This is a genomic window from Sphingomonas fucosidasi (assembly GCF_036663855.1).
In the GTDB taxonomy this organism is placed as follows: domain Bacteria; phylum Pseudomonadota; class Alphaproteobacteria; order Sphingomonadales; family Sphingomonadaceae; genus Sphingomonas; species Sphingomonas faeni_B.
Genome location: NZ_JAXOJR010000011.1, coordinates 1 through 57671, shown reverse-complemented (window position 1 = coordinate 57671; position 57671 = coordinate 1). Strand labels below are relative to the sequence as shown.

General features: G+C 65.7%; 50 protein-coding genes, 2 tRNA genes and 1 other annotated feature (1 of these 53 running past the window's edge). Of the genes, 23 read left to right on the top strand and 29 right to left on the bottom strand.

The features are described from left to right. From U1737_RS17540 to U1737_RS17485, 12 genes are all read right to left on the bottom strand, one after another. Positions 1–2352: the 5' portion of a TonB-dependent receptor gene (locus tag U1737_RS17540; RefSeq protein WP_332797669.1), read on the bottom strand. 261 nt of this gene lie to the left of the window's left edge; only the first 2352 of its 2613 coding nucleotides appear in the window; the start codon lies at positions 2350–2352; the stop codon falls past the left edge of the window. Between the two features lie 74 nt (positions 2353–2426). Further along, complete coding sequence (locus U1737_RS17535; RefSeq protein WP_332797668.1) at positions 2427–3749, bottom strand: sugar porter family MFS transporter; 1323 nt, start codon at positions 3747–3749, stop codon at positions 2427–2429. Positions 3750–3930: 181 nt separating this feature from the next. Then, positions 3931–6375: a DUF3772 domain-containing protein gene (locus tag U1737_RS17530; RefSeq protein WP_332797667.1), complete on the bottom strand. Its 2445-nt coding sequence runs from the start codon at positions 6373–6375 to the stop codon at positions 3931–3933. A 466-nt stretch (positions 6376–6841) separates the two neighbouring features. Then, complete coding sequence (locus U1737_RS17525; protein ID WP_332797666.1) at positions 6842–8998, bottom strand: ATP-binding protein; 2157 nt, start codon at positions 8996–8998, stop codon at positions 6842–6844. Positions 8999–9111: 113 nt separating this feature from the next. Next, positions 9112–10194, bottom strand: coding sequence for a biotin synthase BioB (bioB, locus tag U1737_RS17520; RefSeq protein ID WP_332797665.1), 1083 nt, complete (start codon positions 10192–10194; stop codon positions 9112–9114). Further along, positions 10191–12473, bottom strand: coding sequence for a methylmalonyl-CoA mutase (scpA, locus tag U1737_RS17515; protein WP_332797664.1), 2283 nt, complete (start codon positions 12471–12473; stop codon positions 10191–10193). Before scpA ends, bioB begins: the two co-directional genes overlap by 4 nt. Before the next feature lie 129 nt (positions 12474–12602). Further along, positions 12603–13388 carry an enoyl-CoA hydratase-related protein gene (locus U1737_RS17510; protein ID WP_332797663.1) on the bottom strand — a complete coding sequence of 262 codons (786 nt, stop codon included), beginning with the start codon at positions 13386–13388 and terminating at the stop codon, positions 12603–12605. A gap of 10 nt (positions 13389–13398) precedes the next feature. After that, positions 13399–13824, bottom strand: coding sequence for a methylmalonyl-CoA epimerase (gene mce, locus U1737_RS17505; RefSeq protein ID WP_332797662.1), 426 nt, complete (start codon positions 13822–13824; stop codon positions 13399–13401). After that, complete coding sequence (locus U1737_RS17500; protein WP_248524536.1) at positions 13821–14324, bottom strand: hypothetical protein; 504 nt, start codon at positions 14322–14324, stop codon at positions 13821–13823. Before U1737_RS17500 ends, mce begins: the two co-directional genes overlap by 4 nt. Beyond that, positions 14321–14533: a hypothetical protein gene (locus U1737_RS17495; RefSeq protein ID WP_146168618.1), complete on the bottom strand. Its 213-nt coding sequence runs from the start codon at positions 14531–14533 to the stop codon at positions 14321–14323. The genes U1737_RS17500 and U1737_RS17495 overlap by 4 nt, the downstream gene beginning before the upstream one ends. Further along, on the bottom strand, positions 14530–14832 hold the full coding sequence (locus tag U1737_RS17490; protein ID WP_248524535.1) for a hypothetical protein: 303 nt from the start codon (positions 14830–14832) through the stop codon (positions 14530–14532). Before U1737_RS17490 ends, U1737_RS17495 begins: the two co-directional genes overlap by 4 nt. Positions 14833–14889: 57 nt before the next feature. Next, positions 14890–16416, bottom strand: a complete 1527-nt coding sequence (locus U1737_RS17485) for an acyl-CoA carboxylase subunit beta (protein ID WP_307087423.1) — start codon at positions 16414–16416, stop codon at positions 14890–14892. Between the two features lie 100 nt (positions 16417–16516). Between U1737_RS17485 and U1737_RS17480 the strand changes: the two genes are divergently transcribed. Further along, positions 16517–17911, top strand: a complete 1395-nt coding sequence (locus U1737_RS17480) for a helix-turn-helix domain-containing protein (RefSeq protein WP_332797661.1) — start codon at positions 16517–16519, stop codon at positions 17909–17911. Between the two features lie 135 nt (positions 17912–18046). Here U1737_RS17480 and U1737_RS17475 read toward each other — a convergent pair whose 3' ends face one another. The 3 genes from U1737_RS17475 to U1737_RS17465 all read right to left on the bottom strand — a co-directional run bounded on the left by U1737_RS17475 (position 18047) and on the right by U1737_RS17465 (position 20969). Then, a complete protein-coding gene (locus tag U1737_RS17475; protein WP_332797660.1) occupies positions 18047–18463 on the bottom strand; it encodes an acyl-CoA thioesterase in 417 nt (138 codons plus the stop codon). A 185-nt stretch (positions 18464–18648) separates the two neighbouring features. After that, positions 18649–20625 carry an acyltransferase family protein gene (locus tag U1737_RS17470; protein ID WP_332797659.1) on the bottom strand — a complete coding sequence of 659 codons (1977 nt, stop codon included), beginning with the start codon at positions 20623–20625 and terminating at the stop codon, positions 18649–18651. 191 nt (positions 20626–20816) lie between these two features. Continuing rightward, positions 20817–20969 (bottom strand): hypothetical protein, encoded by a 153-nt coding sequence (locus tag U1737_RS17465; RefSeq protein ID WP_248524530.1) that lies wholly within the window; start codon positions 20967–20969, stop codon positions 20817–20819. A 195-nt stretch (positions 20970–21164) separates the two neighbouring features. On the opposite strand from U1737_RS17465, the gene U1737_RS17460 reads away from it, so the two are divergent. Together U1737_RS17460 and U1737_RS17455 are read left to right on the top strand one after the other, a co-directional pair. Then, entirely contained in the window at positions 21165–21467 is a 303-nt protein-coding gene (locus U1737_RS17460; RefSeq protein ID WP_332797658.1) for a hypothetical protein, read from the top strand. Beyond that, entirely contained in the window at positions 21464–21697 is a 234-nt protein-coding gene (locus tag U1737_RS17455; RefSeq protein WP_332797657.1) for a hypothetical protein, read from the top strand. Before U1737_RS17460 ends, U1737_RS17455 begins: the two co-directional genes overlap by 4 nt. A 400-nt stretch (positions 21698–22097) precedes the next feature. Here the strand turns inward: U1737_RS17455 and U1737_RS17450 are convergent, their stop codons facing one another. From U1737_RS17450 to U1737_RS17440, 3 genes are all read right to left on the bottom strand, one after another. Then, on the bottom strand, positions 22098–22409 hold the full coding sequence (locus U1737_RS17450) for a hypothetical protein (protein ID WP_332797656.1): 312 nt from the start codon (positions 22407–22409) through the stop codon (positions 22098–22100). A gap of 200 nt (positions 22410–22609) precedes the next feature. Beyond that, entirely contained in the window at positions 22610–22984 is a 375-nt protein-coding gene (locus U1737_RS17445) for a hypothetical protein (protein ID WP_332797655.1), read from the bottom strand. A 1098-nt stretch (positions 22985–24082) separates the two neighbouring features. After that, positions 24083–24394, bottom strand: coding sequence for a hypothetical protein (locus tag U1737_RS17440; RefSeq protein ID WP_332797654.1), 312 nt, complete (start codon positions 24392–24394; stop codon positions 24083–24085). A gap of 169 nt (positions 24395–24563) precedes the next feature. On the opposite strand from U1737_RS17440, the gene U1737_RS17435 reads away from it, so the two are divergent. Further along, positions 24564–25795, top strand: a protein-coding gene (locus U1737_RS17435) for an IS3 family transposase (protein WP_443027152.1) whose coding sequence is annotated in 2 segments (ribosomal slippage) — positions 24564–24861 and positions 24861–25795 — 1233 coding nt in all. Because the reading frame shifts where the segments join, the coding sequence is not laid out codon by codon here. Further along, positions 24848–24964, top strand: a sequence feature (AL1L pseudoknot). (Overlaps the previous gene by 117 nt.) 891 nt (positions 25796–26686) lie before the next feature. Here U1737_RS17435 and U1737_RS17430 read toward each other — a convergent pair. Further along, positions 26687–26762, bottom strand: a tRNA-Thr gene (locus U1737_RS17430). 133 nt (positions 26763–26895) lie between these two features. Between U1737_RS17430 and U1737_RS17425 the strand changes: the two genes are divergently transcribed. After that, positions 26896–28002: a PAS domain-containing protein gene (locus U1737_RS17425; protein WP_332797652.1), complete on the top strand. Its 1107-nt coding sequence runs from the start codon at positions 26896–26898 to the stop codon at positions 28000–28002. A gap of 92 nt (positions 28003–28094) precedes the next feature. Next, positions 28095–32711, top strand: a complete 4617-nt coding sequence (locus U1737_RS17420) for an NAD-glutamate dehydrogenase (RefSeq protein ID WP_332797651.1) — start codon at positions 28095–28097, stop codon at positions 32709–32711. A gap of 140 nt (positions 32712–32851) precedes the next feature. Here the strand turns inward: U1737_RS17420 and U1737_RS17415 are convergent, their stop codons facing one another. The 8 genes from U1737_RS17415 to U1737_RS17380 form a co-directional block, all read right to left on the bottom strand. Continuing rightward, positions 32852–33961 carry a PepSY-associated TM helix domain-containing protein gene (locus U1737_RS17415; protein ID WP_332797650.1) on the bottom strand — a complete coding sequence of 370 codons (1110 nt, stop codon included), beginning with the start codon at positions 33959–33961 and terminating at the stop codon, positions 32852–32854. Positions 33962–34037: 76 nt separating this feature from the next. Beyond that, positions 34038–34721, bottom strand: coding sequence for a Fe2+-dependent dioxygenase (locus tag U1737_RS17410; RefSeq protein ID WP_332797649.1), 684 nt, complete (start codon positions 34719–34721; stop codon positions 34038–34040). After that, positions 34715–35461, bottom strand: coding sequence for a tetratricopeptide repeat protein (locus U1737_RS17405; RefSeq protein ID WP_332797648.1), 747 nt, complete (start codon positions 35459–35461; stop codon positions 34715–34717). The genes U1737_RS17410 and U1737_RS17405 overlap by 7 nt, the downstream gene beginning before the upstream one ends. 4 nt (positions 35462–35465) lie before the next feature. Then, positions 35466–37928 (bottom strand): TonB-dependent receptor, encoded by a 2463-nt coding sequence (locus tag U1737_RS17400; protein WP_248524338.1) that lies wholly within the window; start codon positions 37926–37928, stop codon positions 35466–35468. A gap of 73 nt (positions 37929–38001) precedes the next feature. Further along, on the bottom strand, positions 38002–38244 hold the full coding sequence (locus U1737_RS17395; protein ID WP_332797647.1) for a ribbon-helix-helix domain-containing protein: 243 nt from the start codon (positions 38242–38244) through the stop codon (positions 38002–38004). Positions 38245–38266: 22 nt separating this feature from the next. Beyond that, a complete protein-coding gene (gene cobT, locus U1737_RS17390) occupies positions 38267–40090 on the bottom strand; it encodes a cobaltochelatase subunit CobT (RefSeq protein WP_248524336.1) in 1824 nt (607 codons plus the stop codon). Between the two features lie 4 nt (positions 40091–40094). After that, entirely contained in the window at positions 40095–41099 is a 1005-nt protein-coding gene (gene cobS / locus U1737_RS17385; RefSeq protein ID WP_055874633.1) for a cobaltochelatase subunit CobS, read from the bottom strand. 266 nt (positions 41100–41365) lie between these two features. After that, positions 41366–41890 (bottom strand): J domain-containing protein, encoded by a 525-nt coding sequence (locus tag U1737_RS17380; RefSeq protein ID WP_332797646.1) that lies wholly within the window; start codon positions 41888–41890, stop codon positions 41366–41368. 122 nt (positions 41891–42012) lie between these two features. Here U1737_RS17380 and U1737_RS17375 point away from each other — a divergent pair, with 122 nt between their 5' ends. The 6 genes from U1737_RS17375 to U1737_RS17350 all read left to right on the top strand — a co-directional run bounded on the left by U1737_RS17375 (position 42013) and on the right by U1737_RS17350 (position 46410). After that, positions 42013–42300 (top strand): BolA family protein, encoded by a 288-nt coding sequence (locus U1737_RS17375; protein WP_332797645.1) that lies wholly within the window; start codon positions 42013–42015, stop codon positions 42298–42300. Then, positions 42300–43007 (top strand): glutathione S-transferase, encoded by a 708-nt coding sequence (locus U1737_RS17370; protein WP_332797644.1) that lies wholly within the window; start codon positions 42300–42302, stop codon positions 43005–43007. The genes U1737_RS17375 and U1737_RS17370 overlap by 1 nt, the downstream gene beginning before the upstream one ends. A 103-nt stretch (positions 43008–43110) precedes the next feature. Then, positions 43111–43587, top strand: coding sequence for an NUDIX hydrolase (locus U1737_RS17365; protein ID WP_248524328.1), 477 nt, complete (start codon positions 43111–43113; stop codon positions 43585–43587). Positions 43588–43592: 5 nt separating this feature from the next. Then, positions 43593–44492: a pirin family protein gene (locus U1737_RS17360; protein WP_332797643.1), complete on the top strand. Its 900-nt coding sequence runs from the start codon at positions 43593–43595 to the stop codon at positions 44490–44492. Between the two features lie 226 nt (positions 44493–44718). Then, on the top strand, positions 44719–45594 hold the full coding sequence (locus U1737_RS17355) for an alpha/beta fold hydrolase (protein WP_332797642.1): 876 nt from the start codon (positions 44719–44721) through the stop codon (positions 45592–45594). Positions 45595–45930: 336 nt separating this feature from the next. Further along, positions 45931–46410 carry an RcnB family protein gene (locus U1737_RS17350; protein WP_332797641.1) on the top strand — a complete coding sequence of 160 codons (480 nt, stop codon included), beginning with the start codon at positions 45931–45933 and terminating at the stop codon, positions 46408–46410. Positions 46411–46544: 134 nt separating this feature from the next. Here U1737_RS17350 and U1737_RS17345 read toward each other — a convergent pair whose 3' ends face one another. Further along, complete coding sequence (locus U1737_RS17345; RefSeq protein ID WP_248524320.1) at positions 46545–47642, bottom strand: DUF2332 domain-containing protein; 1098 nt, start codon at positions 47640–47642, stop codon at positions 46545–46547. 46 nt (positions 47643–47688) lie between these two features. On the opposite strand from U1737_RS17345, the gene hisG reads away from it, so the two are divergent. From hisG to U1737_RS17290, 11 genes are all read left to right on the top strand, one after another. Beyond that, on the top strand, positions 47689–48366 hold the full coding sequence (hisG, locus tag U1737_RS17340; RefSeq protein WP_248524318.1) for an ATP phosphoribosyltransferase: 678 nt from the start codon (positions 47689–47691) through the stop codon (positions 48364–48366). A 124-nt stretch (positions 48367–48490) separates the two neighbouring features. After that, positions 48491–49786, top strand: coding sequence for a histidinol dehydrogenase (gene hisD, locus U1737_RS17335; protein WP_248524316.1), 1296 nt, complete (start codon positions 48491–48493; stop codon positions 49784–49786). Positions 49787–49997: 211 nt separating this feature from the next. Then, positions 49998–50453, top strand: a complete 456-nt coding sequence (gene nusB, locus U1737_RS17330; protein WP_056488135.1) for a transcription antitermination factor NusB — start codon at positions 49998–50000, stop codon at positions 50451–50453. Between the two features lie 192 nt (positions 50454–50645). After that, a complete protein-coding gene (thiL, locus tag U1737_RS17325; RefSeq protein ID WP_248524314.1) occupies positions 50646–51539 on the top strand; it encodes a thiamine-phosphate kinase in 894 nt (297 codons plus the stop codon). A 91-nt stretch (positions 51540–51630) separates the two neighbouring features. Further along, a complete protein-coding gene (locus U1737_RS17320; RefSeq protein WP_332797640.1) occupies positions 51631–53787 on the top strand; it encodes a sodium-translocating pyrophosphatase in 2157 nt (718 codons plus the stop codon). 157 nt (positions 53788–53944) lie between these two features. Beyond that, a complete protein-coding gene (locus U1737_RS17315; RefSeq protein ID WP_332797639.1) occupies positions 53945–54520 on the top strand; it encodes a hypothetical protein in 576 nt (191 codons plus the stop codon). 92 nt (positions 54521–54612) lie between these two features. Beyond that, a complete protein-coding gene (infA, locus tag U1737_RS17310) occupies positions 54613–54831 on the top strand; it encodes a translation initiation factor IF-1 (RefSeq protein WP_031441079.1) in 219 nt (72 codons plus the stop codon). 45 nt (positions 54832–54876) lie between these two features. Next, entirely contained in the window at positions 54877–55455 is a 579-nt protein-coding gene (locus tag U1737_RS17305; protein WP_248524308.1) for a Maf family protein, read from the top strand. Continuing rightward, positions 55448–56395, top strand: a complete 948-nt coding sequence (locus U1737_RS17300; protein ID WP_332797638.1) for a ribonuclease — start codon at positions 55448–55450, stop codon at positions 56393–56395. Before U1737_RS17305 ends, U1737_RS17300 begins: the two co-directional genes overlap by 8 nt. Then, a complete protein-coding gene (locus tag U1737_RS17295) occupies positions 56395–56577 on the top strand; it encodes a DNA gyrase inhibitor YacG (RefSeq protein ID WP_248524304.1) in 183 nt (60 codons plus the stop codon). The genes U1737_RS17300 and U1737_RS17295 overlap by 1 nt, the downstream gene beginning before the upstream one ends. Before the next feature lie 53 nt (positions 56578–56630). Further along, positions 56631–56706: transfer RNA gene (locus tag U1737_RS17290), tRNA-Phe, on the top strand. Between the two features lie 101 nt (positions 56707–56807). Here the strand turns inward: U1737_RS17290 and U1737_RS20780 are convergent. After that, a complete protein-coding gene (locus U1737_RS20780; RefSeq protein WP_443027154.1) occupies positions 56808–57449 on the bottom strand; it encodes a tyrosine-type recombinase/integrase in 642 nt (213 codons plus the stop codon). Between the last annotated feature and the right edge of the window lie 222 nt (positions 57450–57671).

Sequence of the window (57671 nt, the reverse complement as noted above, 5' to 3'; positions counted from 1 at the left end):
GACGGTGCCGCCGTTGACGCGCGTACCGGTCGCGTAGTTGGCGGAGATGCGCGCACCGAGGCCGTTGTTGGTATAGCCCGCCTGCGCCTCCAGTTCGTGGCGCGACTGGCCGCCGCTGCTGCCGATCGCGTCGCCGTCGAGCAGGTTGAGGCTCGGGCCGCCGTTCGCGACGAGCACCCGGTCGGTGAAGTGCCAGGTGTGATAGACCGCGAACTGCACGCGGCCGCCCGCCTGCCCCCCGCGACCGCCGAAGCCGCGCCCGCCGCCACGGCCGCCCCCGCCCCTTGGACCACCGTCCGGACCGGCACCCCGGCCGACCCCAGGACCGGCACCACCGGCGCCTTCGGGACGACGGAGACCGCCGGGGGGCTGCATCCCCTCGAACGGATTGGGGCCGGTCCCTGCGCGATACGCCTCCAGTTCGCGCTGGATCTTCGATTTCAGCGGTGCGGAGAAATTGATGCCCCAGCGCAGTTCGGAGCGTTCGCTGCGGGCGTAGTTGATCGGGCGGCGATCGACCTGCAGCAGATTGCCCGCGTCGTCGCGGATGAAGCGGTCGGGAAACGCCGCCTCGATCGCGGCCGTCGCCGACGGGAAGGCCGCGATCGGGTTTTCGACGCGACTCTCGACATAGTTCGCGGTGATCGACAGGTCCTTGGCGGTCCACGGCTTGAGCGTCAGCCCGACCTTCTTGACGTGGTTATTGTCCGCGATGAGCCCGGGATTGCCGCCGCTGATCGTCGTGACGGTCGCGGTCGTGCCGCGCACGTAATCGAAGATCCGGACGTTGGGCGTGGTGATCGACGGGTTGCCGAGTTGCTGCGCGGTCGGCGCCTGATCGGTGTCGGTCACCGAGGCGATCACGCGCACGCCCTCGATCGGCGACCAGTTCGCACCATAGCCAAGCGTCGTCAGCGTGCCGAAATCCGACAGGTGATCCTGGGCGAGGTTGAAGTTAGCCGACAGCGTGCCGAGGAACGGCAGCACGTCCTTAGACCGGCTCGTCAACGGCACGTCGACATTGACCTGGCCGTTGACGGTATCGCGCGACACCATGCCGCGCTGCGTCACCTGACCGACCAGCAGATCATTGGTGCGGGACGAACGGCTGCTGAAATCGGCGGTTTCCGCGCCGAGCTTGAGCGTCGTCGAGACCGCCCCTGCGGGAAGATTGAATACAGTGCCGTTTGCCACCGCATCGACGCCGCCGGTGCTCTGGCTGGCATAGGCGCGGCTGCCGGGGGCCGCGCCGATATCGCTCGCGGTAAGGCGGTTGAACGGGCTGGCGGTCGGATCGCCGGCGGTCAGCCGCGTCTGGAATGCGGTCGCGTCGACGCCGGTATCGGTGAAGGTCTGCGTGTCGCTGCGGTCGTAATTGCCGGTGACGTTCCAGCGCCACGTGCCGATATCGCCGTTGAGCGTGGTGCCGAGATGCGCGGCGATCGACGACACGCGTTGCGCGAGCGGGAGGAAGCCCTCGTCGTTGAAAGCGCGGTTGACGACGGTGCCATCCGCCAAAGTCAGCGCGGCGACGGGCAGGCCATTGAGACTGCGGCTGTCGGTCGATTCGATCCGCCCGTTGATGGTCGCGCCGATGTTGCCGAAGATGTTGCGGGCATACACGCTGTTGGCGGTGAAGGTGCTGGTCGCGGCCTGGAGGCTGCGGAACGGCGTGGCATCGACGATTGCGCCGTTCGCGCCGACGGCGGTGCTGGCGGGCGGGGTGATGTCGCGCTCGGCCTCGGTCAGCGCCGAGGTCGAGGTGTATTCGACATGCAGGTTGACCCGGCGATCGCGGGCAATGTTGAGCAGGTCGAGTTCGCCCTGTGGCGTGTTGCTGCCGCCTTCGGTCGGCATCTTGTCGGTCGCCTCGGCGGTCACCGCGCGGAAGCGGCGGCGCAGGACGAAGTTCACGACCTTCTGGTCCGCGCGATAGCCGTATTTGAGCGCGACCTCCTCGGGCAGGATCTCGACGCGCTGGATCGCCTCGGTCGGGATGTCGCGAATTTCGCTGAAGCTGGAGATGCGACGGCCGTTGAGCAGTACGACGGGCGCGCCGCCGCTGCCGCGACCGCTAGTCGTCTGCGGGCTCAGTTCGCTCAGCAGGTCGGAGATCGAGCTGACGCCGTAGGAGCGGATCTCGGTCTGGCCCAGGCTCTGGTCGGGCGGGATGTCGCCGATCACCGAACCGGGCAGTTTGCGCGATCCGGTGACGACGATCTCCTCGGATTCGCCGGCTTCGTCCTCCTCGGTAGCCTGCGCGGCAGCAGTTGAGGCAGGCGTCGACGGAGCCTGTTGCGCCGCCGCCATCGCGGGCGCGCTTACCGCCAGAACCAGACCCAATGTACGCATAGTCGCTATTTCCCGATGATCGCCGTCGATCAGGGGGCTCGACTAAAGGGCAATTGTCGCAGGATTATGCCCGCTCAACGCGCCAGATGTGCATCCATGTCTTCCAACGGCACGCCCTTGGTTTCCGGGAAGTAGAAGAACACGGTCACGAACTGCACCGCCATCATCGCCGCGAAGAACAGGAACGGGACGCCCGCCGACCAAGCGGCGGCGATCGGGAAGACCTGCGCGATCACCGCGTTCCAGCCCCAATGGCTCGACGAACCGATGCTCGATCCGCGCGCGCGGACGTTCTGCGGGAACACTTCCGAGATATACACCCAGATCACCGCGCCCGAGCCGGGGGCGAAGAACATGATGAAGACGATCAGCGACGGCAGCAACAGCCAGTTCGGCAGAACGCCCAGCAGCGCGAGCCCGCCGACGGTGAGCGCCACGGTCATGCCGGCCGAGCCCCAGAGCAGCAGCGTGCGCCGCCCGATCCGGTCGATCAGCAGCATGCCGAGCAATGTGAAGACCATGTTGGCGACACCGATCATCACCGCCTGGAGATCGGGCGAGAGGCTGCCGCCCGACGCCTTGAAGATGTCGTTGAGGTAATAGAGGAACGCGTTGATGCCGCTGAACTGGTTGAACATCGCGACCAGGAAGGCGAGCGTGATCGGCTTGCGGTGGCGCGACCAGGAGAGCTTGGCGTCGCCCTTCGGCGCATCGAGTTCGCGCCGCGCGATGTCGGGGCTCATCCCGACCATCGCCAGCACGTCCTTCGCCTCCGCATCGCGTCCCTTGGCGAGCAGCCAGCGCGGCGAATTGGGGATGCGGAACAGCAGCGCGAAGAACACCAGCGACGGCGCTGCGACGATCCCGAGCTTCCACCGCCACTCGACATCGCCGAGCCCGAGCGAGCCGATGATCGCGTTCGACACATAGGCGAGCAGGATGCCGAGAATGACTGCGAACTGGAATCCGCCGACCATCTTGCCGCGCTGTGCAGGCGGCGCCAGCTCGGCGATATAGGCCGGTGCCAGCACCGACGAGCCGCCGATCGCGATGCCGTTGATGAAGCGGAAGCCGAGGAAGCTGTGCCAGTTCCACGCCAATGCACAGCCGAGCGCGGTGACGACATACAGGAAGGCGAGCATCCGCAGCACGTTGCGGCTGCCATAGCGATCGCCCGGCATGCCAACGAACAGCGCGCCGATCAGCGTACCCCATAATGCCGACGATACCGTGAAGCCGAGCCATGCCTCGCTGAGCGCGAACTTCGCCTTGAGCGCGCCGGTGACGCCGGCGATCACCGCGGTGTCGAAGCCGAACAACAGCCCCGCCAGCGCCGCGGTGGCGACGCTCGCGATCAGGACGCTGCTGGGGCGTAGCGGGTCGGCGTGGGCGCTCATGCGCGGCAAAATTCGGGGCGCGGCCCGGTGCGTGCGATCGTCATGCCGTCGTTTCGACCAGTTCGAAGCGCCGGGCAAGACCGTCGCAGACCAATTCGGCTACCGAAGACGCTTGAGTCGGAACCTTCGAAACGCCCGCGCAGGACGATGGTGACAGGATCGAGCTTCAGCGTGGCACGCCCTACGCCCGGTTCTGACCGGGGTTCTGACCGGGGTCCCGACCGGGGTTCTGACCGACATTCTCTCCGGCATTGTCGTCCGAGGCTTGCGGCGCGGGCGCGAATGATCCGACCAGCTCCATCTTGGTCGCGGTCGAGCCGACCTCGATCCCCGCCTCGCGAAACTGGCGGAGCAGCGTGAACAGCAGTTCGCTGCGCACCGGGTACGCATCGCGCGGGCTGGCGACATAGGCGAAGCAGTTGAACTTGGCACGGCCGGCGTCGATCGAGTCGATGAACACCTTGGGTTCGGGCTCGTCGAGCACCTCGTGCTTGTCGGCGAATGCGGCGAACAACATGGTCCGCACCGCATCCAGATCCTCCTCGAGCGGCACGGAGAACTGCAGCTGGACGCGGCCGATCGGCGCGGCCAGCGTCATGTTCTGGATCGTCTTGGTGATCAGCTCGGAATTCGGCACGATCAGCGTCGAGCGATCCGCGACCTGGATCTCGGTCGAGCGGACGTTGATCCGTTTCACGTCGCCCTCCATGTTGCCGATCCGGACCAGGTCGCCGATCTTCACCGGGCGCTCGGCGAGCAGGATCAGCCCCGAGACGAAGTTCTGCGTGATCGCCTGCAAGCCGAAGCCGATCCCGACCGACAGTGCACCCAGCACGACGGCGAGTTTCTCCATGCCGATACCGAGCGCGCCGAGCGACCACAGCACCGCGGCGATGATCCCGGCATAGCGCGCGACCATCGTCACCGAATTCTGCGCGCCGGCATCCATCGCGGTGGTCGGGAGATAGCTGTTCACCAGCCAGTGCTGGAGCCCGCGCATGATCGCCAGCGCGACGAACAGCACGGCGACCGAGCGCAGCACGGCGCCCGGCGAGATCGTGACCTGGCCGACGGTGATGCCGTTCGCGACCGTGCCGAACAGTTCGAACGCAGAGCCGACGCCAGCGCCGAACGGCGCCATCACTGCGCCGACCGCGAGCAGGATCAGCAACAACCGCAGCACCGCCGACAACAGCACGCCGATCTGGTCGACGGTCTTGTTGTCGACCCCGAAGCCGCTGTTCGCCGAGCGACCGAGGCGGTTGCCGCTCGACAGCAACGTCCGGCACGCATCGTCGGTGAAGGTCATCATCAGATACAGCGTCGCCCCGACGATCGCGCCCCAGACCAACCAGGTCGCGACCTTCAGCGCGAGATTGACATAGCCGAGCAGGCCAGCGCCGAGCGCGACGATCAGCACCAGCCAGACGAGCGTCGCGACGATCGCGAGCAGCGTGTTGCGCGCAGGCTTGGTAGGGTCGGGCAAGGCCGCGGCGCGCAACCGGCCGAGCGTGACGAGGATCGCGCCGAGCAGCACGATGTGCAGCAACGCGACGACCGCGTTGGCCGCACTCGACGCGGGCGCGCTGACGCCGATCAGCATGTTGGTGGCGATCAGCAACTGCCCGAAGAAGATCAGCGCGGCCGCCATCCAGCTATAGGGCCTGAGCGCCTGGGCCGCGGCATCGCCGATCGGCAGCAACCGCCAGGTCGGCTGGGTCCGCAGCAACAGCGCGCCGCCGAGCGACGATACGAAGGCGGCGAAGAAGGAGATGCCGACGAAGATCGCGCCGAACCTGCTCCAGGCGGGCGAGACGAGTCCGGCCCAGCGGAGCGACACGACGATCGCCAGTGCGGCGAATCCGGGGAGCGCGGTGCCGATCACGACCAGCCAGAACGCGTAGGCCGACCGCCGCAAGCGCCCGCCCGGCGCGTGGTTGGTGGCGTAGCGCCGGCCGACGCCGTGCAGCCAGCGCCGGAGCGGAACGAGCAGGACGAGTGCGGTCAGTACACCGATCAACAGGCCGATCGCGGCGCGTCGATCGAACCGCTGGCCGAACTGCCGGAGTTCGGTTTCCGCGAACCGCTTGAGCCTCGCGGAGTCGCGCGGAAAATGGTCGACGATCGCCGCCCATGACGTCGGCGACAGCGGCGAGCCGGTGTTCTCGGACAATTGCTGACCGAGTTCCTCCGCCTCGGCCGCACCGATATCGTCGATCTGTTGCTTGGCCTCGATCCCGATCAGCCGCGCGCGCTTGATCGCCGAGTCGATCGCCGACTGGCTCTGCGCGAGGAGCCGGCGCTGCTGGCGGATCTCGGGCGCTTCGACGACGCCGGGGGTGGCGGCGCCAAGTTCGGTCACGCGCGCCTGGACGAGCGCCATCTCGGGCGTGAGCGTGCGGACCGCGTCGGCAGCGGTGGTCTGCACGACTTGCGCGCGATCCCGCAACGCCTGCCGCGCCTTGTCGTCGCGCGCGGCGGGGGTGGCGTCGTCGATCGCCTGGAGCTCCGCCGAGGCCTTGGTGAGGCTGGCGGCGACAGTCGCGACCTTTGGCTCGTCCTGCGCGGTGGCGGGGAGCGCGGTGAGCGCGAGGAGGAGCGCGGCGAGGTAACGAAGGAGAGTCATCCGGGGCTCTGTACAGCGATGGGGCCAGAAACGGGAGGGGGTGGCGGTCCAGAGGTGAAAGCCACCGATATCGGACGATGCTTTGGGAGAGCTTCCGCCCTCATGCGCACCTCCCCCCGTCGAAGGCCGGGGCCCAGTTGGAAAGGTCGCGGTAACGGAGCGCCGGTCTCGATCATCAGCCGCTCCCAACTGGGCCCCGGCCTCCGCCGGGGTAGAGCTATTGGGGCGAGATCACGCACATACGATCGTCACACCTTTGTTCTCCCGCGGAGGCGGATCGCTTATCCAGCAGTCGCTGTCACGAACATCCCTCCACCCCGTTCCGTCACCCCGGCGGAGGCCGGGGCCCACGGACCCGCACACTCAAGTCTCTCGGATGTGCGGAACGGTGGATGCCGGAACGAGCCCGGCATGACGGGGCGATAGCTACAGACGTTGGCTGAAGCAGAACTGGACGGCGCGGCGCTCAGTCCAGCTCGAGGATCACCTGATCCACCGCGAGACTATCACCCGTCTTCGCCGCAACCGACTTCACCGTGCCCGTCTTCTCGGCGCGGAGGATGTTCTCCATCTTCATCGCCTCGACCACCGCGAGCGGCTGCCCTGCCTCGACCTTGTCGCCGGCCGCGACGTCGAGCCGCACCAGCAGCCCCGGCATCGGGCAGATCAGGAACTTCGACAGATCGGGCGCGACCTTCTCGATCAGGTGCGCGGTGTAGGGCGCGAAGCGGGCGGGCAACACGCGCGCGACGTGGCTTGCGCCGCGGGTCGTGAGCTTGAACCCGGCGCGCGCCTTGGCGATGCGGATCGTGAGGTGCTCGTCGCCATCTGTCCCGTGGCCGTCAGCGACCACCATGCGATCGCCGGGGGTGTATTCGAGCGACAGGTCGAGCTCTTCGCCGTCCACCGCGATGCCGTCGGTCGAGACCGTCACCGCGTGGTCGGTCTTGTCGATCGTCACCACCCAATCGGCGGGCGGGCGAAGGCGCCTGCCAAGCTGCCCGTCGATGCGGCGCGCGCGGTCGGCCTCTGCGGTGGCGGCGAAGGCGGCGACCGCGGCGAGCGTCTTCAGCAGTTCGGCGTCGGCGAGGGCGCCGTGGAAGCCCTCGGGATATTCCTCGGCGATGAAGCCGGTGGTCAGCGCGCCCGACTGGAAGCGCGAGTGCTGCATGATCGCCGATAGGAAATCGATGTTGTTGCCGGGCCCCTCCAGCTCGAACGCGTCGAGCGCGGCGATCTGCGCGGCGATGGCGCCGTCGCGGGTGGGGGCCCAGGTGATGAGCTTGGCGATCATCGGGTCGTAGAACATGCTGACCTCGCCGCCCTCGCGGACGCCGTCGTCGACCCGGACCCGGGGCTCTGCGGCATCGTCTTCGCCCACGCGGCCAATGTCCGTCACCCCAGCGGAAGCTGGGGTCTCCCCGTTCGGGTCGCGTGCTCCATTACCGGGATACCCCAGCTTTCGCTGGGGTGACGGGGTTGGGCGGGGCGAGTCGAGCAATGGTGCGATAGAGGATGCCGAAGTCTCAGGCGGATTGTACCGCACCAACCGGCCGATGCTCGGCAGAAACCCGCGATACGGGTCTTCCGCATACACCCGGTTCTCGATCGACCAGCCGTTCAGCTTCACCTCGTCCTGCGTAAACCCGAGCGGCTCGCCGGCAGCGACGCGGATCATCAGCTCGACCAGATCGAGCCCGGTAATTTCCTCCGTCACCGGATGCTCGACCTGGAGCCGGGTGTTCATCTCGAGGAAGTAGAACCCCTCCCCCGTCGTATCCGCGCCCGAGACGATCAGCTCGACCGTGCCCGCCGAATAATACCCAACCGCCTGCGCAAGTGCGACCGCCTGCTCGCCCATCGCCTTGCGCATCTTGGGCGTCACGAACGGCGACGGCGCCTCCTCGACGACCTTCTGGTGGCGGCGCTGGATCGAGCATTCGCGCTCGTTGAGGTAGACGATGTTGCCGTGCTGGTCGCCGATCAGCTGGATCTCGATGTGGCGCGGGCTTTCGATAAACTTCTCGATGAACACGCGGTCGTCGCCGAAGCTGGCGAGTCCCTCGCGCTTGGTCGCCTCGAAGCCTTCGCGGACGTCCTGTTCGCTGTACGCGAGCCGCATGCCCTTGCCGCCACCGCCCGCCGACGCTTTCATCATCACCGGATAGCCGATGCCGCCGGCGATCTCGACCGCGTGATCGGTGCTGTCGATCTCGCCGAGATAGCCCGGCACGACGTTGACGCCCGCCGCCTTCGCCAGCTTCTTCGACTCGATCTTGTCGCCCATCGCGGCGATCGCGTTAGGCGGCGGTCCGACGAACGCGATCCCGGCCTCGGCGCAGGCCAGTGCGAAGCTCTCGCGCTCGGAGAGGAAGCCGTAGCCCGGATGGATGCAGTCCGCGCCGGTTTCCTTGGCTGCGAGCAGGATCAGCTCGGCCTTGAGATAGCTCTCCGCGGCGGGTGCGGGCCCGAGCCGGACGGACTCGTCGGCCATCAACACATGCGGTGCGCGCGCGTCGGCGTCGGAATAGACCGCGACGGTCTTGATGCCCATCGCCTTGGCGGTCCGCATGACCCGACACGCGATCTCGCCGCGATTGGCGACCAGGATTTTCTTGAACATTCTCGCTCCCCTCCCGCCTGCGGGAGGGGCCGGGGGAGAGCCTGTCCACGCGCGGATATTATGGTGCGGGAGGACAGGCCCTCCCCTAACCCCTCCCGCAAGCGGGAGGGGAACTACTCCGCCGCGGCCCGCATCGGTTCCGCGCCGACCATTGGCTTCATGCCGAGCTTAGCCAGCAGCGTCGCGTCGGCGCTGTCGCCGGCGTTGCCGGTGGTGAGCAGCTTGTCGCCGGTGAAGATCGAGTTCGCGCCCGCCATGAAGCAGAGCGCCTGGGTGGCCTCAGACATGCTCTCGCGCCCCGCAGACAACCGCACCATGCTGAGCGGCATCGTGATCCGCGCGACCGCGACCGTCCGGACGAACTCGATGTCGTCGATCTGCGCCATCGGCGTACCGGCGAGCATGTCGCCGAGCGGCGTGCCCTTGACCGGGACCAGCGCGTTGACGGGGACGCTCTCCGGATGGCGCGGCAAGGTGGCGAGCGCGTGGACGAAGCCGACGCGGTCGCTGCGCGTCTCGCCCATCCCGACGATCCCGCCGCAGCACACCGAGATGCCCGCGTCGCGCACGTGTCCCAGCGTCTCCAGCCGATCGCCGAAGGTGCGCGTGGTGATGACGTTGGCGTAATTCTCCGGCGAGGTGTCGATGTTGTGGTTGTAGTAATCGAGGCCGGCGTCGGCGAGTTGCTTGGCCTGGTCCGCGTCGAGCATGCCGAGCGTCATGCACGTCTCGAGCCCCATCGCGCGGACGCCTTCGACCATCGCGACGACCTTCGGCATGTCGCGCGGCTTCGGGTTGCGCCAGGCGGCACCCATGCAGAAACGCTGCGAGCCCGCAGCCTTGGCCTGCGCGGCGTCGGCGAGGACCGCGTCGACGTCCATCAGCTTTTCCGCCTTGAGACCGGAGTCGGACGAGGCGGACTGCGAGCAATAGCCGCAATCCTCGGGGCAGCCGCCGGTCTTGATCGACAGGAGCGTGCAGAGCTGCACTTCGCCGATCGCGTGATGCGCGCGGTGGACGGTCTGTGCGCGGAACATGAGTTCGTCGAACGGCAGATCGAACAGCGCGGCGATTTCCGGGCGCGTCCAGTCGGTCCGGGTGTTCTCCTGCGCATGCAGGAGCCCAGGGTCGCGAACGCTGCGCTCCGAACACTGGGCTCCTGCGTGCGCAGGAGAACGGAGAAGGGTATCGGTCATTCTGCGGCTTCCTCTTGCGGGGCCATGTTGTGGCCGAGGAGCTTCAACACGTCCTCGGCGGCCTGGATCAGGTTGGTGCCGGGGCCGAATATCGCCTGGACCCCGGCATCGCGCAGCGCCTGATAGTCCTGTGCGGGGATAACGCCACCCGCGATCACCTTGATATCGGCGCGGCCCGCCTCGCGGAGATAGCCGATCAGCTCGGGGATCAACGTCTTGTGGCCGGCGGCAAGCGACGAGGCACCGACGATGTCGACGTCCTTTTCCAGCGCGAGCGCGGCGGCTTCGGCGGGGGTCTGGAACAGCGGGCCGGGGACAATCTCGAAGCCCAGGTCGCCGAACATCGACGAGACGAGGTTGGCACCGCGGTCGTGGCCGTCCTGGCCCATCTTGGCGACGAGCATGCGCGGCTTGCGGCCCATCCGGCGCTCGGTGGCTTCGACGCCGTCGGTCAGGCGGGTCCAGCGCGCGTCGTCCTCGTACGCGCCGCCGTAGATGCCGGAGACGGGGGTCGGCTGCGTGCCGTAGCGGCCGAATACGTCCTCCATCGCGGAGGAAATCTCGCCGAGCGTGGCGCGGGCGCGAGCGCACTCGACGGCGAGCGCGAGGAGGTTATTCTCAAATCCTCCCCGTTCCGGGGAGGTGGCGGCCGAAGGCTGACGGAGGGGGGCTTCCACGAGAGGGTCCGTTTGTGGAGCCCCCCCTCCACCAGCCGTTGGCTGGTCCCCCTCCCCGTTCCGGGGAGGATTGCCGCGTAGTGCGCCTTCGCGGAGAGCATCGAGTGCGGCTTGGCAGGCGGCTTCGTCGCGCGTCGCCTTTACGCGGTTGATGCGTTCGATCTGCCCTGCCCGCACGGCCACATTGTCCACGTCGAGGATCTCGATCGCGTCCTGTTCGGCGAGCTTGTACTTGTTGACGCCGACGATGACGTCCTCGCCGCGATCGACGCGCGCTTGGCGGCCGGCGGCGGCTTCCTCGATCATCGCCTTGGGCCAGCCCGCCGCGACCGCCTTCGCCATGCCGCCCTCGGACTGGATCCGCTCGATCAGCGCCCACGCGCCGTCGACCAGCGACTGCGTCAGGCTCTCGATATAATAGCTGCCGCCGAGCGGATCGACGACCTTGGTCATCCCCGTCTCTTCCTGGATCACGATCTGCGTGTTGCGGGCAATGCGCGCGGAGAAGTCGGTCGGCAACGCGATCGCCTCGTCGAGCGCGTTGGTGTGCAGCGATTGCGTGCCACCCAGCATCGCCGCCATCGCCTCGATCGTGGTGCGCATGACGTTGTTGTACGGATCCTGCTCGGTGAGCGAGACGCCCGACGTCTGGCAATGCGTGCGCAGCATCTTGGAGCGCTCGTCCTGCGCGCCTAGCTGCGTCATCGCGCGGTGCCAGAGGACGCGGGCGGCGCGGAGCTTGGCGATCTCCATGAAGAAGTTCATGCCGATCGCGAAGAAGAAGCTCAAACGCCCGGCGAACTTGTCGATGTCGAGGCCGCTCGCGACGCCGTATTTCACATATTCCATGCCGTCGGCGATCGTGAAGGCGAGCTCGTGGAGCTGCGTCGCCCCTGCCTCCTGCATGTGATAGCCGCTGATCGAGATGCTGTTGAACTTGGGCATCTCGCGGCTGGTGTAGCCGAAGATGTCCGAGATGATCCGCATGCTCGGCTCGGGCGGGTAGATGTAGGTATTGCGGACCATGAACTCCTTGAGGATGTCGTTCTGGATGGTCCCGTCGAGCAATTTCCGGTCGACGCCCTGCTCCTCGCCGGCGACGATGAAGAAGGCGAGGATCGGGATCACCGCGCCGTTCATCGTCATGCTGACCGACATCTTGTCGAGCGGGATGCCGTCGAACAGGATCTTCATGTCCTCGACGGAGTCGATCGCGACGCCTGCCTTGCCGACGTCGCCGGTGACGCGGGGGTGGTCGGAATCGTAGCCGCGGTGGGTGGCGAGATCGAACGCGACGCTCAGGCCCTTCTGGCCGGCGGCGAGGTTGCGGCGGTAGAACGCGTTCGAGGCTTCGGCGGTGGAGAAGCCGGCATATTGGCGGATCGTCCAGGGGCGACCGGCGTACATCGACGCGCGGACGCCGCGGGTGAACGGCGCGAAACCTGGGAGGCCGGGATCGGTGGTGACGTCGTCCGCGGTGTAGAGCGGCTTGACATCGATGCCTTCGGGGGTTGGCCAGATGAGGTCGGCGCCCTTTACTTCCTTGGCGGCGGCGGTCTGCCAGTCGGCGAGGGTCGGAGCAGATTTGGGCGTGTCAGTCATGAGTTTGCACCACCCCGGCGGAGGCCGGGGCCCAGTTGGAAAGGTCGAGGTAACGCAGCGCAGCACCAGCCAATTGACCGTTGCCCAACTGGGCCCCGGCCTCCGCCGGGGTGGTGCCTTCCAAGCAGGTCATTTGCCCGTGAACACCGGCTTGCGCTTCTCGAGGAAGGCTCGACCGCCCTCCATCGAGTCCGCAGACCCCCGCGCGTCGCGCTGGTTCGCCGCCTCGGCCTGCATCGCGGTCGCATAGTCCGTCTCGTACGCCGCGGTGATCGCCCGGCGCATCAGCCCCAGCGCGATCGTCGGCATCGCCGCCAGCCGCTCGGCCAGCGCAAACACCTCGGCGTCGAGCGCATCGTCCGTGACGACCTTGTGCACCATACCCCAGTCAAGCGCCTTGGCCGCCGGCACCCGCTCGCCGAGCATCATCATCTCCGTCGCCCGCGCCTTGCCGATCAGCCGCGGCAGCATCCACGACGCGCCACCATCCGGCACCAGTCCGATATTCACGAACGCCTGAAGGAAATACGCGCTCTCGCTCGCGACGCAGAAATCTGCGGCGAGCGCGAGGCTGCAGCCGATCCCCGCCGCCGGCCCGCGCACTGCGCTCACCACCGGCACCGACAGGTCGGCGATCGCCGCCATCGTCGGATTGTAGCTGCCGGTCAGCGCCGCGTACGTCGCCTCGCCCGGATTGTCCGAACCGAGCGCGCCGCCGCCGACATCCGCTCCCGAACAGAACGCACGTCCCGCGCCCGCGATCAGCACCGCCCGCGCACCATCCAGATCACGCAACGCCGCGCGCAATTCCTCGAACATCGCCGGTGGCGCGGCGTTGAGCCGGTCGGGCCGGTTCAGCGTCAGCACGAGCACGTCACCGCGCCGTTCGCTCAGGATATGCTCGTACGCGGCCATCAGATCTCTCCTAGTGCGCGCCGGTATCGCCCGGCGTCTCCATCAACTCGACGAGCATGCCGCCAAAGTTCTTCGGGTGCACGAACACGATCGGCGTGCCATGCGCGCCGATCCGCGGCTCGCCCAGCACGGTCGCGCCCTTCGCCTTCAGGTCGGCGACCGCCGCGTGGATATCCGCCACCTCGAAACAGACATGATGCTGCCCGCCCGCCGGATTCTTGCGCAGGAACCCCGCGATCGGCGAGCTCTCATCATACGGCTCGATCAGCTCGATCTGCGTGTTCGGCGCGTCGATGAAGCACACTTTCACGCCCTGCGCGGGCAGGTCGAACGGCTCGCCGATCGCAGTCGCGCCGAGCAGCAGCCGATACGTCTCGACCGACTTCGCGATCGACGGCGTCGCGACCCCGACATGGTTGAGGCGACCCAGGCTCATGGCGCATCCTTGGGCGCTGGCGGCGGCGCGGGAACGACACCGAGCGTGTAACCGCACACACCGAGCACCTGGCGGATCATCGCATCGCCGGTCGGCGCGACGAAGTTCGCCTGGACCGCGAAGCTCGCGCCGTTGGTCGTCTCGACGCGCACCGTTTTCGACTTCACCAGGAAACTGGTCAGCTTGGTGATCGCCGCGGGATCGGCGATGTACGTACCGGTCCCCGGGAACTGCCAGTTATAGGTGAACGCCGGTCCGCCATCGAAGCGCACCGCGACCGGCTTGTCCGCGCCCGACCCGAGCGGCTGCGGCTGGATGAACTGGATCGAGACGATCGGCTCCGAGCCGACGTCACACTTCACGACGAACCGCGACAGCCCGTCATTGCCGGTGACCGACGCGGAGATGCTGCGCACGCCCGCCGCATTGGTGCGATCGGCAAGTTTCCAGGCCGGGGCGGCGGCAGGAATAGCGGCCTGTGCAAGCAGTAGCGCGATCACCGCTCGATCCTCGGCAAAGGTCGTACCCCTGATCGCACTTCTTCAAACGCTTCCAAACGGATCAGGCGTCCGTTGATCTGGATGACCGAATCGACCACGCGTCGCACCTGTGCATTCGTCGCAGCCAGTTCTTCGTTCAATCGCTCCACCTTGCTGCGGAGCAGGATGACGGATTCGATCGTCCGCATCGCGTCGCCGATCATGCTCATGCGACACACTCCGCTTCGGACAAGCCGCCGTCCCGTAGCATGGCATCGATGTCGGCCCGCAAGCGCTGTTGCCCTTCGATCGCCTGGTCGAGCGCGGCGTGCATCGCCGGCAACGCCTCGTCGAGTTCGTGAATCAACAGCTTGAAGCGGTCGTCCTCGCTCATGTCGCCCTCGATGACATAGCGCGTCGTCGCCTCGCGAACGACATGGCCGACGGACATGCCATTGCTCGCGGCAAACGCATCGAGCGCGGCCTTGTGATCGGGGGTAGTCAGAAACGTCACGCGTTCGGTCTGCATGTCACGACTCCTTCGCATGACATGATAATGTGCTTATCATAACCGAACAAGCATGACTCACAACGGGATGTTGTCATGCTTCTTCCACGGATTCTCCAGCGCCTTGCCGCGGAGCTTCCGTAGGCCCAGCGCGATACGACGCCGCGTCGAATGGGGCTGGATCACTTCGTCGATAAATCCCTTCGACGCGGCGACGAACGGGTTCGCGAACCGTGCCTCGTACTCCGCGGTGCGCTCGGCGATCTCTTCCGGAGTCTTGCCGCGGAAGATGATCTCGACCGCGCCCTTGGCCCCCATCACCGCGATCTCGGCGGTCGGCCACGCATAGTTGAGGTCGCCGCGCAGGTGCTTCGAGGCCATCACGTCGTACGCGCCGCCATAGGCTTTCCGCGTGATGACGGTGATCTTGGGCACGGTCGCCTCGGCATAGGCGAACAGCAGTTTCGCGCCGTGCTTGATGATGCCGTTATGCTCCTGCGCGGTGCCGGGCAGGAAGCCGGGGACGTCGACGAAGGTCACGATCGGGATTTCGAACGCGTCGCAGAAACGCACGAACCGCGCCGCCTTCTTCGACGAATTGATGTCGAGCACGCCAGCGAGCACCATCGGCTGGTTCGCGACGAAGCCGACCGTGCGCCCTTCGATGCGGCCGAAGCCGGTGATGATGTTGGCCGCGTGCGCCGGCTGCGTCTCGAAGAAATCGCCCTCGTCGACGGTCTTCCGGATCAGCTCGTGCATGTCGTAGGGCTGGTTCGCCGAGGCCGGGATCAGCGTGTCGAGGCTCTCCTCGATCCGGTCCCATTCGTCCGCTGTCGGGCGCTCGGGGACACCGTCACGGTTAGACGCGGGCAGGAAGTCGAAGAAATCGCGCGCCGCAAGCAACGCCTCGATGTCGTTCTCGAACGCGTTGTCGGCGACCGACGTCTTGGTCGTGTGAGTCACCGCGCCGCCGAGCGCCTCCTGCGTCACGACCTCGTTGGTCACCGTTTTCACCACGTCGGGGCCGGTGACGAACATGTAGCTCGAATCCTTCACCATGAAGATGAAGTCGGTCATCGCGGGGGAATAGACCGCGCCGCCCGCGCAAGGTCCCATGATGAGCGAGAGCTGCGGCACGACACCGCTCGCGAGCGCGTTGCGCTGGAACACCTCGGCATAGCCGCCGAGCGAAGCCACGCCCTCCTGGATGCGCGCGCCGCCGCTGTCGTTGAGGCCGATGATCGGCGCGCCGACCTTCATCGCGCTGTCCATCACCTTGCAGATCTTCTGCGCATGACGTTCGCTGAGCGACCCGCCGAACACGGTGAAATCCTGGCTGAAGACGAAGACGAGGCGGCCGTTGATCGTGCCCGATCCGGTGACCACGCCGTCGCCGGGGATCACCTGGTCCTGCATGCCGAAATCGACGCAGTTGTGCTCGACATACATGTCGAGCTCCTCGAACGATCCTTCGTCCAGCAGCACGTCAAGGCGCTCCCTCGCGGTGAGCTTGCCCTTGGCGTGCTGCGCTGCGATCCGCTTGATACCCCCGCCCACTCTTGCGGCTTCGCGGCGTCGTTCAAGCTCTTCGATCGTCGATGACATCGTCTCTCCGTCCTGCTGATTGCCTTCACAGAGCGGGATGCGATGCGCAAATGCAATGTTGCAAACTTGTCGGGTGGAGGTTTGCAAACTAGGCGGGGGCATGACCCTCCCCGCTCGTCGCCTCTTCGTCGGACACCGCCTGCGCGACCTGCGCCGGGTCCTCGGGATCAGCCAGGCGGCGATGGCGGCGCGGATCGGCCTGTCGGTGAGCTATCTTTCGCAGATCGAGAATGGCGACCGGCCGGTGACGGAGGGCGTGCTGATCACGCTCGCGCGCGAGTTTCCCGCGGATTGGGGGAGCATCGACGCGGCGGACGATACCGCGTTGCTGATCGCGACGCTGGAGGCGGTGTCGGACACGAGCGTCGAGGCGCCCGCGCTCGACGAGAGCGCGGTGCGGCGCGCGGTGAAGCACCAGCCGTTGTTGGCGCAGCGGCTGGTCGCGATGCACGATGCGTACCGCCGCGCGCAGGAGCAGTTGCGCGCGCTTGACGACCGGCTGGTGGCGGGGTCTGGAGCGCCTCGGTTGCTGCCATGGGAGGACGTGCGCGACTGGTTCCACGCGGCAGGTAATTATGTGGATACGCTCGATCGGCGGGCGGAGGAGATTGGCGAGACGTTGGGGGCGGATCGGATCGCGGCGCTGGAGGCTCGGCTGGCGGTGCGAGGCGTGTCCGTGGCAATCTCGGGTGCGCTGGCCGCCCCTTTGCGCGATTATGACGGCGCGACCCTCAGGCTCGACGGATCGCAGCCGGGCGAGACGACCTTGTTCTCGCTCGCGCACCAAGTCGCGCGGCACGAGTTCGGCGATGTCATTGGCGGCATCGTCGCGGCGTCGGAAATGGCGTCGGAGACGGCGCGCGCACTGCTGACGGCGGGGCTGACCAACTATGCGGCCGGGGCGATCGTCATGCCCTATACGCGTTTCCGCACCGAAGCTCGGAGCGTGCGTCACGATATCGACCGACTGCGGCGGATCTTCGGGACCAGTTTCGAGCAGACCTGTCACCGGCTCTCGACGTTGCAGCGCCCCGGCGCGCTCGGCATCCCGTTCTTCTTCTGCCGCGTCGACATGGCGGGGAACATCACCAAGCGGCACTCCGCCACGCGGTTGCAGTTCGCGCGGTTCGGGGGGGCGTGTCCGCTGTGGATCGTCCACGAAGCGGTGGCGATTCCGGACCGCATCCTGACGCAGCTGATCGAGACGACCGACGGCATCCGCTACGTCTCGATGGCGAAGGGGCTGGTGAAGCCGTCCGAGACCTACACGCGGCCGGCGCGGCGCTACGCGGTGGCGCTCGGGTGCGAGGAGGCGAATGCGTCGGAGTTCATCTATGCGGATGCGCTCGGGACGGGCGGGATCGCGACGCCGATCGGGTCTTCGTGCCGGATCTGTTTGCGGACGGACTGCGACCAGCGCGCGTTTCCGCCGGCGGCAAGTGGGATACGAGTCGATCCGGACCGGCGCGGGGCAGTGCCGTACGAGGTGGTTTAGCGGCGTCTACCGCCTGCTGCACCACCCCGGCGAAGGCCGGGGCCCAATTGGGGGACAGCGATAACGAGGGACCGCGAGCCGTTACTTCCGACATTCCAATTGGCCCCCGGCCTTCGCCGGGGTGGTTGCTGTAACTCAGGCCGCCACCGCCGGGTCCTTCGGAAAGAAATGCTCGATCACGTTGTTCGTCAGGCGCGACGGCCGCAGCGTCTCCGCATCGAGGCAGCACCAGCTCGACTTCACCTCGGCGAGCACATCCTCGCCACGCTTGATGATCGTCTCGTAGAACGCGCGCGCGCCCTGAACCTTTTCGAGCAGCACCGTCGCGATCACGTCGTCATCGAGGAACGCCGGCTTGCGGTACGTGATCTCGTGTTTCAGCGCGACCCACAGGTGCCCTGCGACCGCCTCGGCGGGCGCGAGGCGCTGCCAATGGTCGATTACGGCAGCCTGCACCCATTTCAGATAATTCGCATTGTTGACATGACCCATGAAGTCGATGTCGGCCGGCTCTATGCCGATGGCGTAGGTATGGGGAATCGCTGTTTTCACGCGCGATATATAGCATGCGAACATGAACATAGCGATGACGGGCGGAGGCGTTCGCCGACATAAATGCCGGCATACATAGCTACCGAGCCCTAGTCCGGTTGCCGGCGACTTGGAACATAGCGACGGACGACACCGACGGGGCTGACCCTAAGGCGACCGCCGAGGCCGCCCCCACTCCACCGGCATCATCGAGTTTGCGCGTTCGTGCTTTCCAAGGCGCGACGTAGGGGCCAGCCCTGCGACGGATCATTCGCGATCAAGCGCCGCACGGCCGTCTCGGCGCCAAGTTGATTATAGTGACCGGCATCGAAATACAGCAGATCGCCGTTGGCGCCCTCGACGATGCAACGCCTTTGCGGACACATTGCCTGGAGCGGAGACAGATACGTGTACCCAATCGTCTTTGCCTGCGCCGCGAGTTCACGATCGTTATTCCACAAGCGCGGCTCGATGGTTCGTGCCAGCAGCCCCGGATCGTTTCGCCTGACGCTCTCCGCCATGATCCGCGGGACCGGCATCGAATATTCAGGGGTTGGGCCCATTACGATCAGGGGAATGCCTTTACCGGCGAGCCGATCGTGAAGACGCTTAAGTGCAGGAATATCCAGCCGGATCCAGCGCCAGGTTACGACTACCGCGTCGGGCCGGGCGGTATCGAGGTCCCGGACCAGTACCTGATGCATTAGGTCGTCGCATACCCGACCGGTCGGGAGCGGATCCAGCGGCATCTCGCATCCAAAGACAACCGCTGTCTGGAAATGCACCTGCGGCAATACGGTGGTGAGCCCACGCCACATCATCGATGCATGGCTGTCCCCCACCAGCAGCCAGTCAGGCTTGCCCGGCTCCCGACTGAGACATCGGGTCTTGTCGAAATCGCTAACGCTGCTCTGGTTGTCGAGAAAACAGTTCGCTTTGGGCTTGCGCATCGATCCAGCCTGCCCGCCTGACCTCGCCAATGACAGCACAGCGGCGGAAAAACGTTGCGGGAGGCCATTGGTCGCCAGGATACCGATCTGCAGCAGCGAAGCGATCGCGACCAGTCCACCGCACCAAGCACCCAGTCTGCGTGGCGTCATCTTGCCACGGAATGGCCCTTCAACGAATTTCCAGGACGCAAATCCCAAGATCGCCGTCACAGCCAGAACGATAACAGCATCGTATATCGACAGTTTTCCGATCAAGCGATGCTGCCGGTAGAGAACGATGACGGGCCAGTGCCAGAGATACAGCGAATAGGAGGCAAGACCGATATAGCGCGCGGGAAAAATGCTCAGGGCGCGATGAACCATCGTCGACGTGCCCTGTCCGGTGACCAGAACCAGCGCCGCACCCAGGCATGCCGGTAGAACGACCAGCCCCGGAAACCCGTGCTCCGGTCGTACCAGCAGCAGGGAAGCGGCAATCATCCCCAGCCCCGCTGCGGCGCCGAACATGCGCGCCAGCATCCTGGATTTCAACCAGTCCCCCCGCACCTGCGAGGCGAGGACGCCGACCATCAGCTCCCACCATCGGCTTGGCAGGAGATAAAACGCCGCCGCTGGGTTCGTCTTTACAGCAGTGGCACTTACCGCCAGCGAGATCAGGGCCGTCGCGATCATGATCGGCAACAGCGATCGCTTCCATTTAGAATGCGCGATCAGCAACGGCAGGAACGGAAAAACGAGGTAGAATTGTTCCTCGACGCCTAGCGACCAGGTGTGCAGCAACGGCAAGGTTGCGCTATCCGCCGCGAAATAGTCCGACGTGAAATAGAAGAATACGTTGCCGATGCAGGCCAGCGCCGCGAGCGCACTCTTCGCAAGGCTCGTCAACTCTTCGGGATAGAGCGGGATTGCCGAGACGATCGTCGTGACGATAATCATCACCACGAACGCCGGGACAATTCTGCGCAGGCGCCGCAGGTAGAAATCGCCGAAGGTGAACCGACGCGCAGCAACGCTCGCGAGGACGATTCCTCCGATCAGATACCCCGATATGACAAAAAAGATGTCGACACCCAGTCCACCCGCTGGAAAGCGGGTCGGAAAAAGGTGGTAAATGATGACCGCAACGACCGAAATCGCGCGCAGGCCATCGATGTCGCCCCGGTAAGGGGTGATATGAACCGGAGCCGTCCGGTCTGGTGCTACGTTCGGTCCAAAACGATCAGTCTGGGTCACATGCGCAACCGACCCCGCCTCCGTATTCATAGCGCTCTCTCCGGGCGCGGGATTAGCAACCCTCATTTAGATAGCAATACGAGCAGCGGCGTCCAGCCGGACCGATGATTACTGACAATTTTGCATATCTTTACAAGCACTTGGTGCTCATGTCACCATTTATCTAATTTCCAGTAAATGGCAGGAGAATATTACCGCCGTGTCGCGACGGGCGGCCCCATCGCATCCAGCGCTTCCGATATGAGGGCTGCCACGACCGTCCAGCCGAGTGCTTCTGCATCAACTAGCGCATCTTCCAGATGCTCGCGAAGGCGTTGATCGGGCTTGAGCGCGCGTTGGGGCATGCACCATTCCAGTCCGGTGGAATTCGGCCTCGAAAGCCTTTGCTTGGCTGGTGAGATTATTGTCAGCCATGGATCGCGTCAATCGCGGCGTGCTGGTGTTCCGCAAAACCATATGCTCCTCAAAACCATGCCGCATGGCACCCGCCGCGATCTGAATGGTTGTTCCCGAAGGCCATGCCGGCCGGAGAGACGAACATGAAATTGACCGGAAAATTCGATACGCGCCGAGAAGCCGAGATGACCGTCGAGCGGTTGGTCCAGCAATTCGACATAGATCGCGCCAAAGTCGTGATCGCGCCGGAAGGCGAAGCGAATACCGCGGGCATCGAGGAAGCGGGCTCCGACTCCGCAGCAGGCGCCCCGAGCCCCGAGGCTCGCGATGATGCCGAGTTGAACGGCAAGGTGGTTGTCACGGTCGAGGTTGCCGACGACGTCACGGCCGGCGAAGTCCGTACTGCATTCAACGAGTTCGATGCGTCCGAGCGTTCGGCGACGTGACCGTGGCGGATACCGCGACGCAAGCCCGCCAGCGTGAAATCGCTACCGAGCACCTCCTGTTCAAGCTGATGGAGTATGTCGAGGATCGTCACCACGGGCTTCTCGACTTCATGGAAAAGAGCCTCGATCACCTCGGCGATCCGGCTGCCGACATGACGAAAGACGACGATGCCGTTCGTCTGATCGCCCAAAAGATGATCGCTGGGGCGCGCAAGCAGGGCGTCCGCTAGCATCCTCGATAGCCACTGCGCCCGGCTATGCCGCGCTGAAAAGCGGGCATCGCCGGGCAGAGGATTTCATACTCGGCCGGCTTGGCTAGTTCAGTGAGCTCGGACCGAATCGCGCCCAGCATGGATACACCATCCTGTGCACCCAAGTATTTTTGCAAACCTCATGAAAGCATGCCTGCCCATCGCACGAAGCCACGGTTAGATACCGCAAGTCCATGATGGCGACACGAGATCGTGCCCTCGTTATCGATGCGCCGAATGCTTTTAAAGTGGTGCCCCACAGGGGCTAAAGCTGGGCAACCAGATCGTTGGACTATTCAAATCGAACGCCACTCATCGAAAGGTCGCGGCACCGGGATCGCGGGATCTTCAGATCGTTATCGCCCCGGTGTCGTCGCGTTCAATCTCTCGCATCGCGCAGCGCTTCCAGCTCGGCCAGCCTCGCCGGATCGTCGGCTGCGAGCGCTTCTTCGAGATAAAACCCATACGCGATATTGCGCACTACCTCTTGCGCTTCACCACTATATTCCGCGGGGATAACAGCGAAGGCGTCGACCAACTCGCGGAGGAAACCCTTGTCCAGTGCTTCAAGCTGGGCGCCGAGTACTTCCATCATCTCAACAGCGGCATCAGCATCCAGCGCATCTTCCTCTGTCAGGTCCGCAAAAATCACAAACCGAGCAATGATGCGGGCGACCTGTATGGCTATCATGGCTTCACCACCCTGACTTTGATGTTGGTGACGTTCATCTTCTTCAGTAGTTTTAGCGCTTTGATCATCTGGACTTGGGTGGGCACCTCCCACGTGCCGATAAGTCGATGTTGCGCCAACACCTGAGATTGTCGCAATAGCTGTGCTCGCGCATGCGGCGCGTCCCCTACGCCCCACTTCCGATCAATCACGTATTCGCCTTATATGCCGTCGAACTTGACCGGTCGCTTCGAGCCGTCCGGCATCGTCCGCATCAGTGTCGGCGCCTGACCAGGGCGCGCGCCAGTCGCTGAGTCATTATAGGCTTTCCAAGGTTCGTCGGACTTGATCGTCTCTTTTGCCCAGCCGATTTGCGGCGGATCAAAGGTCGGGCGCGGCCTCGCCACGCGAAGGCGGCGCAATGCGGAAACCCTGGAGAGCGCTGCCCCCGGCGTGGCTGCCAATGCGGCGTTTGCTGCGACCGCCCCCGTAGCGCGACCGATATCGCGCGCCGAGGCGTTGGCGACCGCCCCCGCTGCACGCGATACTGGGACGCGAGCCGGCGTCTCCTCGGCAGCGATCGCGGTATCGATCATGCCCGCAATCCCACGACCAGCGTTGCGAATGGTCGTCACCGGATTTGTCGTCAGTGCCGCATGAACCCCCGTCACCGTTTCCTTCCCGACGTCGTAAAGCCCTTCACCGACGCCACCGACGAATTCAGCAACCGGGTTCGGCGGGCTACCTGCACGCGATCCAGCGTCGCTTTGGGGGAGTCCCGGATGGCCCGGGTTCCGCTCTACGCTGGCCATCGCCTACCCACGTTCCGACCCGTAATGCTTCCGACTTTGAGCGTCTGGCGGCGCGCGACTTGCTGCGATCACTCATGCTTGGTTCGCCGGTCGGATCGGCGCCGCTCGAGCCATAATGGCTTCCTGCGCCTGCGAATGTGAACCGACCGTCTTCAGGATCGTGCCATGGATCGAATTTGAGTCCGACACCCTCGGGACTTTGCGCTGTCGGCAGCCTACCGGTTCGCAGCCAGTGCGAAACCCCTGACTTGTGTTCGCCATCCGCTGTCTGAACCATGCTGCTTCCCCCACCCGCTCGTGCAGCAAGAACATCTGATCAACAAAATCGAACATTGCAATCAGCAATACCTCGTTAGGGCAAAATCATAAAACAAGCGCCCGCAGAAAACTCACCCCATCAGAAATTTATCGGTTACCAAGACTTCGCGAGAGCGGCTGGACCCAATAGCGGGGGGCAACCCGGTCTATCGATGTTTTGCCAAATGAACCGAATTGCTGCCTGCATTGCTGACATGCTGTCGAGATCCCAGTCGGGAAAATCGTCAATGAGCGCACGCCAGCGTGAAGCATGGATAAGCGTCCTCACAGAGGGGCGTGGGCCCAGCTCAGGAAAGCAAGGACGAAGGGCTTGAGATTGAAATATGGATTGGGGCGGTGACGCGCCGGGGTATTACCAGAGCCGTTTCGCCGTAGAAAGTGCCGCGCCTTGGTCGCTCTATGAGGAAGCGCATGGCCCCCCCAACCGCGGGGGGACCCTGGTGCCCCACAGGGAACAAAGATGGGCACTCAGATCATTGGATAATTTCGGTCAGTCGTCAGTGATGTAAGCATCGACGCTGAACTGTGCGGCCTTGAGATTCCCACGATTCCAAGTGCCGCCGTTCAACCCTTCGCGTCGCGCAAAGCTTCCAGTGCCGCCAGCTTGACCGGGTCGCCTGCTGCCAGCGCGTCTTCAAGATAGTAGCCATAAGCTATGCCGCGCACCACCTCTTGCGCCTCGCCGCTGTATTGTTCCGCTATGATCGGGAACGCGTTCACGAGCTCACGGAGAAATCCCTTGTCCATCTCTTGAAGCTGACCAGCCAAGGCTTCCATCATCTTCACGGCAGTGTCGAGGTTAAGGTCCTCTTCGTCGGTCAGTTCGAGAAAGACGGCGTACTGCGCAATAATCTCTGCAACCTGCATAGCGATCATGGCTTCACAACCTTTACGTGGATGTTGGTGATGCTCATCTGCTTGAGCAGTTTCAGAGCCTTGGTTTTGTCGACAGGCGTGGGGACCTCCCACAACCCGATCAGACGGTGTTGTGCCAATGAACCGCCCCGTGTTTGTCGGAGGCTCCAACTCCTGAGAAGGTGGAGCCATGACGAGCAAGACGACGAACAAGTTTGCGCCCGAGGTCCGCGAGCGAGCGGTGCGGATGGTTTTCGATCACGAGCGGGATTATCCGTCCAGATGGGCGACCGTGGTATCGATTGCCGAAAAGATCGGCTGCGTCCCGCAGACGCTGCATGAATGGGTCAAGAAGGCCGAGGTCGAAAGCGGCAAGCGTGCCGGTGTCCCGGCCGAGGTGGCCGACAAGGTGAAGGCGCTGGAACGCGAGGTCCGCGAGCTGCGGCAGGCCAACGAGATTCTGCGTAAGGCGTCGGCATATTTCGCGCAGGCGGAGCTCGACCGCCCGTTCCGGCGATGATCGCTTTCATTGACGATCACCGCGATGCCTATGGGGTCGAGCCGATCTGCCGTGTCCTGCCGATCGCCCCCTCCACCTACTACGAACACGTCGCGCAGCGACAGGATCCAGCGCGGCTGTCGGCGCGGGCGCGGCAGGATGTGGCGCTCAAACCCGAGATAGCCCGCGTGTTCGCCGAGAACTTCGCGGTCTACGGCATGCGCAAGGTCTGGCGGCAGATGATGCGGGAGGGCTTTCCTGTCGCGCGCTGTACCGTGGAGCGGTTGATGCGCGAGATGGGCTTGGCAGGCGTGATCCGGGGCAAGCCGGTGCGTACGACCATCAGCGACAAGACAACGCCGTGCCCACGCGATCACGTCAATCGCCAGTTCTTCGCGCCAGCGCCGAACAGGCTTTGGGTGTCGGACTTCACATACGTCGCGACTTGGGCGGGGTTCGTCTACGTCGCCTTCGTCATCGACACTTACGCCAGACGGATCGTAGGCTGGCGCGCCAGCAGGACGGCGCACGCCAGCTTCGTCCTGGATGCGCTCGAGCAGGCGCTTCATGACCGCCGACCGGTTCACCGTGGTGGCCTGATTCACCACAGCGACCGCGGGTCGCAATACGTGTCTATCAAGTACACCGAGCGCCTTGCCGAGGCCGGCATCGAACCATCGGTCGGCAGCGTCGGCGACAGCTACGATAACGCTTTGGCCGAGACGATCAACGGGCTCTACAAAGCCGAGGTGATCCACCGGCGCGGACCTTGGCGCAGCTTCGAAGCTGTCGAATATGCCACGCTCGAATGGGTCGACTGGTTCAATCATCGTCGGCTACTCGAGCCTATCGGCAACATCCCGCCTGCTGAAGCCGAACACCAATATTATGCTGCCGCAGACAACATCGATATGGCGGCGTGACTCACAACCCAAGGTCTCTGGCAGACCCGGGGCGGTTCAGCACGCTTCCAAACCCAAAGCGCCCCAAGTAGGACCCAAACGGCTGCCCACCGGGAACACAGTTCAGCGTCAGCCGCCGCCTTCCCGTGTGGAAGTGCACATTGAACGTGGTGCCACTGCATCGGATATGGATCCAATTGTAGGCAGGAAAACGGCAACTCAGGACATTACTCTAATTAGAACTCCGCTCACGTTAAGATACTGATCATGATCAACCAGACGGTGGGCTAGATAACTGTTGCTACATTTAAAAGAGCTTTCTGTGCTATGTCGCTTGAATATAAGCGGTAATTGGTCAGACGGGTGAATTCATGACGTGTCAAACAAGGGCTTGCTCATTTCTTGCAAGAACCCGCCAGCCATCGGCACTTACGTCGACATTCGACGTGGGACACTGGTGATCATTGGCAGAGTAGTTTGGAAGGGTGGAAGCCGCTTCGGCGTGCAGACGCAGGATCCCGTTAGCATAGCCGCCCTTGTGAACGAACCCGTGCTGAAGAGCCGTCCGTCGGCGTCGGACCGGCATAGTCTGACGCGGGAAAAGCCAGGTCAAAGTGTGACCCAACGCGCCGAACGAAATCGACAGCGCTCGTCCACGATTCAATTCGTATGCGTTGTCATCGCTGGTTTAGGGGTCGCGTACTTCGCGGCAATCTCTTGTTATCAGGCTCTCGCGGTGCCCTTGGGAACTATAGCGAACGCCCTTGGCGGCGGGGTTGCCCAGTAACCGGTACGCGGGATCGAGCCCAGTTCCTACCCAAAGCGCCCCAAGCAGGACCCAAACGGCTACTCATCGGAAAGACCGTTCAGCCTCAGCCGCCGCTGTTCCCTTGTGGAAGTGCCATGAAGTAGTGGTGCCGCTTACAGGACTCGAACCTGTGACCCCCGCATTACGAATGCGATGCTCTACCAGCTGAGCTAAAGCGGCCCGACGGCGGATGTCTCCGGTCGAGGGGGCGGCGCATAACAGGGGGTTTTCGCGCTGACAAGCGGTTTGCGTATTTACGGGTCTTTTACCATGGCCTCGTATATGCCTGACCGTGAATTTGGGGGCGTTTGGCATGAATACAGTACGCGGGCGAGATGACGGGCGGCCCGGCGCTACGGCCCCCGCGCACGACGCGGCGGACGCAGGCGTCAACGACGTGATGTTCGATCTCGGCGGCGACGAGCGGCGGATGCACGTGCGCGCCTATAATCACTGGGTGTCGCTGCTCGACGGACGCCCCTATCCGTCGATCGCGAACCTCGAGCCCGAGACGATCACCGATTTCGGCCCGCACAGCGTGCTGCTCGATTTCAGCCATGGCATGGGCGACCCGAAGATCGCGTATCTCGGTCGGGCACTGCGCGAGGAATGCGGGTTGGAGGGGCCGATCGCGACGATCGCCGACGTGCCGAGCCGGTCGCTGCTGTCGCGCCTCACCGATCATTATCTCCAGATCATCGCCAATCGCGCGCCGATCGGCTTCGAGGCGGAATTCGTCAGCAGCCGGGGGCGCACGACGTTGTACCGCGGCATCCTGATGCCGTTCGCATCGGCCGGCGAGACGATCGACTTCATCTTCGGCGTGATCAACTGGAAGGAACTCGCGGACGCCGGCATGCAGGTGACCCTGGCGGCCGAACTCGACGCTGCCGTCCGCGCGACGCCGCAGGCCTTGGGCGAGACCGCGCAGGTTTGGGCCGATGGTCCGAGCGGCGGTTTCGCGAGCGCAGCACCGGTCATGCAGGAACTCGTGCTCGACGAACCCCTGCCCTCGGAAACGCTGCCCTCCGGAATAGTACCGGCCGGCCCGCTGGGCGAGCACCTGGCGATGGCACGCGAGAGCGCCGCGCAATTCCGTGCCGCCGAAGCCCGCAGCCGCGCCGCGCTGCACCGGGCATTGGGTCGGGCACATGATTTTGCCGTCGCGGCCGAGCATGAAGGCGACGATCTCGCCGCCCTGCTGTCCACCGCGTGCCTGCCGGGCGAGGATGCGGCGATGGCGCAGATCGTCAAACTCGTCTTCGGCGCCAATTTCGATGCGGGCCGACTCGCGACGTTTACCGACGTGCTGCGGCATGCCCAACGTCATCAGGTGCCGATCGGCGGGCTGCCGAGCTTTCTGGACGGCTATGACGGCGACCTGACCGCGATCGCCACTGCGGAGTGCGCCGCGGCCTAGGTGCGCCGCGGCCTAGGTGCGGCGCAGCATATCTCTTCGCACCTGCCACAAGCCTTGAGATAGGCGAATAGCGGGCGCATAGGCCCGGACCTATGGCGAACCAATCGTTGAAAACGCTCACCGAAACCCTTGCGGGCCGGTTGACCGAACGGGCCCTTCCGGGCGAACTCAAGGACTTCGGGGCAGCGGAGGTCGCGCAGGCCGCGGCGTTCGTGGCCGCGACCGCCGCGCACCGCGACGACGGTGCGCCGGCGATCGCGATCGAGCCGATCAGTGCGGACGACACGCGGCGGCGGATGCGGCTCGCGATCGTCAACGACGACATGCCGTTCCTGGTCGATTCGATCGCCGCGGCGATCGGCGCGCAGGATATCGCGGTCGATCGGATCATCCACCCCGTCGTCCGGACGACGCGGACGCCCGATGGCACGCTGTATGCGATCGACGCGGACGGCCAGGGCGCCGGCCGCCCCGAATCGATGATCTATCTCGAGATGGAGCGCGCCGATGCGCGTGATCGTCGCGGGTTGATCGAGGACCTCACGGCCGTATTGGCCGATGTCCGCGCGGCGGTGACCGACTGGCGCGCGATGCAAGGAGCGCTCGACGACGATATCGCCAAGCTGCCCGAGGGCGAAGGCGCGGCATTGCTGCAGTGGTTCCTCGACGGGCACCTGACGCTGCTCGGCCATCAGGTCTGGCATCGCGACGGCAGCAGCGGCGCGGCGCTCGGTATTGCGCGTAACGAACACCGCGTGCCGATCCTCGCCGAAGCCTCGCGTGCGCTGGCGATCGAGTGGTTCGAGGCGGGGAACGACGCACCGCTGTTGCTGAAGTCGAACCTGATCTCGACGGTGCACCGCGCCGTGCCGCTCGACCTCGTGGTCGTGCCGGTGATGGAGGGCGCGACGGTTGCCGGGCTGTCGATCTACAGCGGGCTGTGGACCAGCGCCGCGCTGGCCGCGATGCCGCGCGACGTGCCGGTGTTGCGCACGCGCCTCGCCGCGATGAAGGCCAAGTTCGGCTTCGATCCGCGCGGTCATGCGGGCAAGGCGCTGACGCATGCGTTCACCGCGCTGCCGCACGACCTGGTGATCGCGTTCGCACCCGATGCGCTGGAGGACCTCGCGCTGACCGCGATGAGTCTGGCGGATCGGCCGCGGCCCGCGCTCGTCCTAGTCCAATCGGCGCTCGGGCGTCATTTGTTCGGGTTCGTCTGGCTGCCACGCGACGACGTCACCACCAGCCGCCGCGTCGCGATCGGCGACATGCTGGCGGAGGCGGCGAATGCGAGCATCCTGAACTGGTCGATCGCGCTGGAGGACGGCGAGGTCGCGATGATCCGCTACACGCTCGATCTGCGCGGCGAGGGACGGATGCCCGACGCCGCGCCGCTCGCGCTCCGGTTGCAGCGGATGGTGCGCGGCTGGGTATCGGACGTCGAGGCGGCCTTGATCGAGACGTTGCCGCCTCCGCGCGCCGCACGGCTTGCGCTGAAATGGGCCGCCGCGTTCCCGCAGAATTACCGCAACCTCAGCACGCCTGCCGAGGCCGCCGAGGATATCCAGCGGATCGCCGCGCTGGCCGACCCGGATGCGCGTGGTGTGCGTCTCGTTCCGGGGGAAGCCGGTGCCGATCCCCAACTCAAGATTTACAAGCTAGGCGGCGCGTTGCCGCTGTCGGACGCGGTCCCGGTGCTGGAGAATTTCGGCTTCCGCGTGATCGGCGAATTGCCGACGCGACTGCGCGACGACAGCGTGCCGTTCGTGCATGATTTCGTGCTGGAGGCAAACGCGGCGGCGCAGCAGAGCGACGCCCCCGTGCTCGAAGGCGCGATCGCGGCGGTGTTGGAAGGCGCTGCCGAGAACGACGCGTTCAACAGGCTGATCGTCGAACTCGGCATGCGTCCCGAGGCGATCGTGCTGTTCCGCGCGTGGTTCCGGTATCTGCGTCAGGCGGGGCTTCCGTATGGGCTGACCACCGTGGTCGATGCGCTGCGGCGTGCGCCGAAGGTCGCCGCGGCATTGATCGCGCGCTTTACCGCGGTCCACCACCCGGATCATCCCGGCAATGCGATCGAAGCGGACCAGGCGATCGAGGCCGGGCTCGACGCGGTCACCGCGATCGACGACGACCGGATCCTGCGCGCGTATCGCAATTTGATCGCGGCGACGCTGCGGACCAACGCGTTCACGTCCGCCGCGTCGGAAGCGCTTGCGTTCAAGCTCGACAGCCATCTGATTCCGGGCCTCCCCGCCCCCGTGCCGTGGCGGGAAGTGTGGGTCTATTCGCCCCGCGTCGAGGGCATCCACTTGCGCGCCGGTCCGGTCGCACGCGGCGGCCTGCGCTGGTCCGATCGTCGCGACGATTTCCGCACCGAGATCCTCGGGCTGATGAAGGCGCAGCGCGTCAAGAATGCGGTCATCGTGCCGACCGGCGCGAAGGGCGGCTTCTATCCCAAGCAGCTCCCTGCCCCGTCGAACCGCGACGCGTGGCTGGCCGAGGGCACCGAGAGCTACCGGATCTTCATCCGCACTTTGCTGTCGATCACCGACAACATCGTCGAGGGCAAGGTCGTGCATCCGGATGGCGTGACGATCCTCGACGGCGAGGACCCATATTTCGTGGTCGCCGCCGACAAGGGCACCGCGACGTTCAGCGACGTGGCGAACGCGCTCGCACTCGAACGCGGCTATTGGCTCGGCGACGCGTTCGCCTCCGGTGGCTCGGTCGGCTACGATCACAAGGCGATGGGGATCACCGCAAAGGGCGCATGGCTCAGCGTCCAGCGGCACTTCGCCGAACGTGGCCTCGACGTGCAGAGCGAGAGCATCACCGTGGTCGGCTGCGGCGACATGTCGGGCGACGTGTTCGGCAACGGCATGTTGTTGTCGAAGACGCTGAAGGTCATCGCGGCGTTCGACCACCGCCACATCTTCCTCGATCCCGATCCCGATCCGGCAACCAGCTGGGACGAGCGCAACCGCATGTTCGCGCTGCCGCGGTCGAGCTGGGCGGACTACGACGCCAGCCTGATCTCCAAAGGTGGCGGCGTGTTCGCGCGCACCGACAAGGTCGTGAAGCTGTCGCCGGAGGTGCAGGCCGCGCTCGGCATAACCGCGAGCGAAATGGAGCCCGGCGCGCTGATCTCTGCGATCCTCAAGGCGCCGGCCGACCTCCTCTGGTTCGGCGGCATCGGCACCTATGTGAAGGCCGCATCGGAAGCGAACGTCGCGGTCGGCGATCCCGCCAACGACCGCCTGCGCGTCAACGCCGAGGACCTACGCGTGATCGCGATCGGCGAAGGCGCGAACCTCGGCGTCACGCAGGCGGCGCGGATCGCGTTCTCCGCGCGCGGCGGGCGGATCAACACGGACTTCATCGACAATTCGGCGGGCGTCGACTGCTCGGATAACGAGGTCAACATCAAGATCGCGCTCAACCGCGAGATGATCGAAGGGCGCCTGGGGTACGAGGACCGCAACACGCTGCTCGCGAGCATGACCGACGACGTCGCGCATCTGGTGCTGGAGGACAACCGCCTCCAGACGCTGGCGCTGTCGATCGCAGAGGCCGACGGCGCGGTCGCGGTGCCGAGCTATGTCCGCGTGATCGAGATATTCGAGGGCGCGGGCCGGCTCGATCGGGCAGTCGAGGGGCTGGCGTCGAACGATATCCTGCTCCGTCGCGGCCAGGATGGTCTGGGGCTGACCCGCCCCGAGCTCGCCGTGCTGCTGGCGACCGCCAAGCTCGGGTTGCAGGACGCGATCGAGCATGGCGATATCGCCAAGGACGACGCGCTCAAGCCCGACCTGCACGCCGCCTTCCCCGCGGCGATGCGCGAGCGCTTTGCGACCGCGATCGACGAGCACCGGCTGCGGCCCGAGATCGTCGCGACCAAGCTCGCCAACCGGATCGTCAACCGACTGGGCATCCTCTACCCGTTCGAGCTGGCGGAAGAGGAAGGTGCGGCGATGGGCGATATCGCGGCGATGTTCGTCGTCGCCGAACGCCTGTTCGACCTGCCGGCGCTGTGGGCGGAGATCGAGACGGCCGTTATGCCGGAGGCGGCGCGGATCGCGTTGTTCGACGAGGTGGCGGTCGCGACGCGCTCGCAGATCGCCGATCTGTTGCGCGTATCGGCGCCGGGAACGGCACCGGGCGACGTGCTCGCACGGCTGGCGAAGGGCATCACCCAGCTCGACAGCCAGACCGCAGCGTTGCTGCTCGAAGAGGCGAGTGCGCAGAGCAGCCGTATCGCCAGCCAGCTTGAAGCGGTTGGTGCGCCGGGTGACCTAGTGCGCAAGGTAGTCCGCCTGTTCGAGATGGACGGCGCGGTTGGTCTCGCCGATCTCGGCGAGCGGATGACGCTCGACGAGGCGGTCCTCACGCGCGCGTTCACGCACCTCGGGCAGGCGCTCGGGCTGGATTGGGCGCAGGCGAATGCGGCGCGGATCAGCCCGACCGATCCGTGGGAGCGCCTGCTCATCGCCGGTCTCGCGCGCGATTTCCAGCAGTTGCGGCTCGAGTTCCTCGCGCGGCGTGGGGCACAGGATCCGCAGGGTGCGGTCGAGGCTTGGCTGGCGGCGAACGCTACGCGGGTCGCGCAGTTCAAGGCTGTCATCGACCGCGCGCGTCATGCGGCTGTCCCGAACGCGGCGATGCTAGCGCAGATCGCCGGGCAAGCGCGGGTGCTCTTGGGGCGGTAACACTTAACCCTCTCCCTTCAGGGGAGAGGGGGGCCCGCGCGAAGCGTGGGAGGGTGAGGGCACGCCAGCCAAAGCACGTGCCCTCACCCTCCCGTCGCAAGAGCTCCTCCTTCCCTCTCCCCAGCGGGGCGAGGGACAGCTCACGCCGCGCGACGCGCCGCCAGTTCCGCCTTCCATCCTCTCGCGCGCCACCACATGATCACGCCGGTCACCGCCAGTACCGCCGGCAATATCCCGCCGAGGAAGATGATCACCTGCCACAGCGCCCCCATGTCGGTGCCATCGTGGATCCGCCGCATCCACCGCCCCACGCCGCCCTGAGGCCGCGCCGGCGCCGCGGTCGCGCCACCGGTATCGTCGGCGATCTTCACCCCGACCGGCGTCCCCCCGCGCGCGAACGTCACGGTCCAGTCCGCACTGAGATCGGTCGGCCACGCAACACTCCGCAAGGGTGCGCCACCGGCCAGCGCCCGCGCCTTGCCGATCGCCACGTCGAGCGGCTGTGCGGGCTTCGCCAGCGGCTTCGCACGCATCATCGCCCCGCGATCTGGCCCGCCTCTCGGCCGCGAAGCCTCGCCGGTGAGCTTGCCGAAGAACTGCGGAAACGAGATCCACGCGCCCGTCAGCGACAGCACGAACAGCGGCAGCGCGATCCAGAAGCCGAACAGGTGATGAAGGTTGGTATCGACGTTACGATGCCGCCGATACCGCAGCCCGCGCGTCCATTTGCCGATCGTCGGCCACCACAACCACAGCCCGGTAAAGCACGACACCATCATCGCCACGCCGATCCAGCCGACGATCGACCGCCCGACGCCGGGTAGCTGCAGGCTCCCGTGGAGCACATGCAGGAACCGCACGAGGCCGCCATTCGAGGGCGAAACCTCCAGCACGCGCGCGGTCGGCGGATCGAGATACACCATCGTCCGCTGCGGTGGCCCCGGCCGCTTAGGCGCACTTCCCGCCGCCGCTGCCGCGATCACCACCGGCCCGCCATCCTCGGGCATCGTCAGTTGCGCGATCCGCTCGCCATGCGTGAGCCGGGCCGCCGCCGCAGCGACATAAGCGTCCGGGCTGAGCACCGTCGTCCCCGACACCGCATAGCGGCTCGGATCGACGATCCGGTCGAGCGCATTATGCCACACCAGCGCCGCGCCGCTCAGCGAAAGCGGGATGATCAGGATCGCGAGGATCAGCCCGATCCACTTATGGACCTGAAACCAGGCCCGTCGCATCGCCAGTTTACGCATCGAATATTCCCCCGTTCGTGGAGCGTGGCATGGCGGACGTACGCAAGTCCATCCATCCCCTTTCCGTCATGCGTGCTCACACATCCGCCCAGCGGCGCAGCAGATTGTGGTACACCCCCGTCAGCCGTACCGTTGCCGGATCGCCCTGCCCTTGCGCGGCCGCGACCGCCTGCACGCTCTGGTCGAGATCGAACAGGATCCGTCGCGCGCCGTCGTCGCGGACCATCGACTGCAACCAGAAGAACGACGCGACGCGCACACCCCGCGTGACCGGCGCGACGCGGTGCAGGCTGGAGGCGGGATACACCACCATGTGCCCGGCGGGCAGCTTGACCGATTGCGGGCCGAACTGATCCTCGATCACGAGTTCGCCGCCGTCATAGGTTTCGGGATCGGCGAGGAAGAGCGTCGCCGACAGGTCGCTGCGGATGCGGAAGTCGGAGCCGCGCTTGATGCGGATGGCAGTGTCGACGTGCAGCCCGAAATCCTGGCCGCCGGCATAGCGGTTGAACAGCGGCGGGAAGACTTTCAGCGGCAGCGCGGCGGCGACGAACAGCGCGGAGCGGCCGAGTCCGTCGAGGATGATGCTTCCGGCCTCGCGCGCGGCCGCAGAGTCCTCGGGCAGTTGCTCGTTGCGCTTGGCGAGTGCCGATTGCGGCCCCGAGGTCGCGTTGCCATCGATCCATTCGGCCGCATCGATCAGCGCTCGGACGCGTCTGACCTCGGCTGGATCGAGCACGTCGGGAATGGCAATCAGCATGCTGCCCCCTCGCGCAATGCCGCCACGCCGGACGTCCGGAACGCCGGGATGTCGCTCGCCGCCAGCCACGTTTCGGCCTTGGCGAGGAACGCCGCGTTCCCGCGTGCGCCTGCCTGTCTCAGCCAATCAAGTGCCATCTCGATCTCCCCCGCCGCTCCGAGCATCCGCGCGTGATTGAAGCAGCCGCGGAAGTCGCCGCCTTCCGCCGCACGCGCATAGCATGCCGCGGCACGCGCCAAGTCGCGCTCGCAAGCCCAACCGTCTTCTGCAAAACTACCGACGAAGTTGATCGCCTTCGCGCTGGCGAGCCCCGAGTCCATTGCGGCAACCTTCTCCAGCAACGCCAGCGCCGCCGGCTTGTCCTCGGCGACGCCGTCGCCCAGCGCAAGCAACGTCGCGTAATTATACATCGCCCAGTCGAGCCCGCGATCCGCCGCGATCCGGTAGCATTCGGCCGCGCGCGTCTTGTCGACACGCGTGCCCCAACCGAGATCGTAGCAACGCCCGACCATGTTGAGCGCCATCACATGATGTTGCGCCGCCGCCTTCGTGAACCAACCGACCGCTGCGGCCGGGTCGGCGACGACGCCAACCCCGTCGAGCAGCATCTGCCCGTACACCGCCTGTGCCTCGGCCACGCCCGTGTCCGCCGCCTCGCGCACGAACGCCGCGCGCTCCTCCGGACTTCCGGAGAGGCGCGCGGCGATCGCGTCGGGCGTGAGCGTATCGATCGCCGTCATGTCCTCAGAACCGCAGGTTCACCGTGCCGAAGATCGTCCGGCCCGCGGCGATTGCGGCGTAGTGGCTGGTGAAGGTCTGCGAGAAATAGGTCTTGTTGGTCACGTTCTGCGCGTTGACGCTGAGGTCGACATTGTCGGTCAGCTTGTAGCTCGCGCGCGCATCGAAGCGCCAGTAATCCGGAATGCTGCGCGTCAGGACCTTGGTCGCGGCGTTGACGGTGACCACGCCCGCGGCGTTCTGCGTCGCGGTGCGGTTGTCCGCATAGCCACCGATCTGCTCGTCCATGTACAGCGCGGTACCGCCGATCTGCAGCCGCTTGGTCACGTTGACGTTGGTCGTCGCGGTGAAGCTGTTCCTTGCGGTCTGCGGGACCTGCTTGCCGGTGTTGACCGACACGACGCCGATCGTCCGCGTCGGCTGGAGGCCGGGGAGCGCGGCGGCGGTCAGCGTCGTGAAGCCGCCGTCGATGATCTTCGGATCGAGATGCGTGAAGCCGCCGAAAACGGTCCAGCCGGGCAGGATCGTGCCGCTGACGTTGAACTCGATACCGCGGATCCGCGTTTCGCCGATGAACGACGCGGTGTTGGTGTCGTCGAGCACGCGCGCGTTGGAGATTTCGGTCTGGAATACCGCCGCACCGAGCTGGAGCTTCTCGCCGAACAGGCTGGCCTTGGCGCCGACTTCGTACGACTTGGTCTTTTGCGGCTTCAGCAGGTTGAGCGTCGCGGCCGTGATCGCATTGTCCTCACGTCCTTCGCCGAGCAGGCTGTTGGGCGGCGTCGCGGCGGTCGCATAGCTTGCATACAGGCTGGTTTCCGACGTCGGCTTGAACACCAGACCCGCCTGCCAGTTGAACAGATTGTCGACGCGGTTGACCTTGGTCTGCGTCGCGCCCGGCAGCGTGATGGTGGATTCGAACCGGTCGTAACGTGCGCCGAGGTTCAGGATCAGCGCCGGCATCAGCGTGATCGAATCGAACGCGTAGACCGCCTTGGTATTCGCGTCGTTCTGCGTCTCGGTCGAGGGCGCGCCCTTCACGATCGGCGTCGGCGTGGTCGACGTGTCGCTCGTGTAGTTGACCCACGGTGCATACGGGTCCGGATCGAACAGGCTGGTGCAATAGGAGCGCGCGATCGTCGCGGTGTTGCAGCGCGGCGAGATCGTCGAGCCGTTCGCGGACACGAACGTACCGCGCCGCGTCTTCTCCCACGAGATTTCGGTGCCGAGCGAGAAACTGTGCTCGATCCCGCCAGTGTTGAATTTGCCGTACAGGTCGGTCTGGTCGACGATGCTCTCGCTATAGCCGTAGCGCGTGTTGCCGCGGGTCCAGACATAACCGCCGGTCGTCAGGTTGGCGCCGGTGTTGGTCGCGGTGGTGCCATAGACATTGCCCTGGCTGTCGTCGGGCAGCGTGAAGATAAAGCTCTGCGTGCTGTGCGTGTAGCGGGCGGTGTTGCGCAGCGTGATGCCGCCGAAATCATGCTCGACGCGGAGCGTGGCCTGGTTGGTGGTCGCATCGCGGAAATCGCGGTTGGCCAAACCGTAGAAGTTCTTGCGCGAGACGTAGCCGGTTTGGCCGCCCGCCGTCGTCACCGTGCCGAGCGCAGGCTGGGTCGTGACGTTGCCGGTGCCGGGATGGTTGGCGATCGTGTAGAGATACGGGATGCCGCTGTCGGGCAGTTCCTCGCTCTCCATGTGATAGAAGCTCGCGGTTAGCCGGGTCGGCGTGCCGAGCCCGATCGCGAACGACGGTGCGATGCCCCAGCGCTTCTGCCAGATCGCATCGCGCCCGGCGACGTCCTGATCGTGCCACATCCCCTCGATCCGGAACGCGGCGGTGTCCGAGACCTTCAAGTTTACGTCGCCGGTGATGCGCTTATAGTCGGCCTCGCCATAGCTGGCGCTGAGCGTGCCGAAATTGTCGAGCTGCGGCAGGCGCGACAGGATGTTGATCGTGCCGCCGGCCGAGCCGCGCCCTCCGAGCGTCGAGTCGGAGCCGCGGACGATCTGGACCGAATCGACCGCGAACACTTCGCGGGTCTGCGAGGCGAGATCGCGGACCCCGTCGACATAGATGCTGCCCTGGCTGTCGAAGCCGCGGATGAACGGGCGGTCGCCGATCGGGTTGCCACCCTCGGCCGCGCCGAAGGTTATGCCGGGAACGGTGCGCAGCGCATCCGCTAGGCTGTTCGATCCGGTCTGCTCGATCACGTCCTTAGGCAGGACGATCACCGACCGCGGCGTGTTGACCAGCGGCGCGACCTGCTTCGGGCCTGCGTCGTGGATGCGCTGGCCATTGACGAGGATTTCTTCGCGTTGCTGCGCGTCTGTTACCGGTGCCGAGGCCTTGTCTGCATCCGCGGCATAGGCGGGCGCGGTCGCGAATGCGCCGACACACGACAGAGCAAGGAACGCGGGCACGGAGGACGAACGCGGCAACGATGCACGCGGCGAAGGTAGCGACATGGACAAACCCCTTTGTTCTAAGGGGCTCGCTATTGAGAGTCGTTCGCACTGTCAACGCTAATGCGAGTAGTTCTCAACCTGGATTATCGAAAAGCCATGTTCTCAACGCGCTAGCAAGGTTGGGTGGATCGTCCGCTACGATGCGAATCGCGTCGATCTCGGCGACGAGCGCGGAAAGCGGCAATGCGAGGCGCACGGCCGCTGCCTCCAGCGCCTTCCAGAAGACGGGTTCGAGACTGATAGACGTCTGGTGGCCGGCGATCGTGATCGAGCGCTTGACGGGTCCGTGGAATCCGCTCGCGGGCGCTGCGATCACACCGCCCGCCACCACCGGCGGATCACTCGGTATCGAACAGCGACGCGAGCTGTTCGATGATCGTGCCGCCGAGTTGCTCAACATCCATGATCGTGACGGCGCGCGCGTAATAACGCGTGACGTCGTGGCCGATGCCGATGGCGACCAGTTCGACTGGCGACTTGCTCTCGATCCAGCCGATCACCTGGCGCAAATGGCGCTCCAGATACGAGCCGGAGTTCACGCTGAGCGTCGAATCGTCGACCGGCGCGCCGTCGCTGATCACCATCAGGATGCGGCGTTCCTCGGGCCGCGCGACCAGCCGCGCATGCGCCCACATCAGCGCCTCGCCGTCGATATTCTCCTTCAGCAACCCCTCGCGCATCATCAGGCCGAGCGAATTGCGCGCGCGACGCCAAGGCTCGTCGGCGCGCTTGTAGACGATGTGGCGGATGTCGTTGAGCCGCCCCGGCTGCGGCGGACGCCCGGCGGCGAGCCAGGTTTCACGGCTCTGCCCGCCCTTCCATGCACGCGTGGTAAAGCCGAGGATCTCGGTCTTCACGCCGCAGCGTTCCAGCGTCCGTGCGAGGATGTCCGCGCTGATCGCGGCGATCGAGATCGGGCGGCCGCGCATCGAGCCGGAATTGTCGATCAGCAAAGTCACGACAGTGTCGCGGAAATCGGTCTCGCGTTCGGCCTTGTAGCTCAGCGACAGAGTCGGGTTGACGATCACGCGCGCGAGCCGCGCCGCGTCGAGGATACCCTCCTCCTGATCGAAATCCCACGACCGCGACTGCTGCGCCATCAACCGGCGCTGGAGCCGGTTGGCGAGCTTCGACACGGTCGATTGCAAATGCACGAGCTGCTGGTCGAGATAACCGCGCAGCCGCGCCAGTTCGTCGGCGTCGCACAGCTCGGTGGCAGCGATCACCTCGTCGAACTGCGTCGTCCACGGCTTGTAGTCGAACGCGCCGCCCATGTCGGCGAAGGGGCGGTTCGGGCGGACCGGCTGCATGCCTTCCTCGCCGTCGTCGCCGGGCTCGCCGTCGATATCGTCCATCGACTCGTCGCTCTGCTCCTGGCCGTCGCTTTCCTCGTTCTGTTGCTCGGCTTGTTCACCGCGCGCCTCGACTTCGCCCTGGCCGTCCTCGCCCTGGTCGTCGCCTTCGTCGCCCTCGTCCTGCTGCTGCTCGTCGGTGCCCTCGTCCTCGGAGCCGCCTTCGTCGCTCTCCTCGGGGACCTGATCGCCTTCGACCAGTTCCAGCTCCTGCAGCATCTTCCGCGCAAGACCTTGGAACGCCTTCTGGTCGTCGAGCGCATAGGCCAGCGCGTCAAGATCGGTCTTGCTCTCGATCCACTCGCGAACGAGCGCGAGACCGGGCGCGGCGATCGCGGGCGATTCCTGCCCGGTCAGCCGTTCGCGGACCATCAGGCCGAGCGCGGTCGACAGCGGCACCTCGTCACGATTGCGGGCGCGCGTGATCGGGTCTGCGCGCAGCCGCACGTCGAGCGCGCGTTCGAGGTTCTCGGTAATCCCCGCATAGCCGCGCGACCCGAGCGCTTCCACGCGTGCAGTCTCGACAGAATCGAACACGGCGCGCGCCACCGCCTCGATCGGCGCGGCGCGGTTATGCAGCGCGATGTCGTGCAGCTTCAACCGGAGCGCAAAGCCATCCGCAAACCCGCGCGCTTCCGCCACCTGCTCGGCCGGCAAGGCACGCGCGGGCATCGGCACCTTGATGTGCTTGCCCGACTGAGTCGGCGCATCCGCGGTGAAGGCGAGCTCGACCTCCGGCTCCTCCGCGATCGCACGCGCGGTACCGGCAAGGACCGCCTTGAAGCGATCGAGAGGGGTTTCGTTGGCCAAAGGCTCAGGCCTTACCTACCACGCTCTCGGGGAGGTCCTTGCCGAACACGCGCTGGTAATATTCGGCGACCAGTGGCCGTTCCGCCTCGTCGCACTTGTTGAGGAAGCTCAACCGGAACGCGAAGCCGACGTCGCCGAAGATCAGCGCGTTCTGCGCCCAGGTGATCACGGTGCGCGGGCTCATCACGGTCGAGATGTCGCCGTTGACGAACCCCTTGCGGGTCATGTCGGCGACGCGGACCATGTTCTCGACGACCTTCTTGCCGTCGGGCTTGTCGTATTCGCCGGACTTGGCCAGCACGATCTGCGCCTCGACCTTGGCAGGCAGATAGTTGAGCGTGACGACGATGTTCCAGCGGTCCATCTGGCCCTGGTTGATCTGCTGCGTGCCGTGATACAGCCCGCTCGTATCGCCCAAGCCGACCGTGTTGGCGGTCGCGAACAGGCGGAACCACGGGTTCGGGCGGATCACGCGGTTCTGGTCGAGCAGCGTCAGCTTGCCCTCGGTCTCCAGCACGCGCTGGATCACGAACATCACGTCCGGGCGGCCCGCGTCGTATTCGTCGAACACCAAAGCAGTTGGGGTCTGCAACGCCCAAGGCAGCAGGCCTTCGCGGAACTCGGTAATCTGCTGGCCGTCCTTCAGGACGATCGCATCGCGGCCGATCAGGTCGATGCGGCTGATATGCGCGTCGAGGTTGATGCGGATGCACGGCCATTTCAGACGCGCCGCGACCTGCTCGATATGCGTCGACTTGCCGGTGCCGTGATAGCCCTGGACCATCACGCGGCGGTTATGCGCGAAGCCCGCCAGCACGGCGAGCGTCGTGTCGGCATCGAAGACGTATGCCGGATCGAGATCGGGCACACGCTCGTCGGCTTCGGAGAAGGCCGGGACTTCCATGTCGGAATCGATCCCGAACATCTCGCGCACCTTCACCATGCGGTCGGGTGCGTCGAGGATCGTGGTCTCGCGGCTGTCGGGCTGGGTATTCGGGATATCGGTCATGTTGGCCTCGTGTTCCCGGTAGCTCTAGGCCAAGCGCGGGCTGTTACTCAACCGCCCGCTGTACGAATGCGCGGATGAGTAACGTGGATGAACTGGACGAACCGCCCGGCCGAAGACGAGTTCCCCCGCAGAGAGCAGCGATTTATCGATCACAGTAATATCGGTCGCCCCTTTCTCCGTCATCCCAGCGAAGGCTGGGATCCAGAGCAACGATCGACATCCTGCTTGGCTTTGGATCCTGGGTCGAGCCCAGGATGACGACGTAGTTACGCGAACGCGGCGGCGCCTTTCAGATGCTGGTAGGCCGCGATCACCTTCTGCAGTTCGGATTCATGCGCACGATCGCCGCCGTTGCGGTCGGGGTGATAGCGCCGCACGAGTTCGCTGTAGCGTTTGCGCAGCGCCGTTCGGTCGGTGTCCGTGCCGAGCCCGAGCACGCGCAACGATCGGCGTTCGCCGTCGGACAGCACGCGGCCGTCCTTGCGCGCCGCCGCCATCCGCTCGCCAAACCTTGCACCGATCGCATCGATCGGATCGGCGAAGTCGGCCCATTTGGGTGGCGTGTCGCCGCCGCCATGCGCGAACGCGCGCGTCTCGCGCTCCCAGCCCGCCATCGGTCGCTGCGCATGATGGATTTCGTCCGCGGTCATCCCGTCGAAGAAATTATACCCGGAGTTGAACGCGCGGACATGCTCCAGGCAGAACCAGCGGAACTGCGGCGGGCCACCTTCGCTCGGGCCCTCCAGCGGGGGTGCGCGAAATTCGCCGGGGTCCTCGCAGTCGCGCCACATGCAGACGCGCCCGGTCCCTTCCACGCGGCCGTGAAACCGTGGGCTGGGGCGTTCCTTACGCTCTTTTCGATCGTCGTCCGCCACCGGCTCCCCGCGCTTCCAAAACGGGCTATATAGGGTCGATGACAGACCTCGCCACCGGCTCCGTACAGGACCAGATCACCGCCCGCCTCACCGCGACCCTCGCGCCGACGCAGCTCGTCGTCGTCAACGAGAGCGGGCTCCATGCCGGCCATATGGGCGACGACGGCACCGGCGAGACGCATTTCCGCGTAGAAGTGCAAACGCCGGCATTCGAAGGCCTTAACCGCGTCGCGCGCCAGCGTCTCGTGAACCAGGCGCTCGCAGACCTGTTGAGCACGAAGATCCACGCGCTCGCCATCAAGGCCCGCGCACCCGGGGAAATCTGATGGCGTACAAGCTCTGGTACTGGCCCTCCATCCAGGGGCGCGGCGAGTTCGTCCGGCTCGCGCTCGAAGGCGCCGAGATCGCCTACGAGGATTGCGCGCGCGGCGTCGGTGAGGATGGCCTGATGGCCGATCTCAACGACCGCACCGGCCGGACGCCGTTCGCGCCGCCCTATCTCGAACTCGACGGCCTGGTGATCGCCCAGGTCGCCAACATCCTGATGTATCTCGGCGAGCGTCACGGTCTCGCGCCGTCGAACATGGCGGACCGGCTGTGGCTCAACCAGCTCCAGCTGACGATCGCCGACCTCGTCGCGGAGGTCCACAACGTCCACCATCCGGTCGCGATGATGAACTATTACGACGACCAGAAACCCGAGGCCGCGCGCGCGGCGAAACAGTTCCGCGAGGAGCGCCTGCCGAAATATCTCGGTCATTTCGAGGATGCGGCGCAGGCCAATCCGGGCGACTGGCTGATCGATCACAAATGGAGCTATGCCGACACCTCGCTGTTTCAGGTGATCGAGGGGCTGCGCTACATGTTCCCCAAGCGGATGAAGACGCTCGAGCCCGACTATCCGAACCTGATCCGCCTCCACGATCAGGTCGCCGAACTGCCGGGGATCAAGGCGTATCTGAAAAGCGACCGGCGCTTGGCGTTCAACACCGACGGCATCTTCCGCGCCTATCCCGAGCTCGACGCCGAATGATTCGCCTTCGATCCTCCCCCGCCAGGGGGAGGTGGATCGCAAAGCGAGACGGAGGGGGCGGTAAGCGATGACCGGCGTTCCGTGTCCTCCCCCTCCGTCGCCTATGGCGCCACCTCCCCCTGACGGGGGAGGATCGAAGCGCACCCCACGCCCGGCCGCACGCATCCTCCTCGTCGACGGACAAAACCGCGTGCTGATGTTCCGCTTCACCCCGTCCGATCGCCCCCCGCTCTGGTGCACGCCGGGCGGCGCGGTCGACCCCGGCGAGAGCTACGCCGCCGCCGCTCGCCGCGAGCTGTGGGAGGAAGTCGGCCTCGACATCGACTGCGGCCCCGAGGTTGCGCAACGCACCATCGATTTCGTGACCTTCGACGGCGTCGAGGTCACCGCCGACGAACGCTATTTCCGGATCGACGTCGACACCTGCGAGGTGAAGGCGGGCAATCTCACCGAACAGGAGAAGCAATTGCTCGTCGGTCACCGCTGGTTTTCCCGAAACGACATCGCGGGCTTTCACGAAACGATCTATCCCGCAGACCTGGTCGAGCTCCTCGACGCCACGGAACCTGCCAAGGGATAACGCGCATGCTCGATGATTTCGTCCTCCAGACCATCCTGCCGTCGACGCACGATCTCGGCGGGTTCAAGGTCCACCGCACCTTGCCGAACAAGGAGCGGACGATGGTCGGCCCGTTCCTGTTCTTCGACCAGATGGGCCCCGCGCATCTCGCGGTCGGCTCGGGCATCGACGTACGCCCGCATCCGCACATCAACCTGTCGACCGTCACCTATCTGTTCGACGGCGCGATCGACCACCGCGATTCGCTCGGCACGCAGGCGCGGATCGAGCCCGGCGCGGTCAATCTGATGACCGCGGGCCACGGCATCGTCCATTCCGAACGCTCGCCCGGCGACGAGCGCGCCGGGGGCCCCAACCTGTCGGGCATCCAGACCTGGCTGGCGATGCCCGAGGCGGTCGAGGAGATCGATCCCGCGTTCGAACACGTCACCAAGGCGCAGCTGCCGGTGATCGAGGCGCACGGCGCGCGATCGCGGATCATCATGGGGAGCCTGTGGGGCCAGACCGCGCCGACGACGACCTATTCGGGGACGATCTACGCCGACATCGCGCTCGATCCCGGCGCGAGCGTGCCGATCGATGCGGCCGCCGAGGAGCGCGCGATCTACCTCGCGATGGGCGAGGCGACGCTGGAGGGCGTGAAGCTCGAGCCACAGGTGCTTTACGTCCTCCGCCCCGGTATCGCGGCAACGCTGCGGTCCGGTCACGGCGGCCGCGCGATGCTGTGCGGCGGCGATGCTTTCACGACGCCGCGCCACGTCTGGTGGAACTTCGTCAGCTCGAACCGCGACCGCATCGAACAGGCGAAACGCGACTGGAACGCAGGTAATTTCCCGAAGGTACCCGGCGACGAAAAGGAATGGATCGAAATCCCCGCGATCCCGAAGACGGTCAGCTATCCCTGACTCCTCCCCTCCCGCAAGCGGGAGGGGGTAGGGGGTGGGCACGCGCTATCGCCGAGCACTCCGTTTGAAACTAGCCGCGAGCCCACCCCCAACCTCTCCCGCGAGCGGGGAGCAGAAGGCGTATTCTCCCCTCCCGCTTGCGGGAGGGGTCGGGGGAGGGCATGATCTAGGGGCAGCGCGATGGGTAGGCCCTCCCCTAACCCGTCCCGCAAGCGGGAGGGGAATAATGGTCGAACTGAACCGCATCACGCTGTCCACCGGCGTAGAACTCAACGTCGCGATCTCGGGCGACCCAACGAACCCGCCCGTCATCCTCCTCCACGGCTTCCCCGAATCACACCGCACCTGGCGCGCCATCGCCCCGGACCTCGCCCGCGATCACTACGTCGTCGCCCCCGATCAACGCGGCTTCGCCCGCTCCTCCAAACCCGAGGGAATCGACAACTACACCCCAGACAAGATCGTCGCAGACCTGATCGCGCTCGCCAATCACCTGAAGATCGACCGTTTCACGCTGGTCGGCCACGACTGGGGCGGCGCGGTCGCGTGGATGGCCGCGCTGCGCCACCCCGAGCGCATCGCCAAGCTCGTCATCATCAACGCCCCCCACCCGCTCGTCTTCCAGCGCACCATGTTCGACGACCTCGAGCAGCGCGCCGCCAGCCAGTATATCCGCGCCTTCCGCAACCCCGATCTCGAAAAGCACATCGAGTCGATCGGGCTCGAAACCTTCTTTGACACGAGTTTCTCCAAACACGCCGATCTCGCCGCAATGGCCGAGGACAAGGCCGCCTATCTCGACGAATGGGGCCAGCCCGGCGCGATCACCGCGATGCTCAACTGGTACCGCGCGAGCGCGATCGTCGTCCCCGCCATGGACGAAACCCCGCCCCGCCCCGCGTTTCTCGACGCACCGTTCCCGCCGACCGCGATGCCGGTGCTGGTGATCTGGGGAATGCAGGACAGCGCGCTGCTCCCGAGCCAGCTCGACCTCGCCGCCTATGTCCCCGACCTAACGATCGAAAAAATCGATGCAGGCCATTTCGTGCCTTGGCAGAAACCCGACGCAGTGATCGCCGCAATGCGCCGCTGGGGAATCTAACCGCCCTCTCGATCCTCCCCCGCAAGGGTAGGTGGCGCCGAAGGCGACGGGGGGAGGACACGGAACAGAGGTTATCGCCTCCCCCACCCGTCCCCCGCCCGTCATCCCAGCGAAAGCTGGGATCTCATGGTGACGGGTGCTGCGACCCGAATGGGGAGATCCCAGCTTTCGCTGGGATGACGGATGGGGCGGGCGGGACTGGCAGGGCGTTTACGCGGACGTCGAACCTTCGCCACCTGTCTAAATCCTGACGACCACATTCTGTGATCGTTCAGCGGCGCGGGAGCAAAACCTCATCCATGCCGTTGATTCGGCGCCGAACACAGGAGAGCAGTCATGCGTAAGATGATCCTCGCGGCCGTCGCCGCCGCCACCCTCGTCCCAACCTTCGCCACCGCGCAGAGTTACGGCGAAGTCCGCCGCGACCAGCGCGAAATCCGCGAGAGTCAGCGCGACCTGCAGCGCGCACGCCGCTACGGCGACCGTGGCGACATCCGCGAAGCCCGCCAGGAATTGCGCGAAGACCGTCGCGAAGCGCGCGAGGACTGGCGCGACTATCGCCGCACTCACGCTAATGTCTATCGCCGCCCCGCCTATGTCGGCCCGCGCGGCTATCGTTATCGTCCGGTGACTGTCGGCTATCGTTTCGCGCCGGCCTATTACGGTCGCAACTACTGGATCAACGACTATCAGACGTATCGCCTGTCGCGCCCGGCCTACGGCTATCAGCGCTGGGTCCGCTACGGCCGCGACGTCGTCCTGGTCGACACGCGCAACGGCCGCGTCGCCCAGGTCAACAACGGCTTCTTCTACTGATGAACTGAAATCCTCCCCCGCAAGGGGGAGGTGGCAGGCGCAGCCTGACGGAGGGGGCGGACACGGAACAATCGTTATCCTGTCCGCCCCCTCCGTCTGCCGTTGGCAGCCACCTCCCCCTGGCGGGGGAGGATTTACATCTCATACGCCCCGCGCCGCATGACGTACTCGCGCGTCTCGTACGGCGCGGCGAGACCTTCGACCCAAGCGCCATGCGCATGCGTCAGCGCAACCAGTTCCATTGCCCGATCGCCGGGCCAACCGCGGACACGAACTTCGTGCCGGTGGAGATCGCGGTTAGGCTCCATCATCACCCAGCCTAGCGGCCGCTCGACCGACGCCTGTGCCCCCGCCGCCTCCATCGCGACCCGTATCCGCTCGCGCGATGCCGCCGGCAGATACTGCCACACCACCGAATGCATCAGCACGCGCGTGACGCCCTTGGGCTGCGGCAAGGCCAATTGCGCCTCGACCCAATCAGCCGCATCGCCTTCGACCAAATCGACGCCGCCCTCGCGCACCATCGAGATCGCGCTGGCGAGCCGCGTCTGTCGATCGACCGCATCGACCCAGACATATGCCTCGAGCCGTGCCGCCGCGACCGGATCGGCGACGTCGACCGGCTGGATATCGACGCCGCGCGTCGACTCGATCTCGACCAGAGCGCTCGGCGGCGGAGGCCCCCGCCATTCGGGGCGGATCGTCACCGGCGAGGCGGACGGCCCGACCGTCACGCCGCCGAGATCGAACCGGTAGCGATCGATCAGCAGGTTGAGTCCCGCGCTCGATCCGATCTCCAGCACCTCGAACCGCGGCCCGTACCGCTCGGCAAGGTGCAAGATGCCGGTCATCATCCCCGCGGACCGCGCCGCCTCGTTGGTCTGCGGCGGCCCGTCGAGCCAGGGTGGCAGAGCCGCATCGTACGCGACGAGCGTGGCTTTCAAAATGGCCATGACGCGCACCGGGTCGGTCTCCGCGCCGGAAAACACGGTCGAGAGCGCGGGATCGACGCCGGACCGATGCAACGCATGCAGCCCGCCGACCAGTCGCAGCGCCAGCGCATCCGCGACCGGCTCGCCCGGCCAGTCGAGCACCCGCCGCCCCGTCTCGCTATCCCGATCGAGCGCTTCCGCCAGCGCAGTGCAAACCCGCGCCGTGACTGGCGCATCCATCGCCGCGCAATACTCCGCCTGGATTTCGAACGCCGAGCAACTTGCCTTTACATTTGCCATGCGCAGGTTGTTGCACCCGCCATGCCCCCCCCGTAAAGCCCGGCGCGTGCCAGATTCTCAGCCCCCCTCCCAGATCATCATCGCCGTTCCCAAGGGACGCATCCTCGCCGAGGCCCTGCCGTTGCTCGCGCGCGCCGGGGTGCATCCCGAAGCGTCGTTCTCGGACGAAAATTCGCGTGCGCTGCGATTTGCGACCAACGACCCGGCGATCTCGCTGATCCGGGTGCGCGCGTTCGACGTGGCTACCTTCGTCGCGCACGGCGCCGCGCAGCTCGGCATCGTCGGGTCGGACGTGATCGCGGAATTCGGCTATTCGGAACTGTATGCGCCGGTCGACCTCGGCATCGGCCATTGCCGCCTGTCGGTCGCCGAGCCTGCCGAGATGGCCGCGCAGGACGATCCGCGCGGCTGGAGCCATGTCCGCGTCGCGACCAAATATCCGCACGTGACGGCGGCGCATTTTGCCAGCCGTGGCGTGCAGGCGGAGTGCGTGAAGCTCAACGGCGCGATGGAGTTGGCGCCGACCTTGGGCTTGGCGCCGCGGATCGTCGACCTGGTGTCGTCGGGCCGCACGCTGAAGGAAAATGGCCTGGTCGAGGTCGAAACGATCATGGAAGTCACCAGCCGCCTTGTCGTCAACCGCGCCGCGATGAAGACCCGCAGCCGCGTGGTGCCGCTGGTCGAGGCATTCCGCCGTGCGGTAGAGCAGGAGATCGCAGCATGAGCGCCAACCTTCTGCTCCCCTTCCGCCTGCGGGAGGGGTCGGGGGAGGGCACACCGTCCCCGATCGTAGCGTGCGAGGCTATGTCATTACCTCCCCTGACCCCTCCCGCAAGCGGGAGGGGAATGTGATTCGCCTGAACACCACCGATGCGGACTTTGCGACGCGTTTCACCGCGCTCGTCGAAGACCGTCGCGAGTCCGACGCAGGCGTCACGCAGGATGTTGCCGCGATCATCGCCGCCGTCCGTCGCGACGGCGAGACCGCGCTCCGCGACCTGACGCAGAAGCACGACCGCCACGATCTCGAAACCACCGGCTGGCAGATCGACGCCGTCGACTGCAAGGCCGCGTTCGATGCGCTCGATCCCGACCTGCGCATCGCGCTCGAACTCGCCGCCACCCGCATCCGCGCCTATCACGAGAAACAGCGGCCGCTCGACAGCGACTCGGTCGACTCGGCAGGCGTGAGGCTCGGCGCACGCTGGTTGCCCGTCGACGCCGCCGGCATCTACGTCCCCGGCGGACGTGCCGCCTACCCATCGTCGCTACTGATGAACGCGATCCCCGCCAAGGTCGCGGGCGTCGGGCGGCTGACGATGGTCACGCCGACCCCGGACGGCCAGATCAACCCGCTCGTTCTCGCCGCCGCGCATCTCGCCGGCGTCGACGGAGTGTGGCGCGTCGGCGGTGCACAAGCCGTCGCCGCGCTGGCCTATGGCGCGGGCCGGATCGAGCCGGTCGACGTCATCACCGGCCCCGGCAACGCCTGGGTCGCCGAAGCCAAGCGGCAGGTCTACGGCGTCGTCGGCATCGACATGGTCGCGGGGCCCTCCGAGATCGTCGTCGTCGCGGATGCGCTCAACGACCCCGAATGGACCGCCGCCGACCTGCTCAGCCAGGCCGAGCACGACCCCAGCACGCAGTCGATCCTGTTCACCGACGACGCAGCGTTCGCCGACAAGGTCGTAGCCGCGGTCGATCGCCAGTTGCACGACCTCGCCACCGAAGCCGTCGCGCGCGTCGCGTGGGACAATAACGGTGCGATCATCGTCGTCGAGACGCTGGCGGACGCGATCCCGCTGGTCGACCGCCTTGCCGCCGAGCATCTCCAGCTGGCGATCCCCGACCCGCAGGGATTCTTCGACCGCATCCGCCACGCGGGTTCGGTATTTCTCGGCCGCTACACGCCCGAGGCGATCGGGGATTACGTTGCCGGCCCCAATCACGTCCTCCCCACCGGCCGCCGGGCGCGGTTTGCCAGCGGGCTGTCGGTACTCGACTTCATGAAGCGCACCAGTTTCCTGGCGTTGGACGAAGCGGCGTTGCGCGAACTTGGCCCCGCCACGGTCGCTTTGGCAAACGCCGAAGGCCTCCCCGCGCATGCTAAATCGGTGGCGCTCCGGCTTCGTCTCAACAGTTAGTGTGTTCGCGCAGAGGCGCAAAGAACGCGGAGGTGTTGTGCGCAGCGCAGCCGCTTCGATCCCTCATTGGCGAGTGATGAGAGGGCCGCTCCGCGGCGAGCGATACACCTCCGCGCTCTCTCCGCCTCTGCGCGAACCAATCTTCTTCCCTAAGATGCAAGAAACGCAAAGGGCTGACACACAGCCCCCCCGCGCCTACAGGCAACCGCTTATGACTCGAACCGCCCCCCGCACCAAGGCGCGTGCCGCCGCTCGCCTAGCCGCCGTCCAGGCCACGTACCAGCACGAGATGGAGGGCACCGCGATGCCCGTCCTGCTCAACGAATTCCACCAGCACCGGCTCGGCGCGACGATCGAAGACGTCGAATATGCCGAGGCCGACGTCGATTTCTTCGACGATCTGGTCACCGGTGCGAACGCACGCGCCGGCGAGATCGACGTCCTGATCGAGGGCAAGCTGGCCAAGGGCTGGACGCTCGCGCGGCTCGACAAGCCGATGAAGGCGATCATCCGGGTGGGCACGTACGAGTTGCTGGCGCGCAAGGACGTGCCGGTGGCGGCGGTGATCAGCGAATATGTCGACGTCGCGCATGCGTTCTACGACAAGCGGGAGTCGGGGTTCGTGAACGGGTTGCTCGACGGCATCGCGAAAGAGGTGCGTGCCTAGATCCTCCCCGGCACGGGGAGGGGGACCATGCGCAGCATGGTGGAGGGGGGCTTCCGCAAGCGTACCGGTGGTTGAGCGTTACGGACCTTACTTCGCGGCCGGGATGCGCCCCGCTGGCGCAACGCTCGCGGCACGCCCCCTCCACCCTCCGCTGTGCGGACGGTCCCCCTCGCCGTTCCGGGGAGGATTTGCGTGACCGAGGCCGAGTTCATTGCTGCCTTGCGCGAGCTCCCGCTGCATCTGGCCGCGCGGGGCTTAAACGATGACACGGCGCTGCTCGACGCGGGGCCGCTCGTCGTCACGACCGACACGCTGGTCGAAGGCGTGCATTTCATCCCGACCGACCCAGCACAGGACGTCGCGTGGAAGCTGGTAGCGACTAACCTCTCAGATCTCGCCGCCAAGGGCGCGAAGCCCGAGGGTATCCTCCTCAATTATCCGCTCGGCGACGACGCATGGGACCGGGCGTTCCTCGAAGGGCTCGCCGACGTCCTGACCAGTTTCGACACGCGCATCATCGGCGGCGACACCGTCACGCTCCCGCCGAACGCACCGCGCATCCTCACCGTCACCGCATTCGGGAGCGACGCTGCCTCCCCTGCCCGCACCGGCGCTCGAGGGGGCGATGCGCTCTATGTCACCGGCACGATCGGCGACGCAGGCGCGGGACTCGCGATCGCGCTAGGCAAGGACGGTCCGCCGGAGTTGCTCGCCGCCTACCGACGCCCGCAACCCCGCCTGGCGGACGGCCGCATCCTCGCGCCGCACGTCCACGCGATGATGGACGTATCCGATGGCCTGCTTATCGACGCCGCCCGCATGGCGCGCGCCAGCGGCCTCGCGGTCACGATCGACCTTTCCCGCATTCCCCTCTCCGACGCCTACCGCGCCTTCACCGGCGACCGGCTGGCCGCGGCGACGGCCGGCGACGATTACCAGCTCCTCTTCGCTGCACCGCAAGATTTCGTCACCGACGCTACCCTCGTCGGTACGTTTTCAGCCGGCTCCGGGCTCACGCTCCACGACTCCGGCAAGCCCGTCCCGCTCCCGCCAAGTCTAGGCTATCAGCACGCCCCGCGCGGATAACTTGCGCAATGCCCCTGCACTGATAGGTTCCTCGCATCGGGACTCGGCAAAGTCGGGGCCGGAGAGGACCTGAAAAGAGGGATAGCGCCGTATGACGATCGTCTATTTGGCCATGATCTGCGGCGTGATTGCCGTCCTATATGGTTTCGTCACCAGTCGACAGGTGCTCGCCGCGTCCCCCGGCAACGACAAGATGCAGGACATCGCCGCCGCCATCCAAGAAGGCGCGAAGGCCTATCTCGGGCGGCAATACACCACGATCGCGATCGTCGGCGTCATCGTCGCGGCGATCCTCCTCTTCACGCTCGGCATGATCTCGACGATCGGCTTCGTCATCGGTGCGGTGCTGTCGGGCGTCGCGGGCTATGTCGGCATGAACATCTCAGTCCGCGCCAACGTCCGCACCGCCGAGGCCGCGCGGACGTCGTTGCAGGCCGGGCTGACGCTGGCGTTCCGATCGGGCGCGGTCACCGGCATGCTCGTGGCGGGTCTCGGCCTGCTCGCGATCAGCGCGTTCTTCTGGTATTTGACCGGACCCGCAGGGCACGCGCCCAACGACCGGATCATCGTCGAGGCGCTCACGGCGTTGGCATTCGGTGCCTCGCTGATCTCGATCTTCGCGCGGCTCGGCGGCGGTATCTTCACCAAGGCGGCGGACGTCGGTGCGGATCTGGTCGGCAAGGTCGAGGCGGGCATTCCCGAGGACGATCCCCGCAACCCTGCCGTCATCGCTGATAATGTCGGCGACAATGTTGGCGATTGCGCGGGCATGGCCGCCGATCTGTTCGAGACCTACGTCGTCACGTTGGGCGTGACGATGATCTCGATCGCGCTGCTGATCCAGGCGAGCGGTGCCGAGCTGATGCGGCTGATGACTCTCCCGTTGCTCGTCGGGGGCGTGTGCATCGTCACCTCGATCATCGGCACCTACATGGTCCGGCTCGGCAAGGGCTCGATCATGGGCGCGCTCTACAAGGGGTTCTTCACCTCGACGCTCCTGTCGATCCCGGCGATCTACCTCGCCACGCAATATGTGCTCGGCGACCTCCACCGCGTGATCGGCGGCGCCGGCTTTCTCGATCCCGCGACCGACGACCTCACCACGCAGGCGGCACCGTCGCTGACGCAGAGCTTCACCGGCATGGACCTGTTCTGGTCGATGATGATCGGCCTCGTCGTCACCGGGCTGATCGTGTGGATCACCGAATATTACACCGGCACCAACCACCGCCCGGTCCAGTCGATCGCCAAGGCGTCCGAGACCGGCCACGGTACCAACGTCATCCAGGGCCTCGCGATCAGCCTCGAATCCACCGCGCTGCCGACGCTGGTGATCGTCGTCGCGGTGATCGTCGCGTACCAGCTGGCCGGGATCATCGGCATCGCCTTTGCCGCGACCGCGATGCTCGCGCAGGCCGGCATGGTCGTCGCGCTCGATGCCTATGGTCCGGTCACCGACAATGCCGGCGGCATCGCCGAGATGGCCGGCCTGCCCGACGACGTTCGCCAGCGCACCGATGCGCTCGATGCGGTCGGCAACACCACCAAGGCGGTGACGAAGGGGTATGCGATCGGCTCGGCGGGGCTTGCCGCGCTGGTTCTGTTCGGCGCGTACACCACCGATCTCGCGACGTATTTCCCCGAGGTCACGGTCGATTTCAGCCTGTCCAATCCGTACGTCATCGTCGGGCTGCTCCTGGGTGCGCTGCTCCCGTATCTGTTCGGCGCATTCGGCATGACCGCAGTCGGTCGCGCGGCCGGCGCGGTCGTCGAGGAGGTCCGCGAGCAGTTCCGCAACAATCCCGGCATCATGCTGGGCACCAGCCGCCCGAACTATGCGCGTACGGTCGACCTCGTGACCAAGGCGGCGATCCGCGAGATGATCGTGCCTTCACTGCTGCCAGTGCTGTCGCCGCTCGCCGTGTATTTCATCATCACCGCGGTCGCCGGCCAGGCCGCCGGTTTCGCTGCACTCGGCGCGATGCTGCTTGGCGTGATCGTCTCCGGGTTGTTCGTCGCGATCTCGATGACGAGCGGCGGCGGCGCCTGGGACAATGCGAAGAAATACATCGAGGACGGCCATCACGGCGGCAAGGGATCCGAGGCGCACAAGGCCGCGATCACCGGTGATACGGTCGGCGATCCGTACAAGGACACCGCCGGCCCGGCGGTGAACCCGATGATCAAGATCACCAACATCGTCGCGCTGCTGCTGCTCGCGGCGTTGGCTGGCGGCGGCGTGGGGTAACCGCAGGGAAACGATCCGTCGCCCAAGACCTAAGGCCTCGGGACGACGGTAGCGTTGGCGGCGGTGCCCGTGCAAAAGCTCCGGAACGGAGCTGATTTCCTGCCGCAGGATGCATCTGGCTTGGACGAGCGCGCCGCCGCCCCCGCATCGTCCACGGATGCGAAACCGTCCTGAAAACCACCTCTTCTACGGCGACAACCTCGCGGTCCTCCGCAAGGAGATCGCCGACGAAAGCGTCGACCTGATCTATCTCGATCCGCCGTTCAATTCGAACGCCAATTACGGCATCCTGTTCAAGGAGCCCGACGGCAAATCCTCGAATGCGCAGATCGAGGCGTTCGAGGACACCTGGCACTGGAACGACACCGCCGAGGACGCCTTCGACCAGGTCGCGCGGAGCGGCAACACCAGGGCATTCGACCTGCTCAACGCGATGCGCGGGTTTCTCGGCGACAACGACATGATGGCGTATCTATCGATGATGGCGGTCCGCCTGCTCGAGCTGCACCGCGTTGCTGTGAACGCGCCAGAATGTCGTGATCGCCATCGCCCCGTCATCATGACGAAAGTCAGGATCCAGAGCGACAAGGGGCTGTCCTCAATTATCCTGGGTCCTGACTTTCGTCAGGATGACGGGGCGTGGTACGGATGGCGGAACACTTGCGCACTGCGCCCTTGTTTCCATCGTGCCGGACGACGATATCTACGTCTCGTTCAACGGCCACGGGCATGACGCCTGTGACCGCGCATCGGCCGTGCTTTCCTTTTTCGCGAACCTGCGGTAAGGGCGCTCGTCCCGAAATTCCCCCAATTCAGAGATTATATTTGGCCAAGGAAGAACTGCTCGAGATGCGCGGCCGCGTGGTGGAACTCCTCCCCAACGCGATGTTCCGGGTTCAGCTCGAAAACGACCACGAGATTCTCGGTCACACCGCCGGCAAGATGCGCAAGAACCGCATCCGCGTGCTGGTCGGCGACGAGGTGCTGTGCGAACTCACGCCGTACGATCTGACCAAGGGTCGCATCACCTACCGCTTCAAATAAGCCCGTGGGCGTCTAGGCGCCTACCGCTTCTACAACGAGGCACCAATGGTGGTCCCAGCACTGGTCCTAGCCTCTTCCTCGCCCCGCCGCCGCGACCTGCTCGCGCGGCTCGGCGTCGTGCCGTCGCGCGTGGAATCTCCGGATATCGACGAGAGCCCGCGCAAGGCCGAACCGCCGCGCGCCTACGCGCTTCGCCTCGCGGTCGAGAAGGCCAGCGCCGTTGCGCGCGCCGAGGGCGAGATCATCCTCGCCGGCGACACGACGATCGCGCTCGGCAGTCGCATCCTACCGCCCGCCGACACGCTGGACATCCAGCGCGACCTGCTCGGCAAGCTGTCGGGCCGGCGCCACCACTGCCTGTCCGCGGTCTGCGTGATCGACGCGACAGGCAAGGTGCGGACCCGCATCGCCGACACGATCGTCGCGTTCAAGCCCCTCTCCCCCGCCGAGATCGACGATTATCTCGCGTGCGGCGAAGGGCTCGGCAAGGCCGGCGGCTACGCGATCCAGGGCCGCGCGGAGGCGTTCGTCCGCTTCCTTTCGGGCAGCCATTCGGGTGTCGTCGGCCTGCCGCTGTTCGAGACGCGCGCCTTGCTGAAGACCGCGGGCGTCGCGCTTGCCTGAATGGCTCTACGAAGCCGGCATCGGCGAGGCACGTGCCGCGCTGGTGGACAATGACGAGATCGTCGAAGCCGCGATCGAACTCGACGACCATAGTGCGCTGAAGGTTGGGCTTGTCGCCCGCGCGAGGCTCGTGGAGTTATTGCCGGGCCGACGCGGTCGCGTCGTTCTCGATGGCGGCGAGGCTCTGATCAATCATCTCCCCACGGGCATCACGCAAGGCGCGAGCCTGACCGTCGAGATCGCCCGTGAAGCGCTGCCAGAGGCCGGTCGTGCCAAACTCGCCAAGGCGGTCCCGACCGACCTGACCGCCTGCCCCGCCCCGACGCTGTACGATCGCCTCGTGGCGACCGGCCTGCCCGTCCGCAGTCCGCGGGCGCACGAACCCGACGCACTGGAGGCGGCAGGCTGGTCCGAGCTGCTCGACGAGGCTGTGAGTGGCGAGATCGTCTTCCCGCTCGGCGCGCTCCGCCTCTCGCCGACGCCCGCAATGGCTCTGTTCGACGTCGATGGCGCGCCACCACTGGATACGCTCGCGATCGCCGCCGCGCATGCCGTGGCGCGAGCGATTCGCCGACACGGCATCGGTGGCTCGATCGGCATCGATTTCCCGACCATCGCCGGCAAGACGCAACGCAATGCCGTCGCCGCAGCGATCGACGAATCGTTGCCGCAGCCGTTCGAGCGCACCGCGATGAACGGCTTCGGCTTCCTCCAGATCGTCCGCGCCCGCCCGCGCGCGTCGATCCCGGAAATTCTTCGCGCCGATCCGGCAGGCGCCGCGACGCGCGCGGCGCTCCGCACGCTCGAACGCACACCACCGGCCGCCTCGCGGCGCCACACCTTGCCTGCAGCCGTCCACGCCCGCCTCATGGCCCGTCCGGCGTGGCTGGCGGAACTCGCGCGTCGCACAGGCGTCGTCCACGAACTGGAGAGCGCCTGATGCCCACCGCCGTCACCGTGAAATGCCCGATCTGCGACCAGCCCGCGGTCACCGAGTACAAGCCGTTCTGCTCAAGCCGCCACCGCGATCGCGACCTGTTGCAGTGGCTCGGCGAGGGCTATCGCATTCCCGGCCGACCGATATCGCAAACGGGGCTGGACACCGCCGAAGACCCCGACTAAACGCGCCCTTCCGATCGCAAGGTCGGACGCTTCTCCGGTCCCAGACCGGACGTGCCCGGATAGCTCAGTTGGTAGAGCATGCGACTGAAAATCGCAGTGTCGGCGGTTCGACCCCGTCTCCGGGCACCATTTTTGTCAGATTAAGCAAAAGCTTAGCGGTCATCCGCTATTCCCACTGGTATCGCATGTGTAGTTTCTGTGTAAATTTCGTGGGTAAACGTAAGGTTCGGTTAGCCTGTCTTTGCCGAGGCAATCCCAAGGTGTTCGATCGCACCGTCGATATGAGCGCCGTCGACGTGCGTATATCGCAGCACCATCGAGAGTGTCTTATGTCCGCTCACTCTTTGAACCGTGGGTAGGTCGACGCCAGCCTTCACAAGCTTCGTTATGGCGGTATGGCGCATGGTGTGAGGCGTAACTTTGGCGACGTCGAGGCCCGCTCGTTTCACGGCGCGTTGGAAAGCCTTGCGGAATGTATGACGATATCCTGTGGAACTGCCCGGGCCGCCAAGGAAGACATAACCCTTTGTAGCGCCCCGTTCCTGCATCGTCCGCTCTAGCGCCGCTGCAAGGCTGCTAGGGATAGGTTGATCTCGCTCACCTGCCTTGGCCTCTGGAATGTAAAAGCGACGCCTGTGGGCATCGTAATGCTCCCAACGGAGCCGCCGCGCCTCCCCATGACGCATTGACGTTTGCAGACAGATCAAAACGAACAGCCAGAGGTCTGTGTCTTGGTCTACTAACGCACCTTCAAGCAGGGAGGCGCATTGTTCGTCGGAAAGGGCAATGATCCTGCCCGGCCCTTCCCGTAGGCGGTCGATGACCGGGACCTTATCTCTTGCGATCCATCCCCATCGAGAGACACAACGCATCATATGAGACAAGGTCGCCAATTCTCGATTGATCGTTGATGGCTTTGCACCGCCGCGCTTGCGAGCTTGTACGAACTCGCGGACGCTGCTTTCGTCTATGCCGTCTGACGTGACCCCCGTTTTTTCCTCCAGTTGGAGCTAGAGTCCGACCCCGGAAAGGGACGGACAGATGAAGCGGAAGCAGTTTTCGGAAGAGCAGATCATCGGCATCCTGAAGGAGGC

Bases quoted from the DNA above. Each gene is read 5' to 3' on its own strand.
- U1737_RS17440 (WP_332797654.1), bottom strand. From the start codon at position 24,394: ATGATCGCTATGCAGGTTGCAGAGATTATTGCGCAGTACGCCGTCTTT.
- U1737_RS17400 (WP_248524338.1), bottom strand. From the start codon at position 37,928: ATGTCGCTACCTTCGCCGCGTGCATCGTTGCCGCGTTCGTCCTCCGTG.
- U1737_RS17320 (WP_332797640.1), top strand. From the start codon at position 51,631: ATGACGATCGTCTATTTGGCCATGATCTGCGGCGTGATTGCCGTCCTA.
- U1737_RS17355 (WP_332797642.1), top strand. From the start codon at position 44,719: ATGGTCGAACTGAACCGCATCACGCTGTCCACCGGCGTAGAACTCAAC.
- U1737_RS17420 (WP_332797651.1), top strand. From the start codon at position 28,095: ATGGCGAACCAATCGTTGAAAACGCTCACCGAAACCCTTGCGGGCCGG.
- U1737_RS17305 (WP_248524308.1), top strand. From the start codon at position 54,877: ATGGTGGTCCCAGCACTGGTCCTAGCCTCTTCCTCGCCCCGCCGCCGC.
- U1737_RS17370 (WP_332797644.1), top strand. From the start codon at position 42,300: ATGGCGTACAAGCTCTGGTACTGGCCCTCCATCCAGGGGCGCGGCGAG.
- U1737_RS17315 (WP_332797639.1), top strand. From the start codon at position 53,945: ATGCGAAACCGTCCTGAAAACCACCTCTTCTACGGCGACAACCTCGCG.
- bioB (WP_332797665.1), bottom strand. From the start codon at position 10,194: ATGACCGATACCCTTCTCCGTTCTCCTGCGCACGCAGGAGCCCAGTGT.
- U1737_RS17490 (WP_248524535.1), bottom strand. From the start codon at position 14,832: ATGCAGACCGAACGCGTGACGTTTCTGACTACCCCCGATCACAAGGCC.
- U1737_RS17360 (WP_332797643.1), top strand. From the start codon at position 43,593: ATGCTCGATGATTTCGTCCTCCAGACCATCCTGCCGTCGACGCACGAT.
- U1737_RS17465 (WP_248524530.1), bottom strand. From the start codon at position 20,969: ATGCCCCAACGCGCGCTCAAGCCCGATCAACGCCTTCGCGAGCATCTG.
- U1737_RS17345 (WP_248524320.1), bottom strand. From the start codon at position 47,642: ATGGCAAATGTAAAGGCAAGTTGCTCGGCGTTCGAAATCCAGGCGGAG.
- U1737_RS17445 (WP_332797655.1), bottom strand. From the start codon at position 22,984: ATGATCGATACCGCGATCGCTGCCGAGGAGACGCCGGCTCGCGTCCCA.
- U1737_RS17485 (WP_307087423.1), bottom strand. From the start codon at position 16,416: ATGTCATCGACGATCGAAGAGCTTGAACGACGCCGCGAAGCCGCAAGA.
- U1737_RS17380 (WP_332797646.1), bottom strand. From the start codon at position 41,890: ATGTGGCGCGACTGCGAGGACCCCGGCGAATTTCGCGCACCCCCGCTG.
- U1737_RS17350 (WP_332797641.1), top strand. From the start codon at position 45,931: ATGCGTAAGATGATCCTCGCGGCCGTCGCCGCCGCCACCCTCGTCCCA.
- U1737_RS17405 (WP_332797648.1), bottom strand. From the start codon at position 35,461: ATGACGGCGATCGATACGCTCACGCCCGACGCGATCGCCGCGCGCCTC.
- U1737_RS17410 (WP_332797649.1), bottom strand. From the start codon at position 34,721: ATGCTGATTGCCATTCCCGACGTGCTCGATCCAGCCGAGGTCAGACGC.
- U1737_RS17480 (WP_332797661.1), top strand. From the start codon at position 16,517: ATGACCCTCCCCGCTCGTCGCCTCTTCGTCGGACACCGCCTGCGCGAC.
- U1737_RS17535 (WP_332797668.1), bottom strand. From the start codon at position 3,749: ATGAGCGCCCACGCCGACCCGCTACGCCCCAGCAGCGTCCTGATCGCG.
- U1737_RS17375 (WP_332797645.1), top strand. From the start codon at position 42,013: ATGACAGACCTCGCCACCGGCTCCGTACAGGACCAGATCACCGCCCGC.
- scpA (WP_332797664.1), bottom strand. From the start codon at position 12,473: ATGACTGACACGCCCAAATCTGCTCCGACCCTCGCCGACTGGCAGACC.
- U1737_RS17365 (WP_248524328.1), top strand. From the start codon at position 43,111: ATGGCGCCACCTCCCCCTGACGGGGGAGGATCGAAGCGCACCCCACGC.
- U1737_RS17495 (WP_146168618.1), bottom strand. From the start codon at position 14,533: ATGAGCATGATCGGCGACGCGATGCGGACGATCGAATCCGTCATCCTG.
- U1737_RS17415 (WP_332797650.1), bottom strand. From the start codon at position 33,961: ATGCGTAAACTGGCGATGCGACGGGCCTGGTTTCAGGTCCATAAGTGG.
- U1737_RS17425 (WP_332797652.1), top strand. From the start codon at position 26,896: ATGAATACAGTACGCGGGCGAGATGACGGGCGGCCCGGCGCTACGGCC.
- nusB (WP_056488135.1), top strand. From the start codon at position 49,998: ATGACTCGAACCGCCCCCCGCACCAAGGCGCGTGCCGCCGCTCGCCTA.
- U1737_RS17530 (WP_332797667.1), bottom strand. From the start codon at position 6,375: ATGACTCTCCTTCGTTACCTCGCCGCGCTCCTCCTCGCGCTCACCGCG.
- U1737_RS20780 (WP_443027154.1), bottom strand. From the start codon at position 57,449: ATGCGTTGTGTCTCTCGATGGGGATGGATCGCAAGAGATAAGGTCCCG.
- cobS (WP_055874633.1), bottom strand. From the start codon at position 41,099: ATGACCGATATCCCGAATACCCAGCCCGACAGCCGCGAGACCACGATC.
- mce (WP_332797662.1), bottom strand. From the start codon at position 13,824: ATGAGCCTGGGTCGCCTCAACCATGTCGGGGTCGCGACGCCGTCGATC.
- U1737_RS17510 (WP_332797663.1), bottom strand. From the start codon at position 13,388: ATGGCCGCGTACGAGCATATCCTGAGCGAACGGCGCGGTGACGTGCTC.
- U1737_RS17525 (WP_332797666.1), bottom strand. From the start codon at position 8,998: ATGTTCAAGAAAATCCTGGTCGCCAATCGCGGCGAGATCGCGTGTCGG.
- U1737_RS17295 (WP_248524304.1), top strand. From the start codon at position 56,395: ATGCCCACCGCCGTCACCGTGAAATGCCCGATCTGCGACCAGCCCGCG.
- U1737_RS17450 (WP_332797656.1), bottom strand. From the start codon at position 22,409: ATGATAGCCATACAGGTCGCCCGCATCATTGCTCGGTTTGTGATTTTT.
- U1737_RS17460 (WP_332797658.1), top strand. From the start codon at position 21,165: ATGAAATTGACCGGAAAATTCGATACGCGCCGAGAAGCCGAGATGACC.